Annotated in this window: 49 protein-coding genes (2 of these 49 only partly in view); 18 read left to right on the forward strand and 31 right to left on the reverse strand. The window is 46.5% G+C overall.

The annotated features are described in order from the left end of the window. Positions 1-991: the 5' portion of a family 20 glycosylhydrolase gene (locus UNH61_RS26005; RefSeq protein ID WP_326994938.1), read on the reverse strand. The gene continues 1,619 nt to the left of window position 1, outside the view; only the first 991 of its 2,610 coding nucleotides appear in the window; its start codon is at positions 989-991; the stop codon falls past the left edge of the window. 238 nt (positions 992-1,229) lie between these two features. Here UNH61_RS26005 and UNH61_RS26010 point away from each other — a divergent pair, with 238 nt between their 5' ends. After that, on the forward strand, positions 1,230-2,813 hold the full coding sequence (locus tag UNH61_RS26010; protein WP_326994939.1) for an FMN-binding glutamate synthase family protein: 1,584 nt from the start codon (positions 1,230-1,232) through the stop codon (positions 2,811-2,813). Positions 2,814-2,914: 101 nt separating this feature from the next. On the opposite strand, the gene UNH61_RS26015 is transcribed toward UNH61_RS26010, so the two are convergent. The 6 genes from UNH61_RS26015 to UNH61_RS26040 all read right to left on the reverse strand — a co-directional run bounded on the left by UNH61_RS26015 (position 2,915) and on the right by UNH61_RS26040 (position 11,670). Further along, positions 2,915-3,679: an amidohydrolase family protein gene (locus UNH61_RS26015; protein WP_326994940.1), complete on the reverse strand. Its 765-nt coding sequence runs from the start codon at positions 3,677-3,679 to the stop codon at positions 2,915-2,917. 167 nt (positions 3,680-3,846) lie between these two features. Then, entirely contained in the window at positions 3,847-4,572 is a 726-nt protein-coding gene (gene pgl, locus UNH61_RS26020; RefSeq protein ID WP_326994941.1) for a 6-phosphogluconolactonase, read from the reverse strand. Positions 4,573-4,698: 126 nt separating this feature from the next. Continuing rightward, positions 4,699-6,204, reverse strand: coding sequence for a glucose-6-phosphate dehydrogenase (gene zwf / locus UNH61_RS26025; protein WP_326994942.1), 1,506 nt, complete (start codon positions 6,202-6,204; stop codon positions 4,699-4,701). 24 nt (positions 6,205-6,228) lie between these two features. Then, on the reverse strand, positions 6,229-7,644 hold the full coding sequence (gene gndA, locus UNH61_RS26030; RefSeq protein WP_326994943.1) for an NADP-dependent phosphogluconate dehydrogenase: 1,416 nt from the start codon (positions 7,642-7,644) through the stop codon (positions 6,229-6,231). A 153-nt stretch (positions 7,645-7,797) separates the two neighbouring features. Continuing rightward, positions 7,798-10,377 (reverse strand): phosphoenolpyruvate carboxylase, encoded by a 2,580-nt coding sequence (locus UNH61_RS26035; RefSeq protein ID WP_326994944.1) that lies wholly within the window; start codon positions 10,375-10,377, stop codon positions 7,798-7,800. A gap of 459 nt (positions 10,378-10,836) precedes the next feature. Continuing rightward, positions 10,837-11,670 carry an energy transducer TonB gene (locus tag UNH61_RS26040; protein WP_326994945.1) on the reverse strand — a complete coding sequence of 278 codons (834 nt, stop codon included), beginning with the start codon at positions 11,668-11,670 and terminating at the stop codon, positions 10,837-10,839. 373 nt (positions 11,671-12,043) lie between these two features. On the opposite strand from UNH61_RS26040, the gene UNH61_RS26045 reads away from it, so the two are divergent. Both UNH61_RS26045 and UNH61_RS26050 read left to right on the forward strand, forming a co-directional pair. Continuing rightward, on the forward strand, positions 12,044-12,268 hold the full coding sequence (locus tag UNH61_RS26045; protein ID WP_326994946.1) for a hypothetical protein: 225 nt from the start codon (positions 12,044-12,046) through the stop codon (positions 12,266-12,268). Between the two features lie 272 nt (positions 12,269-12,540). Further along, on the forward strand, positions 12,541-13,371 hold the full coding sequence (locus UNH61_RS26050) for a YitT family protein (protein ID WP_326994947.1): 831 nt from the start codon (positions 12,541-12,543) through the stop codon (positions 13,369-13,371). A 44-nt stretch (positions 13,372-13,415) separates the two neighbouring features. On the opposite strand, the gene UNH61_RS26055 is transcribed toward UNH61_RS26050, so the two are convergent. Next, positions 13,416-14,474 (reverse strand): glycoside hydrolase family 2 TIM barrel-domain containing protein, encoded by a 1,059-nt coding sequence (locus UNH61_RS26055; protein WP_326994948.1) that lies wholly within the window; start codon positions 14,472-14,474, stop codon positions 13,416-13,418. Positions 14,475-14,643: 169 nt separating this feature from the next. Here UNH61_RS26055 and UNH61_RS26060 point away from each other — a divergent pair, with 169 nt between their 5' ends. Beyond that, positions 14,644-15,765 carry a DUF5009 domain-containing protein gene (locus UNH61_RS26060; RefSeq protein ID WP_326994949.1) on the forward strand — a complete coding sequence of 374 codons (1,122 nt, stop codon included), beginning with the start codon at positions 14,644-14,646 and terminating at the stop codon, positions 15,763-15,765. 124 nt (positions 15,766-15,889) lie between these two features. Here UNH61_RS26060 and UNH61_RS26065 read toward each other — a convergent pair whose 3' ends face one another. From UNH61_RS26065 to UNH61_RS26080, 4 genes are all read right to left on the reverse strand, one after another. Next, positions 15,890-17,320, reverse strand: a complete 1,431-nt coding sequence (locus UNH61_RS26065; protein ID WP_326994950.1) for a SusD/RagB family nutrient-binding outer membrane lipoprotein — start codon at positions 17,318-17,320, stop codon at positions 15,890-15,892. A 14-nt stretch (positions 17,321-17,334) separates the two neighbouring features. After that, complete coding sequence (locus UNH61_RS26070; protein WP_326994951.1) at positions 17,335-20,517, reverse strand: SusC/RagA family TonB-linked outer membrane protein; 3,183 nt, start codon at positions 20,515-20,517, stop codon at positions 17,335-17,337. A 289-nt stretch (positions 20,518-20,806) separates the two neighbouring features. Beyond that, positions 20,807-21,196 (reverse strand): hypothetical protein, encoded by a 390-nt coding sequence (locus tag UNH61_RS26075; RefSeq protein ID WP_326994952.1) that lies wholly within the window; start codon positions 21,194-21,196, stop codon positions 20,807-20,809. Between the two features lie 183 nt (positions 21,197-21,379). Then, positions 21,380-22,204 (reverse strand): N-acetylmuramoyl-L-alanine amidase, encoded by an 825-nt coding sequence (locus tag UNH61_RS26080; protein WP_326994953.1) that lies wholly within the window; start codon positions 22,202-22,204, stop codon positions 21,380-21,382. Between the two features lie 168 nt (positions 22,205-22,372). Here UNH61_RS26080 and UNH61_RS26085 point away from each other — a divergent pair, with 168 nt between their 5' ends. Beyond that, entirely contained in the window at positions 22,373-23,263 is an 891-nt protein-coding gene (locus UNH61_RS26085; RefSeq protein ID WP_326994954.1) for a lysophospholipid acyltransferase family protein, read from the forward strand. 37 nt (positions 23,264-23,300) lie between these two features. Then, complete coding sequence (locus UNH61_RS26090; protein WP_326994955.1) at positions 23,301-24,329, forward strand: fatty acid desaturase; 1,029 nt, start codon at positions 23,301-23,303, stop codon at positions 24,327-24,329. Position 24,330: 1 nt separating this feature from the next. On the opposite strand, the gene UNH61_RS26095 is transcribed toward UNH61_RS26090, so the two are convergent. Both UNH61_RS26095 and UNH61_RS26100 read right to left on the reverse strand, forming a co-directional pair. Continuing rightward, complete coding sequence (locus tag UNH61_RS26095) at positions 24,331-25,017, reverse strand: DJ-1/PfpI family protein (RefSeq protein ID WP_326994956.1); 687 nt, start codon at positions 25,015-25,017, stop codon at positions 24,331-24,333. Between the two features lie 68 nt (positions 25,018-25,085). Then, positions 25,086-25,985, reverse strand: coding sequence for an aldo/keto reductase (locus UNH61_RS26100; RefSeq protein ID WP_326994957.1), 900 nt, complete (start codon positions 25,983-25,985; stop codon positions 25,086-25,088). Between the two features lie 1,533 nt (positions 25,986-27,518). Between UNH61_RS26100 and UNH61_RS26105 the strand changes: the two genes are divergently transcribed. Then, on the forward strand, positions 27,519-28,379 hold the full coding sequence (locus UNH61_RS26105; RefSeq protein WP_326994958.1) for a DUF6515 family protein: 861 nt from the start codon (positions 27,519-27,521) through the stop codon (positions 28,377-28,379). A gap of 88 nt (positions 28,380-28,467) precedes the next feature. Here UNH61_RS26105 and UNH61_RS26110 read toward each other — a convergent pair whose 3' ends face one another. Beyond that, on the reverse strand, positions 28,468-30,126 hold the full coding sequence (locus UNH61_RS26110) for a TPM domain-containing protein (RefSeq protein WP_326994959.1): 1,659 nt from the start codon (positions 30,124-30,126) through the stop codon (positions 28,468-28,470). A 72-nt stretch (positions 30,127-30,198) separates the two neighbouring features. Here UNH61_RS26110 and UNH61_RS26115 point away from each other — a divergent pair, with 72 nt between their 5' ends. The 4 genes from UNH61_RS26115 (at position 30,199) to UNH61_RS26130 (ending at position 33,516) form a co-directional block, all read left to right on the forward strand. Further along, entirely contained in the window at positions 30,199-30,714 is a 516-nt protein-coding gene (locus UNH61_RS26115) for a hypothetical protein (RefSeq protein ID WP_326994960.1), read from the forward strand. A gap of 161 nt (positions 30,715-30,875) precedes the next feature. After that, a complete protein-coding gene (locus tag UNH61_RS26120) occupies positions 30,876-31,970 on the forward strand; it encodes a hypothetical protein (protein ID WP_326994961.1) in 1,095 nt (364 codons plus the stop codon). A gap of 45 nt (positions 31,971-32,015) precedes the next feature. Further along, the gene (locus tag UNH61_RS26125; RefSeq protein WP_326994962.1) at positions 32,016-32,480 is read left to right on the forward strand and encodes a VOC family protein; all 465 of its coding nucleotides are present in this window, start codon (positions 32,016-32,018) and stop codon (positions 32,478-32,480) included. A gap of 406 nt (positions 32,481-32,886) precedes the next feature. Beyond that, positions 32,887-33,516: a DUF5710 domain-containing protein gene (locus UNH61_RS26130; RefSeq protein ID WP_326994963.1), complete on the forward strand. Its 630-nt coding sequence runs from the start codon at positions 32,887-32,889 to the stop codon at positions 33,514-33,516. Positions 33,517-33,532: 16 nt separating this feature from the next. Here UNH61_RS26130 and yhdJ read toward each other — a convergent pair whose 3' ends face one another. From yhdJ to UNH61_RS26165, 7 genes are all read right to left on the reverse strand, one after another. Next, positions 33,533-34,360, reverse strand: a complete 828-nt coding sequence (yhdJ, locus tag UNH61_RS26135) for an adenine-specific DNA-methyltransferase (protein ID WP_326994964.1) — start codon at positions 34,358-34,360, stop codon at positions 33,533-33,535. A gap of 117 nt (positions 34,361-34,477) precedes the next feature. After that, complete coding sequence (locus tag UNH61_RS26140) at positions 34,478-34,786, reverse strand: DUF3817 domain-containing protein (protein ID WP_326994965.1); 309 nt, start codon at positions 34,784-34,786, stop codon at positions 34,478-34,480. A gap of 17 nt (positions 34,787-34,803) precedes the next feature. After that, positions 34,804-35,268 (reverse strand): hypothetical protein, encoded by a 465-nt coding sequence (locus UNH61_RS26145; protein WP_326994966.1) that lies wholly within the window; start codon positions 35,266-35,268, stop codon positions 34,804-34,806. 37 nt (positions 35,269-35,305) lie between these two features. Then, positions 35,306-35,896 (reverse strand): TetR/AcrR family transcriptional regulator, encoded by a 591-nt coding sequence (locus tag UNH61_RS26150; RefSeq protein WP_326994967.1) that lies wholly within the window; start codon positions 35,894-35,896, stop codon positions 35,306-35,308. An 86-nt stretch (positions 35,897-35,982) separates the two neighbouring features. Further along, positions 35,983-37,344 (reverse strand): site-specific DNA-methyltransferase, encoded by a 1,362-nt coding sequence (locus UNH61_RS26155; protein WP_326994968.1) that lies wholly within the window; start codon positions 37,342-37,344, stop codon positions 35,983-35,985. Between the two features lie 96 nt (positions 37,345-37,440). Then, positions 37,441-38,880, reverse strand: coding sequence for an alpha/beta hydrolase (locus tag UNH61_RS26160; RefSeq protein ID WP_326994969.1), 1,440 nt, complete (start codon positions 38,878-38,880; stop codon positions 37,441-37,443). Between the two features lie 59 nt (positions 38,881-38,939). Next, entirely contained in the window at positions 38,940-39,755 is an 816-nt protein-coding gene (locus tag UNH61_RS26165) for a helix-turn-helix domain-containing protein (protein WP_326994970.1), read from the reverse strand. Positions 39,756-39,877: 122 nt separating this feature from the next. Here UNH61_RS26165 and UNH61_RS26170 point away from each other — a divergent pair, with 122 nt between their 5' ends. From UNH61_RS26170 to UNH61_RS26180, 3 genes are all read left to right on the forward strand, one after another. Beyond that, positions 39,878-40,612, forward strand: coding sequence for a DUF4262 domain-containing protein (locus UNH61_RS26170; protein WP_326994971.1), 735 nt, complete (start codon positions 39,878-39,880; stop codon positions 40,610-40,612). Between the two features lie 187 nt (positions 40,613-40,799). Beyond that, on the forward strand, positions 40,800-41,759 hold the full coding sequence (locus UNH61_RS26175; protein WP_339071579.1) for a helix-turn-helix domain-containing protein: 960 nt from the start codon (positions 40,800-40,802) through the stop codon (positions 41,757-41,759). 121 nt (positions 41,760-41,880) lie between these two features. Beyond that, the gene (locus tag UNH61_RS26180; RefSeq protein ID WP_326994973.1) at positions 41,881-44,268 is read left to right on the forward strand and encodes a TonB-dependent receptor; all 2,388 of its coding nucleotides are present in this window, start codon (positions 41,881-41,883) and stop codon (positions 44,266-44,268) included. A gap of 38 nt (positions 44,269-44,306) precedes the next feature. Here UNH61_RS26180 and UNH61_RS26185 read toward each other — a convergent pair whose 3' ends face one another. Both UNH61_RS26185 and UNH61_RS26190 read right to left on the reverse strand, forming a co-directional pair. Continuing rightward, positions 44,307-45,062, reverse strand: coding sequence for an SDR family oxidoreductase (locus UNH61_RS26185; RefSeq protein WP_326994974.1), 756 nt, complete (start codon positions 45,060-45,062; stop codon positions 44,307-44,309). Positions 45,063-45,161: 99 nt separating this feature from the next. Then, positions 45,162-45,533: an AraC family transcriptional regulator gene (locus UNH61_RS26190; protein WP_326994975.1), complete on the reverse strand. Its 372-nt coding sequence runs from the start codon at positions 45,531-45,533 to the stop codon at positions 45,162-45,164. A 169-nt stretch (positions 45,534-45,702) separates the two neighbouring features. Between UNH61_RS26190 and UNH61_RS26195 the strand changes: the two genes are divergently transcribed. The 3 genes from UNH61_RS26195 to UNH61_RS26205 all read left to right on the forward strand — a co-directional run bounded on the left by UNH61_RS26195 (position 45,703) and on the right by UNH61_RS26205 (position 47,775). Then, the gene (locus UNH61_RS26195; protein WP_326994976.1) at positions 45,703-45,948 is read left to right on the forward strand and encodes a hypothetical protein; all 246 of its coding nucleotides are present in this window, start codon (positions 45,703-45,705) and stop codon (positions 45,946-45,948) included. A gap of 254 nt (positions 45,949-46,202) precedes the next feature. Next, a complete protein-coding gene (locus UNH61_RS26200; RefSeq protein WP_326994977.1) occupies positions 46,203-46,919 on the forward strand; it encodes a metallophosphoesterase in 717 nt (238 codons plus the stop codon). Between the two features lie 124 nt (positions 46,920-47,043). Then, positions 47,044-47,775: a DUF6683 family protein gene (locus UNH61_RS26205; RefSeq protein WP_326994978.1), complete on the forward strand. Its 732-nt coding sequence runs from the start codon at positions 47,044-47,046 to the stop codon at positions 47,773-47,775. A gap of 51 nt (positions 47,776-47,826) precedes the next feature. Here the strand turns inward: UNH61_RS26205 and UNH61_RS26210 are convergent, their stop codons facing one another. The 4 genes from UNH61_RS26210 to UNH61_RS26225 all read right to left on the reverse strand — a co-directional run bounded on the left by UNH61_RS26210 (position 47,827) and on the right by UNH61_RS26225 (position 51,252). After that, positions 47,827-48,234, reverse strand: a complete 408-nt coding sequence (locus UNH61_RS26210) for a DinB family protein (protein WP_326994979.1) — start codon at positions 48,232-48,234, stop codon at positions 47,827-47,829. Between the two features lie 67 nt (positions 48,235-48,301). Then, positions 48,302-49,141, reverse strand: a complete 840-nt coding sequence (locus UNH61_RS26215; protein WP_326994980.1) for an AraC family transcriptional regulator — start codon at positions 49,139-49,141, stop codon at positions 48,302-48,304. Between the two features lie 229 nt (positions 49,142-49,370). Next, a complete protein-coding gene (locus tag UNH61_RS26220) occupies positions 49,371-50,060 on the reverse strand; it encodes a hypothetical protein (RefSeq protein ID WP_326994981.1) in 690 nt (229 codons plus the stop codon). Positions 50,061-50,274: 214 nt separating this feature from the next. Next, positions 50,275-51,252 (reverse strand): virulence protein RhuM/Fic/DOC family protein, encoded by a 978-nt coding sequence (locus UNH61_RS26225; RefSeq protein WP_326994982.1) that lies wholly within the window; start codon positions 51,250-51,252, stop codon positions 50,275-50,277. A 306-nt stretch (positions 51,253-51,558) separates the two neighbouring features. On the opposite strand from UNH61_RS26225, the gene UNH61_RS26230 reads away from it, so the two are divergent. After that, positions 51,559-52,908, forward strand: coding sequence for a hypothetical protein (locus tag UNH61_RS26230; RefSeq protein ID WP_326994983.1), 1,350 nt, complete (start codon positions 51,559-51,561; stop codon positions 52,906-52,908). A gap of 4 nt (positions 52,909-52,912) precedes the next feature. On the opposite strand, the gene UNH61_RS26235 is transcribed toward UNH61_RS26230, so the two are convergent. The 3 genes in view from UNH61_RS26235 to UNH61_RS26245 are tightly spaced (at most 10 nt apart) and all read right to left on the reverse strand, a layout consistent with a single transcriptional unit that may run on beyond the window. Then, on the reverse strand, positions 52,913-54,730 hold the full coding sequence (locus UNH61_RS26235; protein WP_326994984.1) for a glycoside hydrolase family 88 protein: 1,818 nt from the start codon (positions 54,728-54,730) through the stop codon (positions 52,913-52,915). 10 nt (positions 54,731-54,740) lie between these two features. Further along, positions 54,741-56,696, reverse strand: coding sequence for an NPCBM/NEW2 domain-containing protein (locus UNH61_RS26240; protein ID WP_326994985.1), 1,956 nt, complete (start codon positions 56,694-56,696; stop codon positions 54,741-54,743). A gap of 1 nt (position 56,697) precedes the next feature. Next, positions 56,698-57,671: the 3' portion of a RagB/SusD family nutrient uptake outer membrane protein gene (locus UNH61_RS26245; RefSeq protein ID WP_326994986.1), read on the reverse strand. 910 nt of this gene lie beyond the right edge of the window; the window shows 974 of its 1,884 coding nt (coding positions 911-1,884); its start codon lies beyond the right edge, outside the window; the stop codon is at positions 56,698-56,700.

The following is a 57,671-nucleotide window of genomic DNA, read 5'->3' on the forward strand; positions in this document are numbered from 1 at the left end:
CATCGATCATAAAAGCGCGGTAGCCGAAGCGGGGCTCGTCCGATATATCCACGCCGGGGATAGTCAGTGTTTTTTGCACTGCCGCCCAGGCATTGGGAGCAATCATTGTTTTCAGCGACTGTATGGCGTAGAAGGCGCCGGCGTTGGTGGAAGCAGCAATCGTTACTCCTTCCGGACCGGTTTTCAGTTTATATCCTTCAGCTGCGATGCTGGCGTCGTAGGAAAGGTTGATTATTGCCGTACCTTGTTTTCGTTTGCCCAGCAACGTTACCAATTCTTCTTTCAATGCCTCAGCGCTGGCAGCGAGCTGCTGATCAGCCTTTACCTCCGGCATGGCGTCCAGCACCAGGTTCTGACCGGTAGCGGTATATGATTTAGGTGTGGGAAATACCAGCGGCAGCTGCGACGCCGGAATATCCTTCACCTCCGTATTCTGCTTAAATATATCCAAAGGCGTCACCACAGCGGTTTTATCACCGGGATACCTCATCAGCTGCCGGGCGGTAGTTGACGGACGGATGCTGTAATCTTTGACGGCATAGCCTTTTTCCGGCTGTTGTTCCCACACCAGGTAAAGCCCCGCCGGAGCATCCGTAAAATTAACGGCCCAGGCATCCCCTACTATGGAAAGCTTCAGGGAATCGCCGGGTGCAATCCCTTTAAATCCTTCAGCAGGAGAAAAACGGAACAGGTCTCCATTGATATGTTCTACATTCACATGCTCCGGTAATTCTCCGGCCTGCACTGTTCTGATAAAATTAAAATACAATTGCCAGCCCTTTGCCGGGAAAGCCTTATTGGTAGTGTTTACTAAAGTAAAGGTCGACAGGAAATTGTCTTTTCCCTGATAATGATTTTCAACTACTTCCCAGCTGGTTTTCAGCCGGGCAGCATCGTAAGGAGGTGATTGCTGGGCCTGTACACTGGCTACAGTACTGGCCAGGAGCATACCTGTTGCAGCCAGCCGGGTAAAAGATCTGTATCTTCTCATGTTGTGGATTAATTGTTAAACTAAAAGTTGGTAACCCCGCTTTTCAAATGGAAATAAGTAATAAACGTGATAGGGCTGGAAGATAATAAATAAATTTAAAAAGACATGGGCAATTTTTATGATTGTTTAGGATGATACCGATCAGTGGAAACCCTGTTCTTCGGGAAAAACACCGATATTTAATAAACATAACTCTACCGGGTTAAGTAGATTCATAGTAATATAAAATCAGCAGTCTATGGTTAAATCGTTTATTGGCTTTTCAGTTATCAGCATTGGTCTTATCGTTGTGCTGGGTTTATTTTTCCCCTGGGTATTCTGGTTATTGGTACTGGTCTTACCAATTGTGATAATGGGTGTGCTGGATATGTTCCAGACCAGGCATGCCATTATCCGGAACTACCCGATAGTAGGCCGGGCGCGTTATTGGATGGAAGCATTGCGTCCTAAGATCTACCAGTATTTTGTTGAAAGTGATATAGACGGCAGCCCGATCAACCGGGTGGACCGGTCCACCATATATCAGCGCGCCAAGCGGGAGCTGGATTCGCAGCCATTTGGTACGCAGTTTAACGTATATGCGGAGGGGTATGAATGGATGGCACATTCTATTCAGCCGCAGGATTTTGGGAAGATGGAGAAGGATCCGCGGGTAATATTCGGTGGTAAAGACTGCAGGCAGCCTTATTCCGCGAGCATTTTGAATGTGAGTGCGATGAGTTATGGTTCACTCAGTTCCAATGCGGTACAGGCATTGAATGGTGGTGCGAAGATCGGCAACTTCGCTCATAACACCGGAGAAGGGGGCATCAGCGAATCGCATTTGAAGCAGGGCGGGGATATCATCTGGCAGATAGGAACGGGATATTTTGGTTGCCGTGATGAAGCCGGTGATTTTTCCGACAGCCTTTTTGCGGAGAAGAGCGCCCATCCTAATGTTAAGATGATTGAGCTAAAGATATCCCAGGGAGCAAAGCCGGGGCATGGAGGTATATTACCTGCCGCAAAAAATACTCCTGAAATAGCGGCCATCCGTCACGTAAAACCATATACTACGGTTTACTCTCCTCCTTATCACAAGGCGTTTGGCAGTCCGCGGGAAATGATGTTATTCATCAAACGCCTGCGTGATCTCAGCAATGGCAAGCCGGTTGGCTTCAAATTATGTATCGGGCAGCCGAAGGAGTTTTACGCCATCTGTAAAGCGATGCTGGAAACAGATATCTACCCTGATTTCATTACCATTGATGGCGGGGAAGGTGGAACCGGTGCGGCACCTCCGGAATTCTCCAACTCTGTAGGTATGCCGCTGATGGATGGGCTTTCTTTTGTACATGATACGCTTACGGGATTTAATATCCGCCACCATATGAAGCTGATTGCCTCCGGTAAGATACTGACAGGCTACCATATGCTGCGTGCGATGGCGCTTGGTGCAGATACCTGTAATAGTGCCCGGGCGATGATGATGGCATTGGGATGTATTCAGGCATTGGTTTGCAATACCAACAAATGCCCGACAGGTGTGGCCACACAGGATAAATGGTTATCGGCAGGACTTGTAGTGGAAGACAAGAAACACCGCGTTGCCAACTACCACCGCGATACTATTGAAAGTGCTATAGAACTGGCCGGGGCAGCCGGCTTGCAGCGGCCACACGATGTTACCAGGCTGCATATTTTCCGCCGGGTATTTATGAACCAGGTAAAGTCGTTCGAGGATATTTACCCCAGCACCTCGCAGGGAGCATTTCTGAATGGACAGATGCCGGAACATATGAAGAAGGAACTGGAGAAGATAGGAGTAGATTCCTGGAATTAAGAATTTGGAATATAGAATTAAGAAACAGAGCGAAGACCTTAGTGCATGCTGTTCATGTGCTAAGGTCTTCGCTCTGTTTCTTAATTCTATATTCCAAATTCTTAATTCTTCACTCCCGGTCGATACAATGCCAGCGCATTTTCCCGGCAAATTCTCGCCACGATACTTTCAGGAAAGTTTTCCTGTATCAATTGAAGATCTGCAGCTACAAATGGCCGTGGAGCACGGGTAGAGGGAAGATCGGTACCAAACAGCAGCGCATGTGGATTAATGGCGGTGATCTGGCGCATGGCGGTGAGCACGTCAAAATCGCAGCGACTGAATCCTGTTGCTTTAACTCTTGCGCCTTTTTCTACCAGTGGCAGGAGGTATTTATATCCGGCTTTTGACAGGCCCAGGTGATCAATGACCACGGCCGGCAGTTTGTGCAGGGTGGTCGACAATCCAGGCAGCTGGCGGGAATCCACATATAATTCCACATGCCATTTTGCGAGCTCGTATACTCTCAGTGCGAGGCGTTCCAGGTGTTCAATACTTTCTGAGCCTCCGCGTTGTATGTTAAACCTTACGGCACGTACCCCGGCATTATGTAAAGCAATAATCTCTTCATCAGGGGTAGTGGCAGGAATTTGTGTAACCCCAACATAATCAGGCCCTAATTGTTTGAGCGCTGCCAACAGATACTCCTGATCAAATACCTGAAATGAACCTGACACCACAGCTCCGCCGTGAATATTCAATGGTTTTACCAGTTGCAGGTATTCATCTACAGAAAAGTCATCAGGCAGGAAGCCCTGGTTAGGCTGCAGGGGAAACCGATGGTCAATAATATGCAGGTGTGCGTCAAATACGGGCTTATCAAACATAATCTCATCGTTGTTGTTACAGTACACAAGCTACTGAAAAAAAGAGAAAGGAAGAAAGCTTTTAGCCTTTAGCTACCAGCTTTTAGCAAAATGCAGCAAAGATTAACAATATCTGCTTAACTGTTAATCTTTGCTGCATTTTGCTGAAAGCTAATGGCTATTTCTTTCTATATTTCCATTGCCCCGGCTGCTGCTTCATCTACAAACCAGTGCAGTTCACCATCTTCGGGCCGGATGAGCTGGGAGGGGAATTTCTCGGCATTGAAGGTACCTTCAATTACATTCTTCAATGTCAGCGCTTTATTAGCGCCGGTAGTAAGGAATAACACACAGGCCGCGCTGTTTACTACAGGGGCTGTTAATGTGATGCGGTACATATCCTGTGCCTGCAGGAAAAACGCCTTTACCCAGGCTTTCTTTTCATGCACAACTTCTGTTCCGGGGAACAGGGAGAGGGTATGTCCATCGTCGCCCATTCCGAGCAGTACCAGGTCAAAGGTAAGGTCATCTTCTCCGAAATAGGATTTCAGGATTTTTTCGTATTCAGCCGCAGATTCCGCCGGGCCGATATCCGTACGCATGACATGTATATTATCCGGGTTCACGGGTACTTTATCGAGCAGCGTTTCAAACGCCATACGTGCGTTATTACGGTCGTCCTCAAAGGGGACATCTCTTTCATCGCCCCAGAAGAAGTGTATCTTTTCCCAGGGAATTACCTTGCTATACGGGGCTTTTGCCAGCAACGTATAAAGCTGTTTAGGTGTATTTCCCCCGGAAAGCACGAAAGTAAACCGTTCCTGGTCCTGTAATACTTCCTGTATATAGTTACTTATCCAGGCAGCAACGTTTTCACTCAGTTGGGTAGGGTCTTTGGCGATGTGTAGTTCCATAAGTTGAGAATTAAAAAATTACGAATGATGAATTACGAAATAGCGCGAAGATTTTAGCGGGTAGTAAGTCTATTTTCCGCTGAGATCTTCGCGCTATTTCGTAATTCATCATTCGTAATCCGTAATTTATTTAGACGGTAAATTAATCCAGGTATGACCATCCCGGGCAACGAGTGCGTCCGCATCATCGGGGCCCCAGGAATCCGGCGCATAGCTCGGAAAATCCTGTGGCTGACGGCTTTCCCAGGTTTCCAGAACAGGCATGATTACTTTCCAGGCGGCATCTACCTGATCTCCGCGCATGAAGAGGGTAGCATCGCCTTCCATTACATCGAGCAGTAATGTTTCGTATGCTTCGGGAGCATGTTCGCCATTGGCTGCATCGTAGTTAAAAGTCATGTCTACCGGGTCAAGGGTCATTGTCTGGCCGGGGCGCTTTGCCTGGAAGCGGATACGGATATCCATTTCAGGCTGGATGCTGATGGTAAGCCTGTTAGGACGCCATGTTTGGGCAGCTTCCAGCGGGAACGCATAAGGTGGCGCCTCCTTGAAGGTAATGATGATATTGGTGGCTTTCTGATGCAGGTATTTCCCGGTACGTACATAGATCGGTACACCCTGCCAGCGCCAGTTATCAATAAAGAATTTTACGGCAGCATACGTTTCCACATTGGATTTGGGATCCACTCCTTTTTCCTCACGGTAACCTACCACCTTATTGCCCTTCATCCAACCGGAAGAATACTGTCCGCGTACGGCGTGTTCATGTACTTTATCCGGTGTGATACGGCGGATGGCGTTGAGTACATCCACCTTTTTATTGCGTATTTCATTTGCATCGAAAGAAACCGGGGCTTCCATTGCCAGTATACACATGATTTGCAGGATATGGTTCTGCACCATATCACGCAAGGCGCCCGCGCGCTCGTAGTAACCGCCACGGCCTTCCAGTCCTACGCTCTCAGCGGCAGTGATCTGGATATTGTCGATGTAATTGCGGTTCCATACCGGCTCAAACAGTGCGTTGGCAAAGCGGAATGCAAGGATATTCTGAATCGTTTCCTTACCGAGGTAATGGTCGATACGGAAAATCTGCTCTTCTGTAAAGCGTTTCCCCAGCAGTTCATTCAGTTCGTGTGCACTCTTCAAATCGTGGCCGAAAGGTTTCTCGATCACGATGCGTGTATTGTGTGTATCCGCACAAAGATTCAGTTCGCCGAGGCGGGTGGCTATATCCGGCACCAGTTGCGGCGCAACAGCCAGGTAAAAGATCACACTTGGGTGTACGTTCCACTCTGCTTCTTTCTGCGCCACAAAATCGGTTATTTTGCTGTAGGAAGCGGGGTCTTCCGCATCCATCTGCAGATAAGCAACATGATCACTGAAATCTTTCCAATGTCCGTTCTGTTCTCCTTTACGACGGGAAAATTTGCTGATTCCTTCCAACAGATGTTTGTGATAGTCTTCGTTGGAATAAGGACTACGGCCCAGACCAGCAATGGCAAATTGCTCAGGCATCCAGTCGTCCAGGAACAGGTTATATAGAGCGGGTGTTAATTTCCGGTAATTCAAATCGCCACTGCCTCCGAAAATAAAGAGGATGGAAGCAGGTGGGCGTTTATGGATCTGCATATATTTAATTAATGTTGAACATTTTTAATGTTGCCATTCGGTATGGAAAGTTCCCGGAATGTCCGTACGCTGATATGTATGAGCACCGAAATAATCGCGTTGTGCCTGGATCAGGTTGGTTGGCATGCGGCCGGTACGGAAAGCATCGAAATAAGACAGCGTCGACATAAATCCGCCAACAGCGATACCAGCGGCAGCAGCCTGTGCTACTACACTGCGGATATTGTTTTCAACGGATTGTACCAGGTAGGCAATATTTTCATCCAGGAGGATATTGCCGAGGTCAGCGTTTTTCTGATATGCCTGCATGAACACTTCCAGCAGGGTGGAACGGATGATGCAACCACCTCTCCATACCTTCACTACTTCCGGCAACGGAATTTCCATTTTCAGGTCGTTCGATGCTTCATGCAGCATGGCGAGGCCTTGTGCATAGCAAATGATAGTAGCGAAATACAGCGCGTCGTGAATCTGTTTAATCCACATATCGGCCGGTGTATGAATGTTATCTGCGGGGCCTTTGTACAATTTTTCAGCGAGCAGGCGCTGCTCTTTGTAGCCGGAAAGGGTACGCATCGCAACAGCCGTGTCGATCACCGGAACTGCTACAGGGAGTTCCATCGCATCCTGTGAAGTCCATTTACCAGTGCCTTTTGAACCGGCTTTGTCGGAGATCATATCCACGAGGCGATGGTCTGATTTATCGTCTTTCTGTAAAAAAATATCGGCGGTAATCTCCACAAGGAACGACTGTAAAGCGCCCTGGTTCCAGTTTTTGAAAACTTCGTGCAGCTGATCGTTGTTCAATCCGGCACCTTTCTGCAACAAAGCATAGCTTTCACTGATCAGTTGCATAATAGCATATTCAATACCGTTATGCACCATTTTCACGTAATGGCCGGCCCCTTCTTTACCCAGGTAAGCCACACATGGCGTGTCTTTTACTTTAGCAGCAATAGCTTCCAGCATAGGCCTTACTTTTGCATAAGCCTCCTGGTCGCCACCCGGCATGATACTCGGTCCTGTACGGGCTCCCTGTTCACCACCGGATACGCCGATACCCATAAAGTGTATCCCTTTTTCACGGAGGTATTGTACCCTGCGCAATGTATCGGTATAGTGAGAGTTACCACCATCTATCACCACATCGCCCTGTTCCAGCAGTGGCAGTAATGATGCAATCACATCATCTACCGGTTGACCGGCAGGCACCAACATCATCACTTTACGCGGGCGTTCCAGCAACTGTACCATAGCGGCCAGTTCTCCAACACCTTTAACAGTAGTACCCGGGGTAGCGGCGGCTTCCAATGCGCTGTTTTTTGTTGCATCTTTATCGAAGCCGATAACAGAAAAGCCATGATCTGCCATATTCAGTAACAGGTTTCTACCCATTACACCGAGGCCAATCATTCCAAAGTCATATAAGCTGTTTGCCATATAAAGAGAAGTTACTTCTTAAGGAGGTGTAAATGTAGTGAATTAAGAATTACGAATGAACTATTAAGAAGGAAAGCGAAGAACCCGCGAGCGTAGTGTGATTCGCCAGGTTCTTCGCTTTCATTATTAATTCTTCATTAAGAATACCCGATGCTATGCTGAGTTTCTACCGGCATTGATAATACCGAACGAGCAGCGCATAATGAGCTTCTCATAAGTTTCGCGGCTGCTGCCATTTCCAGAAGTAGTGTCCTGATTCCGGATCATGGTGAGTGCGTATTGTTGGGTAGTCAGCAGTGGCAGTACAATCCTTTCTCTCATCTGGATGGAAAGCTGATCGATAGGGCTGCCTGCCATCAGATCCCGTTCGTTGTTCAGACGCAGCAGGTATTTCTTTGTAAGTTCAAATTCGTTGTAGATCATACGCCATACTTCCCCGTACTGCGGATGTTCGGCGAGGTAGGCGGTTAGCGGGAAATAGCTTTTTTTCATCGCCATTTCACAGTTATCCAACAGGGTTCGGAAGAAGAGGGAATGCTGGTGTAATACCTGTACTTCAGCCCATTTACCCTGTTTATCCAACTGTTCCAGGGCGCTTCCTACGCCGTAATAGCCCGGCACATTCTGTTTCAGCTGGCTCCATGCGCCCACATAAGGTACGGCTCTGAGATCATTCAGATTCAGCTTGGCGGAAGCGTTACGCTTACTCGGTCGGCTGCCAATATTAGCTTCAGCGTAATATCGGAGCGGACTGGCATGATCCAGATAGGCCAGGAAATACGGGTGCATCTTCAATTTATTGTAGGCCGTATATCCTTCATCAGCGAGCGATTGCAGCAGGTTTTCCTCCGACTCGGTGAGTGTTACCTCGCGTGAGGAGAAGAGGTCGTTGCTGATACCGGCGTGTATCAGCTGCTCCATGTTAAACTGGGCAGCATCTACTGTACCGAAGTTGGAGCTGACTGTTTGCCCCTGTATCGTTTGCTGTATTTCCTTGTTGGCGATATTTCTGCCCATAGATGCGTAGAACTGGTGGGTTTTTCCGCCTCCACGTGCCGGAGGACCTCCCCTGCCGTCGAAGAACAGGACGCTGATACCATATTCCTTGGAAATTGCCGTCAGTTCTTCTTTCGCTTTATAGATACTCCAGTTAGCCATGAGGTAACCGCCGTCTTTTGTACCATCGGAGAAACCAAGCATAATGGTTTGTTTGCACTGACGGCGACGGAGGTGAGCGCGATATTCCTCGTTCTCATACAAGAGCTTCATTACCTGCCCTGCATGCCGCAGGTCTTCAATGGTTTCGAACAGTGGCACAATGTCTACTGTCATCGCGTCCTTCTTCCAGCCGCTGAGGAGGAACATGCCGTATACCTCCATTACGTTGAGTACGCTGGTGCTGTGGCTGATGATATAACGGTTGCAGCCTTCTTCCCCGTTGGCAGCCTGTATTTCCCTGATCGCTGCAATAGTTTGCAATGTATCCTGGTGTAAAGGGTTCTCCAGCCTCGCGGGATCGATCTCCGTTTTTATGTTCAGCAGTGCCTGTATTTTTTCCTCCTCACTCAGCGATGTATAATCCGGCGGAAGCGCGTTGGTACGCGCGGCCACAGCTTCCAGCACCGCCTCGTGAACGGAGCTGTCCTGCCGTATATCAAGTGAAGCGAAAAAGAGGCCGAAGATCTCCACCTTGCTGATCAGGTTATCAACCAGATGTACGAACAAGCCATTAATATCATTAACGATCGTTTTTCGTATATCCGATAACGTATCCAATATTTCCTGGCGGCTGATATCTGCTTTATGCCCGGGCAGGAAAAGGTTGCGGGAAAGCTTTGACTCCAGCGCAGCCACTACATTGTCGACCCCTTTGAATGTAAGGCGACGGCGCAGGTTACGCACTTCACGGAAATAGCATTTCATAATCGATTCGCGCAGAGCGGCAGCTACTTCTATGGTAGTGGGCGCATTCACGAAGGGGTTGCCATCGCGGTCGCCTCCAGGCCAGAAGCCCATACGGATCAGGGAATTATCGCTGCTGATGGCGCCCGGGAACTGCGCCCTGATAGACGACATAATACGTCCGGCCGATTGATAGAATATATTTTCCAGGAACCACACCAGGCTGATCGCCTCATCGTAGGGAGTGGGTTTCTCTTTTTTAAAGAAAGGTGTTTTCCCCAGCTGTTGAAGATACATGTTTACCTGGCTGGTATTTTCATCGATCAGGGCTTTAGACAGATCGTTGATGATACCAAGCACTTCGCTGGGATAGAACTGGGTGGGATGGGCTGTAAGCACCAGCCGAACGGAAAAATCTTTCAGCTTCTCTTTCAGTTGCTCCTGGGCCTGTTCCTGAATGATTTCCGACTGGAGATGGCGCAATGTGCCTGCTCCCTGAAGATCGCGGATATGACGGAAGGCGGCATCTTCCAACGCGTCGAACAGCACAACCTGGCGTTCAGCGTATTGGACGAACCGGAATAATAAATCTGTCTTCTGTTTCTCATCCGTGTAGGTAGTATACTGGGAGAAAAAGGATTCCATGATCTCATGGGGACTGCTGCCTTTCGCATACCCTTCCTCACAGTGGAGCAGGAACAGCGACAGGAAAACCCCTGTCTTCTCCACCCGGTGAAAAGGCAGTGACGTAAAAAGACTATTATACAGCTGAAACTTTGTTCCAACAAGGTTTTTAAACTGTTGCAGCGAGTTATTTACCGGCGCTTCCATACTAATTATCCGTTTATAGTGCTAAAGAAGAGAACTAAGCGGCCGTTAAATTAACAATTATTGTATTAATTTCTTAGTTTTTTGATTTTTATTCTATGGAAATAGACAATATTTGAATAATATCTAATAAAAAGTACTGATATAAAAGATAATCCCGGCCGCAGGGGCTGACCGGGATTGATATCAGGATTAGAATGCGCAATTAAATGAGGGTTTAAAATGGATGAAGGCCGGGCAAATAATAGTACAGGTATAGGGATAAATGGCCGGTTCAGCCGGAGGCATTCACAGCGCTATGATGCAGCGCCCGGAGAAATTCCATAAACCGGCCCCGGAAAAAACCGGGAACCGGTTCAGGTCCCCTATAGATCATTGCTGTTCACCAGGCACAATAAGCCCCCAGCCGGTATTTCCGAAAAAAAAGGGTAACCATTAAAACCTGATGATTAAAGGAAATATTTACTGCTGCAGACGGAAATTGACAGGGAGATTGAAATAGACGGGAACAAAACGGCCACCTTGTTTACCAGGCCTCCATTTAGGCATTTTCCTCACGACCCGCATGGCCTCTTCCTCAAGCCCACCGCCTTTATGGGCGCCTAAAATTTTTGCATCGGTGATAGAGCCATCGGTATTCACTACAAATTGAATAGTGACAATACCTTCAATACCATTATCCTGGGCCATAGCGGGGTACCGGATGTTATTTCCGAGATATTTTGCCAGGGCATCCATTCCGCCGGGAAATTCCGGCATGATTTCAACAATTGTGAACGGTTCCTCTCTCTTTGGAGGCTTTTCCACGGTAATCACACCGGTACCTCCTCCATCACCGGCAAGTAATTCCACATCAGCACCACCTTCTACCCCATCAGATTTAGCTACTCCTATGTTTACTGATTTCAGCTCCTTTTGGCTCTTCATTTCTTCCTCGACCTTTACTTCCTTGTCGGTAATAGTGGGAGTTACGAATATTTCTGTACGTGCCGCGGGTGGAGGAGTTGCATGTACCGGAGGCGGTGGGATTACCGGGTCGGGGTCAGGTAATTTTACCTCGTCCAGCTGGATAATTTTCCTGGCGATTTCCGGAGGCCGTACATGGTCGGCCGCTCTCAATGTGTTGTTCAGGGCATAGCCGCCGATGAGTACCAGCATAATGGAACCTGTTCCCATGATGGCATTGCGAACCCGTTTGTTATAACGGCTGCGTAATTCGTAGGCCCCATAATCTTTATTCCGTCCTTCGAAGAGGATGTCGAGGAAAGCACTCCCCGGGATATTAGTTGAGTCCATAGCGATTTGTTTTGCTAATTAGATGAGTGGAAAAAATTTTTCCATAAGGTTTCCGAAAATTTTTCCGGCCGGAAAAAAGAAGTCCCGACTGGACGTCGGGACTTGCTGGCACTGGGGACCTTACCTGGAAGCAGGTGGTTCCTTCATATTAAATTAGGCTTTCCGAAAAAAGTATAGGCGTATACGTTATACAGTATGCCTTATTGACCGCATCCGGAAAATGATTTAAAATGGTTGGTTGGGAGGCAGTCGGTGTTGAATTATTTACTTCAGTTTTCAGGAGCAATTGCCGACAAAACCCACCAGAATTGTTTTAAGCAACGGCCCCCTGAACTGAAGTTTAGCGATGTAGTACCAGCGTTGATTGCTGGCTATGATGAATCAGTTTTTGTTGTTATGCCGGGAGGATGCGGGGAGATGCCATACTGAAAAATTTACCACCAATAAATTCGCAGCGCACCTCTCCCGCAAGCCTGACCAGGCATTCTATTTACAGCTTACAGAACGCAAGATCTTCTATTCAGCAACAGCCGGGCATTGCCGGAATATAACGGGAACAGGTGAAGTTAAACACTGCAGGCAGTGTGTAGGAATGTAGACCACTAATCAGTGTGTGCCTTTTCATAGTGCAATTGTTTTTACACATTTTATAATGATGGCCGCAACACCTTGCTGGTGGATCAAAGGATGCCGGAAGCGTATGCCTGATGCTTCCCCGGGTAGCAGACTTTATTAGTCCACTGAATTGGTAGACAAATATACATGGAGTTTTATTATTTCCAAATTATTTTTGAGTTTTTTCTACCTGTTTTTCTGCTTTTCGTTTACGGCATTGCGAGCCTCAATGCTTTATTGGCTTATTTTTGCAGCATGAAAGAACATGTGAAAAACATTCTGCTGATTATTGCGGGGGCACTGGTTTTTGCAGCTGGTATCAACTTCCTCGCTATTCCTAATAAATTGTCTGAGGGCGGTGTTATTGGTATTACCATCGTCACTTATTATTACCTGGGCTGGTCGCCCGGTATTACCAATTTCATTATCAACGCTTTTCTGATTGTCATTGGCTACAGGCTGTTAGACAAACGGAGTATGATATACACGATCTTCGGCATTCTTTTTTGCTCACTGTTCCTTTATCTTACAGAGGGAAAGCTGGCGCCGGTTACCACCAATCCTTTGCTGGCAGCTATTTTCGCCGGATTGCTGGTAGGTATAGGCATTGGGCTTGTTTTTCTTTCCGGTGGTACTACCGGAGGTTCTGCTATTGTAGCCCGTTTGTTCAACAAGTACTTCGGCTGGTCGTTAGGTAATGCGATGCTTATTTTTGATATTGTTGTGATCCTGGCTTCTGCCTACATCATAGGCGTAGAGAAAACCCTGTATACTTTTATAGCCGTATACATTGGCGCCAGAACGGTAGATTATATTGTAGATGGTATTAACACCAAACGTGCCATTACCATTATTTCGGGGCAAACGGATGCCATCGCGGCGAGGATTACCGGCGAGCTGAAACGCGGCGCCACTGTGTTACATGGGCATGGCGCCTATACACAATCGCCCAAAGAGGTTTTATATGTGGTGATCGGAAAACAGGAACTGATGCGGCTGAAAGCCCTGGTACAGGAAACAGATCCGGAGGCATTTGTGGTAATACATGAAGTGCATGAAGTACTTGGCCGTGGATTTTCGAAATAGTCTGCATACGGCTTCCGTATACCCGCGTATACGGAAGCCTGTATCTATCTCCCTGTCAGCCCCTGTATCACTTTTATTTCTTCCGCACTGTATGGTCTTCCATCGGTATAAAATATATCATGATACCAGGGATTGGGCATTACGCCTGCCGGCAGCGGTGTTCCCTGCGCGTAGATCGTGTTTGTTTTGCCGGCTACCAGTCCCCAGCTATAAGCGCCTGTCATTTCTTTTTTCAGCATAGGCATAATATTATCGAAACGGCTGCCAAGGGTACGGGCCATATATTCTGTACAGATCAAAGGCCTCCCCCAGGCCTGCAGGCGCCGGAGCTCCCGCCGGTGAAGATCCGTTGACTGGTAGTTGTGATAGGTAATCACATCGGAATGAGAGAGCATAAAGCTATTCAGTTCTTCCTGATTTTCATCCCAGACACCGGCTGTTAGCGGCTGCATAGGTTTTTCTTCCCGGGCCCAGCGGAATACCTTCTTCAGCAGCGGCAGACTTTTATTGCCATCGCCGAAGCTACCGGGCTCATTATAAAGATCCCACATGATGACGCGGGGATCATGTCTGAAGCTTCTGACAATATCTTTTACATACTGCCGGAGTGTATCTTCCAGATGACGCTGCAATAGCAAAGCAGTTCCCGGATCCTGCACCCAGCGTGAGTTGTGTACACCCGGAATTGGCGCCGGCTGGGGCCCTGAACTGTATTCGTTATTCCAGCAGTCGTCGAAGAATACGAAAACCGTCGACATCCGGTGCCGGGCTGCGATGTCGAGATAAGTGCTGATACGTTGCTTAAAACCCTGCGGATCTGTTACCCAGGGCACATGATGGAGATAGACCCTCATAGAATTCATTCCGATATTTTCCGCATATCCCAGTTCCCGGTCAATCGTAGCGGTATCGAAAGTAGCAGGCTGCCACATTTCCAGCTGATTAACCGCCGTGCTTGGAATGAAATTGCAGCCCCGCAGCCATCCGAGAGAGGCGTACCAGCTGCGGGCCTTTTGTACCGGCCAGTTTCCGGGCTCATCGATCCGGCGGCAACACAACAGAAAAAAAATAATAAGGCATAGTGGAAAGAGCAAGTTGCGCATAGTGGTATATTTTAAGGGAGATAACTATGTTTTAATATAAGCAATTTTGCGCTCCTTTTAGTATTTGCCACCAGCTGATATTTGGTTTTTGAAAATTAGATGTATATATTGTAAAAACTCTAACGATTTTTCATTCCTTACCATCTTATCAACCAATAATTAAAGAGAAATGACTCAAAGCTCTCAACGCTTCTTACCGCTGGACGTGTTCCGCGGGATGACCGTTTGTTTCATGATCATTGTGAATACAGGCGGAACGGGAGGTACCTACTGGCCATTGGATCATGCTGCCTGGCATGGCTGGACCCCAACAGACCTGGTATTTCCCTCCTTTCTCTTTGCTGTGGGCAACGCTATGAGCTTCAGCATGAGAAAATATGAGCAGCTCGGTAACTCCGCTGTACTTGGAAAGATCTTTAAGCGGACACTGATCATTTTTCTGCTGGGTTACCTGATGTACTGGTTCCCGTTTGTTCATCATACGGATGCCGGGCTTGAGTTTAACCCATTTAGTCATACCCGTATACTGGGCGTATTGCAACGTATTGCACTCTGCTATTGTATTGCATCCCTGCTGATCCACTACTGCTCTAAAAAAGCTGTATGGGCCATCAGTATCCTCTTCTTACTGGGATATTGGGCGATCATGTGGTTCTGTGGTGTACCGGGTGATCAATATGGCATTAACGGAAATGCAGGTATACTCCTGGATAAAGTGGTGTTGGGCGACAACCATATGTACCATGGCGAAGGTATTGCCTTTGATCCGGAAGGCTTACTCAGCACTATTCCTGCAGTTGTAAATGTAGTGGCAGGTTACTATACCGGTTTGTTTGTACAGCGGCATGGCCGCACTGCACCGGGTATCCTGCGCATGATACTGGCTGGCATTGTATTATTGGGTCTGGCATATGCGTGGAATACAGTATTCCCTATCAATAAAAAATTATGGACCAGCTCTTATGTGCTGCTCACAGTAGGTATAGATCTCCTGTTGCTGTCGCTGCTGATATTTGTCATTGACATTGCCAACATCAACAAAGGCACTGGCTTCTTTACTGTATTCGGTAAGAATCCCCTGTTCCTTTATCTTCTTTCAGAAATACTGGCCATCCTGCTTTATTTCTTCCAGGTAGGCAATGTTTCCCTCTATCAATGGATCAATGATAAAATTTTTCAGCCGATCTCTCCCGGCCCCTTCGGTTCATTGCTTTTCTCACTGACCTTTATGCTTCTCTGCTGGCTGGTAGGACTGGCGCTGGATCGGAGGAAGATTTATGTACGGGTGTAGGAAAAGAATTACGAATTAGGAATTACGAATTACGAAAAAGCGGGGAGATAGTAGCGAAGTTGACCTTCGCGTTTACTATCTCCCCGCTTTTTCGTAATTCGTAATTCCTAATTCGTAATTCTTTTTAATAAACGTCAAACCACACCTTCGTAGTCAGCAAATCAGCGCCCTGGCGTGCCACGGCGGCTTTGTAGTTTGCTCCATTGAGCGCTTGCTCGCTGGATGGATAGGTAAGGCGCTGTGGCATTTTTCCCTGCAGCACACCTGTATAGGCAGGAGTAAGCCGGGGATAGTCGAGTCGCCTCCATTCAGCGAATGCTTCGAGCCCTTCACTGAAGAGTGCCAACCATTTCTGTTCTCCGATGGATTTCTTATAGTTGGTAGCATCGTAAGCAACTGCTGGCTGCGCCAGGTAATCGTCTACTGGCTTACCTGTGATACCGTATTGTTTAAAAGAGGCACGGATTGCCTGCTGGTACAGGTCTGCCGCGCTGTTGCTGATGAGGTTCCGTTGTGCCGCTTCTGCCAGAATAAACAGTTGTTCTGTATACGTGAACACCCATGCCGGAGCCTGGCTTACCGTGAAAGCCGCCCCTACATCCGAAGTTCTGTTGAAGCCCAGGCGGGAAGCAGAATCAGCAGAGAGACCATTCGTTACACCGATATAAGCATTGGTATCTGCCGGCAGCGCTGCGTATATGCTTAACCGTGGGTCGTTGAGTGCCTTCAGCTTATCGACGATTGTTTTGCTGATACGATAATCGTTACGGGTTTCCCTGTTTTTACCGACAGGATTCTGATTGGGAGAGGTGAGATAATTCAGTTTCACTTCCCTGTCGCTCGCAGTCAGGAATATATTTCCTTCCGCAGCGAGATCTGCGAACACCGCCTTTGCCGCAGCCGGATCGCGGTCGGATATGCGTAATGCGATACGTGAGCGCAAGCCATTAGCGAACTTCTTCCAGCTATTCATATTACCAGCCAGCAGAGAATCGCCCTGGATAGGGTTGGTACCGGGAGTAATGATGGAGGAGGCTGTTTTCAACTCAGCCAACAAGCCTTTGTATACATCTTCCTGTTTATCGTAAACGGGGGTCAGGTACTTTTCGATATTCCCTGCCTGGCTGTAGGGGATATCTCCGTACAGGTCTGTCAGCACCTGGAATATCCAGGAGCGCATAATGATACCCACTGCTTTATAATTCGGATTCTTCAACGTATCACCCAACTGTATAAGTGTGGTGAAGTCCTCTATACCCTGTGCGTAAAAGTTACTCCATACATTCTGGATATTGGTAGATGCCGGGATGTAACGGTCGGGATCCGGGTATTGGATCTTAGCCCAGTACTGCACGTAGAGTAATGATGTCTCCATAGTGGCATCACCACCCCAGTAAGTATCTATATTGGTTTTAATACCGTTGGTCAACAGGTAGTCCGGCTGTACCGAGGTAGGTTCATTTGGATTTTTATTGGTCCGCTCCAGGTCTTTCTGGCAACCAGTCAGCCAGGCGGCAGCAAAGAGGGCGCAAATAGCTATCAGCAACTTTCTCATATTCGGTCCGTTAATTAAAATGAAACATTCAGGTTAAAGCCAAAACTGCGGGTAGTTGGTATTTGCAGTGTTTCCAGGCCCTGGCCGTTACCGGTATTGAACGCAGTTTCCGGATCAACATTGGGCACATGCTTACTCAGGTAAGCCAGGTTTCTGCCCACCAGTGCGATGTTCACACCTGTCAGGTGCCATTTCTTTATCAAAGACGCCGGCAGGTTGTAACCCAGTCTTATTTCACGCAGTTTGATAAAAGAGGCATCATATACGGCGCTCTCATTCAGGTTGCTGCTATATACAGTTTTGTAGTAGTTCTGAGCAGAGAGAATAGCGGTGTTTTTCTTTCCATCTGCCGTATAACCATCAAATATGATCCCATCGTGCTTTACTACTGCATTACCGGGAGCAGTGGCATTATGGTCTGGGAGCTGCACATTTTTAGCCCCATCGTAGTAGTAAGGCAGGCCGCCGTGTTCTGCATCACGCCCCGGCATCGTTGCCGCCAGTACGCCTGTTCCCATACCTGTAGAGTTGGTTCCTGACCAGATAGATCCGCCCTGTTTGGTATCTATCAGCACACTCAGGTTGAAGCCTTTGAATGAAAAGCTGTTATTAATACTTCCTGTCCAGTTGGGAGTAAAGTAACCCAGTATTTTTTTATTAGGATCCACCATAGGTGTTCCGTCGGGGTTTACCAGGATGCGGTTCTCACTGTCGCGCAGATAAGCAGTGCCGAAAAGCGCGCCGTAGCGTTCTCCTTTACGGGCTACCACCTGGATATTGCCGGAGCTTCCCAGTACATAGCTGTTGAGGAAACCATCAGCATCCAGCTCCATGACTTTACTGATATTGCGTGCATAATTCACGTTAACGTCCCAACGAAAACCAGAACGGGTACTGATGGGTGTTAATCCGAGTGTTACTTCCACTCCACGGTTGCTAAGCTCGCCTGTGTTCAGCAGTTTCTTCAGATAACCAGTAGTAGGACTTACATCAGCCAGCAGGATCTGGTTGCGGCTATGCGAATTATAATAAGTCAGATCCAGCCGGATGCGATTATCGATAAACCCGGCTTCCAGTCCAACTTCTGTGGATGTGGTGATTTCCGGCTTGAGGTTTTTGTCGAGATATTTATCAGACACTGTCAACATAGGTAATGCACCGAATGGCTGATTGAACGGGTAAGTGTTTACCAACTGGTAAGGATCTGTGTCTTTACCTACCTGTGCCCATCCACCGCGTATTTTCAGCATAGAGAGCGCTTCGCTGCGCAGGTGCAGGGCTTCCGACAATACGATACTTGCATTGACAGAAGGATAGAAATAGGAATTACTACCCCTGGGAAGGGTGGAAGACCAGTCGTTACGCGCTGTCAGGTTTACGAAAGCATAATTGCGGAATCCTACCTGTGCAGCTGCAAATCCGCTATATACTTTCTGGCGGGAAAGCAAACTGGTAGAGATCAGCGGATCTCTGGAGTTAGTAAGTGTATACACATCTTTTACAGCCAGGCGTGGCGCCTGCTGATAGTTCTGCTCAAACTGGTTGCTACGCAGGTTAGCGCCGGCCAGCACATCTATATCAAAATCAGCATTCAGCTTTTTCTTTGCATTTAATGTGAACTCTCCGTTGGTTTCGCTTACTGCGTAAGCATCTTCAGTATAAGAACCAAAAGGAGTTCCATTGGTATAGTAGGCAACATGGTATTTGCGCCTGTCCTGATAGTAGTCAGTAGCAATACGGAAGCTGGCAGTCAGCCAGTCGAGCACCTGGTAAGACAATCTTGCATTTCCGAGGAAACGGTTACGCAGCATACCCACGGTGTTCTCGTTCTGGATCCAGTAAGGATTGCTGTAGTAGCTGTGATTCCAGTTGAAATCGGTGCCATCAGGATTTTTATAATTCTTCAGCCTGTTCACATCTACCTGGCGGCCGAACCAGATGAATTGCAGGGTAACACTGTTACCACGACGGCCGTCTACACCCGGCAGGTTATCTGCAGCGCTGCGGATATAATCTGCGTAGGTAGTCAGCGTTAACTTAGGCGTGAGCCGGAAGGTATTGCTGGCAGTGAAAGTATTCCGTGTGATGCCGGTATTGGGTAGTATGCCCGCCTGTTTGGTATTATTATAAGAGAAGCGATAATCAATTTTATCGGTAGTTCCGCCGGCGGAAAGTCCGTTATTCAGCGTATAGCCGGTCACGTAGAAGTCCTTTACGTTATTGGGATGAGCAACAAATGGCACTGCTTCGCCATTTGAGAAGAACTGAGGAATGAGCCGGCCATCCAGTTTCGGGCCCCAGCTTTCATCCACGCCATCATTCAGGCCGCCGCCTTTCCCATCTTTATAAGAAAACTGGCCACCGGTACCCTGGCCATAACTATTCTGAAAGTCGGGCAGGATCAATACCTTATCGAATGTAGCGCCGGAGTTGACGGTTATTCCCAGGCCGCCTTTGGTATCTTTACCGGTTTTTGTTTTGATTACAATAACGCCGGCAGATGCGCGGGAGCCGTATAATGCAGCCGCATTGGGGCCTTTCAGTACACTGATGGAAGCGATATCATCCGGGTTCAGATCGGAAATGGCGTTGGCAAAGTCGCGCCCGGTACCGATCCCCAGCTGGCTGTTATCCACCGGCACACCATCCAGTACAAACAAGGGCTGGTTATTTCCTGCGATGGAGGTTTCGCCCCTGATGATGATACGGGAAGAACCAAGGCCGCCCTGGCTGTTGGTCACCTGTACGCCTGCGATCTTACCGGAAAGGGCGTTCACGAGGTTGGTTTCCTTGGCCTCGGATATATCTTTGGATTTCAGTTCCTGTACGGCATATCCCAGCGATTTCTTTTCCCGGGAGATACCCAGTGCAGTTACTACTACTTCATCGAGTTTCTTATTGCTGTTTTCGAGGGAGATGTTGATAATATGATTATTTCCCACTACTGCAAAGGCAGTTTCGAAGCCCACAGAAGAAATCTGCAGGGTATCGTTCAGCTGCGCATTAAGACTGTACTTCCCATCGGCATCTGATTGAGTGCCCTGGTTTTTCCCTTTGACACGTATAACGGCGCCGGGTATACGTTGCGCATCAGCGCGGGAGGTGATCACCCCATTTACCCTGATTTCCTGGGCGTTTGCCTGTAGCAGGCATAGCAATCCCGTCAGCAGGCACAGGAGCCTTGTTACGTAATTCATGCTTCGTACTTGATTTGTTATTGGCTAAGATCCTTGCAGAGAATAGTTATCCGTTCAGATTTTGGCATTTACTAATGCGGTGTAAAGACTTAAAATATCGGGGGCGAAGATAATACAGAAAATTTATTCTACAAAACTTATAGACTAAATGGAATTAAAGAAGACAAAAAGCGTAAAGGATGGGTTAAAAAAGAATTAGGAATTGGTAATGAAGTATGAAGAAAACACCCCGAAGACCATAATCCGCTATGGTTTTCGAGGTGTTTTCTTCATACTTCATTACCAATTCTTAATTCTTATTGAGTAGTTTCTTCAGTTCTGATTTAATGTCTTCTATGTTTTGCCAGATAACGCGGTCCTGGCAAACGACTCCTTTATACTTAATACTCAATTTGGTTTTACGCATCACGACCTGATAATATTCAGGAGCATCTGGAGAATTTTCCCAGGTGATTTTGCCTCCGTCTTCGATACCTCCGGCCAGTTTATCTTCAATAAGGTCGTTGATTTTTTTCCGCTGATTATCTGCGAAATCGTAGCTGGCCTCTGTTTTAACAAGGCAGGAAGAGTCTTGTACAGGGATGGCGGCAGGATACCCGGCGCCAGCCTGCATGCGGAGGCCGCAAAGCAGCAATATGCCACCTGCAAGCAGTAGCGGGAATAGGAATGTACGTTTCATAACAGGATTTGATTGTCAAGGTTGGAGAATAGGTATATAATAACAAGTCCAGATAAATGCTTTTGATTCCGATTTTGGCGGGTCGTTAACTCATTATTAAAATAACATATTTATCCCACTTCACAAAATAATCTCTGTTACCGGGTAGGGGTAAGAAAGGGGCAGGGTGTCTTCACTAGAGATTTACTGATATTGTTGCTGGAGGTTAAACAGGATCTTCCGGCCAGCATCGCTAAGTCCGGGCAGGCTGTCGGCCGGCATAAAGTGCCGTTTAAAGGCCTGCATCGCCGCGGTGGAATCTTTGATATCGTAACCAATAATGCGAAGCGCCAGCAGCGGGCTGAATGAGGTGGGTACTACGGTAGCAGTCGTATCCCTGAACCAGAGCCCAAAGCCTTTTTCGGCCAGTTGTTGCCAGGGGAAATAGGCGCTGGGGTCTACTTTCCGGCCGGGAGCAATATCCCCGTGTCCTACAAAGTTGGCAGTGGGGATATTATACCGGTGCCGAAGGGTATCCAGCAGTACGAGGAGGCTGTTGATCTGGGCTGGCTGAAAGGGTTCTTTTCCGTTATTGTCCAGTTCAATGCCGATGGAAGAAGAGTTGATATCTGTGAGATTGCCCCATTTGGCTACACCACCATGCCATGCCCGAAGATAGTCGTTCAGCATATGGTGGATCTGGCCGTTGCGGCATATTACGTAATGTGCGCTTACCTGTGTTCTTGTCAGTGTAAACGTATTCAATGTTTGTTCACATGAATTCTGAGCAGTATGATGAATGATCACCAGATTAGGTTTACGCATGTTGAAATTGACGGTACCTACCCAGGAAGGGGCTGGCAGGCCATCCGCGCCATTGATCTGGCCGGGCTGGCTACGCAGTTCTTTCGCCCATTTCTTCGCGTCTTGCCGGTACACCTTATTGGTGGCGGCGTAGGGGTTACGGGCACAATAAGTAAACACGCTGAGGGCTGCAAGTACGCAGCTGAATCTGATAAATCGGGTCATAGTCATAGTATTCATGCAGAATTGTTAATGTTTACACAATACTTCCGGATAAAGATACTAAATGAACGAATCTATCGATATCTTCACCAATACTATGAAAAGTGCATTGCGCTGTATATATTTACATGTTCAATAATATCTTTTCCGGTATTTAAAAACAATGCCAATTTGTCTGTAATTGCCTACAATCTGTTGTTACCGCTGATTTATGCGATATCACTACTGCCATTCCGTGTACTGTATCTGGTTTCCGATGCAGTATATTTTCTATTGTATTATGTGACCGGCTACCGGAAAAAGGTGGTGTTACAGAATCTCCGGAATTCCTTTCCTGAAAAAACGGATGCTGAGATCCACCGTATCTGCAAGGATTTCTACCGTTATCTGTGCGATCTCTTCCTGGAGACCTTCAAAACGCTGACAATCAGCAAATCTGCCATGATAAAACATTGCAGCTTCACGCCGGCAACGGTGGAGCTGTTCAGGCAGCTGGCGGCTGATAAACAAAGCGTGGTGCTGGTGATGGGTCACAAAGGAAACTGGGAATGGGCCGGCAATACGTTCAGCCTTCTTTGTCCACAGCAGCTGTATGTGATCTACCATCCCCTGGCCAACAAGCATTTTAACGGGCTGATGTACCGGATGCGTACCCGTTTCGGCACCAAACTCATCGCCATGCAGGATACCTTCCGGGATATGATGCAGCACCGCGACCAGGTAACGGCTACCGCATTCATTGCCGATCAGGCGCCACAGCCGAAAACAGCCCAATGGCTGACTTTTTTACACCAGGACACTCCGGTTTTCAAGGGCACGGAAAAGATTGCGCAAAAATTAAATTACCCGGTAGTATATGTTACTGTACACCGTGAAAAAAGAGGTTATTATACGGTATCTGCCGAATTGCTTACGGCCACTCCGGGCAGTGAAAAAGACGGCGATATAACAATATCGCATACACGTAAACTGGAAGCCGACATTATAGCCCAGCCTGCCACCTGGCTGTGGTCGCACAAAAGATGGAAACATTCCCGTGCTGTAGTTCAGACAGGGAATTAACATTTCAGATACCTAATCGAACCGAATAATTATTACTATGATGGAAGGAAAAGAACTGATCCTTGCCACCAAGCCCTTTGCACGCGAACACAGGGCTAAAAGCTGGCTTTACACCTTAACAACACTTGCGCTGTTGCTACTCTCACTGGCATGCACCCTCATTTTGCCTTATTTTTGGCTTCAACTGGCGGCCAGCATACTTTCGGGGCTATTGATTGTGCGGATGTTTGTCATCTATCACGATCACCAGCATCATGCGATCCTTCATCAATCGTGGTTAGCAGAAGCCATCATGATAACATTCGGTATCTATATACTGGCTCCGTCGAGTATATGGAAGCGTTCACATGATTATCATCATAAACATAATTCCAAATTATTCAGTGCCAGCATTGGCTCCTACCCTATCATTACGCGCAGGAAATTTGAGTCTATTACTGCCGGAGAAAGACGGGTATATTTATTCAGCCGGCACCCGGCCACCATTGCAGCCGGTTACCTGTCGATGTTCATGATAGGTATGTGCGTGCAATCGTTCCTGAGCAGTCCGCGCAGGCACCTGGATTCGCTACTGGCCCTGCTGATCCATATCGGTGGCAGTGTTGCCGTGGTTTATTATCTCGGCTGGCAGAGCTGGATGCTGTTCATACTCATTCCTTTCACGATCGCATGTGGACTGGGAGCTTATCTTTTCTACGCGCAGCATAATTTTCCGGGGGTTACATTCAATGTCAACAAAGACTGGTGTTATGATAAAGCAGCATTACTATCATCCAGCTACATGATGATGAACCCTGTAATGAAATGGTTCACCGGTAATATTGGTTATCACCACATTCACCATCTTAATGCGCGAATCCCTTTTTACCGGCTGCCGGAGGTGATGCAGGGTATACCGGTATTACAACATGCCAAGATTACAACGCTGGGGTTTCGCGACATCTGTGCCTGTTTCCGGTTGAAGGTATGGGATCCTGAACTGAACAGGATGATCAGCTTAAAAGAAATAAAAAATATTCGTCGCAGTCAATTGGAACATCATCCTGATTCTGTGGCGGTTGTGTAAATCAGTGTCCGGCCTGCTGTGTTAACCCGCTGATAATGCTGCGTCGGGTTTCGAGCAGGGGTTTAGTCAGTTCCCTGGCCTTTTGCAGCACAGGTAAACTGGCGGTACGGGGAGAGCCTTCCCTGAATGGAGGAGCCGGATTATACTCCAGCTGCAGCTGTACGACTTTCGCCATTTCCTCTCCGCCAACGATCGCCGTCAATGTGAGGCCGAAGTCGATGCCCGCAGTCACGCCTCCGCCGGTGATCCGGTTTCTGTCTTTCACCACTCTGTCATCAATAGTATCTACCCCAAACATCCGGAGTAATTCCAGGGAGCGCCAGTGAGTCGTTGCTTTATAGCCATCGAGTAATCCTGCTGCAGCGAGCACCAGTGCGCCGGCGCAAACAGACGTAATGTACTGTGCTCTGGCAGCCTGATTACGGAGAAATTGCAGTATAGCCTGATCTGTGAGCAGATGGTTGATTCCTTTGCCGCCTGGAACGAAGATTACATCCAGCTGTGGGCAGTCATCGATACTGAGTTGAGGTTGCAGCTGCAGGCCCCCTTCTGCAGAGATCGGGCTGATAGTGGCCCCAACAGTAAGTACATCAAAACAGGGCGCTTTCACAAACACCTCATAGGGACCGGTAAAATCGAGGATAGTCAGCTCAGGAAAGAGTAACATACCTACTTTTAATTTCCGCATAGACGATATTTTAATGCCGCACAATGGTAAGATGCCGACCTGAAAACAGGGCGCAGGAATAATTGGTTTTACACCCGATGCTGTTCGTAATGATGCGGCGGCGCAGCAGCCTGCAGCTGTTGTATTTCTGCAGTTGTTAGTACCGGTGCTGTTACCGCTTTCAATGCCTCCGCCAGTTGCGCTGGCGTACGTATGCCTACGATAGCGCTGCTGACAGCAGGTTGTTGTAAAACAAAGCGCAGAGCGGAACCGGAGGCATCCCTGGCAGCAGTGCTGACTGATTGCACCGCTGCAGCTGCGGCTGCCACCTGTTTTTCCGAATGATCCAGGTAAGGCGCCGCGGGTTTGCTGATCAGCAATCCTTTTGCTACGCTTCCTCTTGCCAGCACGCCGATATTATTCTCCTGAAGTAAGGGGAAACAATATTCCTCGGGGCGGCGGTCGAGCAGGCTGTATTGCATCATTACGCTGACGATATGCGAGCGTTGCACATATTCCCGGATTACATTAGGCCGGATAGAAGATATACCATAGTAGCGGATCTTCCCTTGTTGTTTCAATAATTCAAAAGCAGCGATGGTATCATCGATCGGATCTTCGAGGGTACCACCATGCAACTGATACAGATCGATATAATCCGTTTTCAGTCGTTTCAGGCTTGCCTCTACCGCCGACAGGATGTATTCCTTCCGTGGGTTCCAATCCCAGCCACTGCCATCTTCTCTCCATTGGTTACCGGCTTTGGTGGCAATGATCACCCCGGTTCTTCTTTGCTGCAGGGCTTTCCCCACCAATATTTCATTCTGGCCATGATCGTACAGGTCGGCAGTATCGAAGAAGTTAATACCCTGATCGGCCGCCTGCTGAAGCAGGTGGATATTCGTTGTTTCGCTGCCGCTGAGCGACATACAGCCGAAGCCAATTTCGCTGACAGAGAGGGAGGATCTTCCGAGAAGGCGGTATTGCATGATAATCGGGTTTACTTACGTTTCAAAGATATTGATGTATGGCAATGATCACGAAGTTATATCCAAATTTTCATTTTCTGTTGCCTTGTGAAAGAGCGGGCCGCCTGGATAAACAGCCCTTTTCATCAATTTACGTCCACCCTAAAAGTATTTTAGCTTTTTGATCGCGATTGAGACTGTGGGTATTTTTGTCAATAATTGGGGCCGTCTGGATAAACAGCCCCCTTTTTTAGTATGTCCGATCCATCGTGAAATTTCATTTGCACAGCTGAGCGGGAGCGGATGAAAATCAGGACCATCTGGAAAGATGGTCCCTTCCTTTCCCAAAATCAAATTGTACCTATGAAAAACTATCATATAGAGAAGACTGTAGTTAGCAGTCTGAATTTTCTGTTATGGACTGTTTAAAAAAACAGCCCCTTGTTTCCGAATCAATCGCAGCATAAATCAGTTTGTACTTATTTACACTACAGGTTCAACATATGGCGTTTCAACATTTATCTGGACAATATACCTTTCCGGGGTATATTGGAATTTTCTGTATAAGGACCGTCTGGAAAGACAGTCCGGGGAGTTAAAGCTTCCATTGTGTATGTTACATTCCAATAATTCTTTCATAAAAAAGTTTTGATGGATTAAAAGGGGGGACTACCAGGAAAAGCGGTCCCGTTTTGCTAAGCGTTGCAAAGACTTCAACTAATTATTCCTCTCAATTTCCAGGAAAAACCGGACCGCCTGAACAGACAGTCCTTTCTTGTATGTACTATCACCCCATTTGTGAATAGCATTTTGTATTGGGCAATTTTTTCGGGAACAAACAACGGCATGTGATTATATTCCTGCGTGCAGCAGCAAGCACCTTTCCTGCTTCCGACGAATACCTGGCCAGCTGATCACTCAAACGGCTACACGTAATTACTATCTGCCGAAAATTGACTGTTAGTTCAGTGTAAATAAGAAAAGATTGTGATGGTAATGCCCCAGATAGGTGCATGTCTGAAAATGTCGGTTAAACAAAAAAGATTGCATACGGTTACTTTTTCAAAATAAAACATTGGGTTTACGGATATCTCTATAAAACATTGGATTTACGGATATCCCGCTGTATAAATTGGTTGGCTAACCTTACCAGGTATAAATCGACGGTTAATAAAAAAATAGGCTACTATAATGCTCAGACAGACTAAAAAAGATTTTGGTAGTATTGTCTAACGATTAATGATCGTTATAATGCAAAGGTAATACGCAGGATATCAAAAAAACACGGGATTTCCGGCAATTGTATCAATGAACAGGGATGAACAATCCAAATTTTCATGAATGAAGTAAACCGGAGTATTAGTCACCGGGTAACCTGCCGGCAGATTTGCGGCTGTCATCCACACTGCCAGCTCACCCGATACAGCGACTGAAACCGGCTGCATTTTTGCGTATAATCTGTTTTCAGTTAAACTCCGCTCTTCATTTACTGTCTAATAATTGACTGAAAAATAGCGGTATTGAAGAGAAGATTACCACTTAATGTTAAGAAAAATGAAAAACAGATTTTATATACTGTTTGTGCTGATAGGCCTCCTGGGCACAGTTACAGTTGACAGTGCATACGCTCAGCGGGTGCACGCCGGAGGTGGAGGAGGCCATTACAGTGGTGGTGGTGGCGGCCGCGTCAGCAGTGGTAGTTCTCACTTTGGAGGCAGTGGCCGCGTATATGCAGCCCCCCGCATGTCTTCTCCCAGAGTAGTGGCCCCGGTAAACAGAGGTTATTACTATCATGGTTACCCTAGCGGACGCGTTTACTACGGACGTCCCTGGTACAGATACAGACATTACTACCACCCATACTACTACCCTCCACTGGGATTTTATGTTTCTACCCTTCCTTTCGGTTATTTCTCATTGGGTGCAGCCTTTGGTCCAATGTACTATTATGGCGGTACCTACTATGAATCTACCGGCGACGACAGGGGTTACAAAGTAGTAGAAGCACCCATTGGAGCTGCCATACCGGATCTGCCGGAGGGAGCACAGGAAGTACAGGTGAACGGTAATACTTATTACGAGCTCAATGGTACTTATTACCAGGAAAGCATGACCGATAACGGCAGACGTTATGTTGTGGTTGGGAAAAATGGCAAAATAGGTGACCAAACCGTGACAATTCCGGATAATCAGGGAAATCCTTCCAATAATCCCAACGCTGGTAATAATCCTGGAACAAATGTTCCGGAATCTGACAACCTCCTTTCCAAACTGCCGGATAATTGCCGCACCGTGAACATCAACGGACAGCAATATTACTTATCTCCGGATGGAATGTATTATCAGTCTGTGCTGAACAGCGATAATACGGTTGCCGGGTACAAGGTAGTTGGTAAAATGAACGCTGATAATTAAGTCTCCTTAGTAGTATTCAGTTAGCGCATACGCAAAAAAACGGTCTGCTTCCTTAAAAGCAGACCGTTTTTGATTTCAGGCATCTCTGTTACCAGCTGCTGCTGGCGCCGCCGCCACCCGAAGAACCACCTCCCCAGTCAGAAGAGGAGGAAGAGGAGTCAGATGAAAACGACGAGCTCGAAGAAGAACTTCCGGAAGAAGAGCTGGAGATCTTCGGAATGGTAAACATATAATCGTGCTTGTATTTACAGGCGGCACATTCATATTCCTTCACGCCCCATCCTTCAGACGATGTGGTGGCTCTTTGTTTTGTAATGGCTTTATAGCATTTATAAGTAATGTGATTACAGGATGGGCACTCGGCCATAGAAGTGCGAACATTGGCGTAATCGAGCACAGTGTGTGTATGACAGGAGTTACACTGCCATACATCATAATCCACTGAATGCAGCTGTTCTTCTATTACCTGTGCCTTATCGAGATAACGGTTATCTGTTGCTTCATCGAGTTTTTCCATGGTTGCCGAACAGTTCGGGCACTGATAGGGATCGTTCCGGAGATGTTCCAGCCGGTTTTTCAATGCGGCCAGCCATAACCAGAGATAAGGTAAAGGGAAGATATAGCGGGCAGGCGCGATATCCCGCTGCACGATCGCCAGTTTCCCCCATTTCCCGTGGCGATCGCTGTTCTTCAGCATTATGGCTGCGCGGGCCGCAATAATGAGGATGGCAATGTGAATGAACAATACCCAAACCAGGTAGTATATCAATGATACCATCAGAATACCAACATCCATATGCCGTTGTATTGCCAGGAAACCGATAACAGCCCAGGCGCCCAGGTTGAGCAGGATCATGCCTGTAATACCGGGGTGCAGGAATTCGTTCGGCAGATCGTTTATGGTAGCAGGCGATTCATCTTTGCTCTTCTTTTTGAGTTTTTTACCGAAGAAAATATTCATCATGACTGCTGTAATAAACAGCCATACCAGGATTGTCCAGAAAGAAATATTGCCGCTGAAGCTATTGGAAGCATTATTGCTGAATTGCTGAGGTGCCGAAGCAGTAGTGGCACTTTCGGGGATGGCGGCTTCCTCTTCCCGGGCGGAATCTGCCATTTCCGTGATGGCTGCGGCAGGCGGGGCCACTGTTACCGGATTGAGTGCTACCAGGGAAGTATCCAATGCAGGCTGGTCGGGCAATTGATCGTAGGCATAGTTGCCATTATTAAACAGGGAAGCCACAGATTTTATTCCTTCGATAAAACCCGCATCATAGTCGTGTTGTTTGATATGCGGGATCATGTAATCCTGTTGTATGCGAAAGCAGATGACATCCGGCAGATCTGCCTCCAGGCCATAGCCTGTTTCAAATTCCAGCTTACGGGCATCTTCCACCATCAATATCACGAGGCCGTTATTCTTTGCCTTATCGCCCGGCTTCCAGTAATTGAACAGCCGGTGCACAAAATCGCGGGTATCATTTTGTCCGATGCTGTGCAGGACTACTACTGCTACCTGGGCCTTGCCGGAACGATCCAGTTCCGCCAGCTGCTGATTCAGCTGGCTCACGGTTTCGTCGGAGATCAGGTGATCAGGATTGCTGACGTAGCCACCACCGTTTTTCTTGGGGTCGGGCACATTCTCCACACCAAACGATTGCTGCCGGGTATCATGACAGGATAACCAAAAAGCAGACAGCAATAAGAGGAACAAACTTCTGTTTAAAACGTGTATAAGATGCTTCATTGGCGGAATTCTGTCTCCCGAAGATATACTTATTTAACTTTTTCTTTAACAGGAAAGCGGTATTTTACCCTTATGAAGCCCATACTGGTCATAGTATTATGCTGTTCTACCACCTGCATTTTTGCGCAGGCCCCGAAAACTGATACCTCCATTAAGCCGCCTATACAACTGAAACCCGTACATATCATAGAATATCACTTCTTCAGGGATTCAGTGGCATTCAGAGAGGAGTATGCCAGGGAGATCACTTTCCGCCGTCACAAATGGTATGAAGTGTACCAGGGGCTCAGCCTGAATATCCATAACCTTTACCAGGTAATGCAGTTTAAAAATAACCGGAAGAAAGTGGCTTTCAGAAAGATGTTGCTGGCAAAGGAAGAAGAGATGTATGTCACCCGGAATTATACTCCATCACTGGTTAACAAAGTGACTAAGCTGGATGGCGACAGCCTGCAGCTCTTCATGCGATATTATCAGCCGGAATATTCTTTCTTTAAAACGGCATCTGATTACGACATCTATCTTGATATCAGACAACATTACCAGGAGTTTCTCAAAAAGCGGGATAGTTTGCCGGGGCATCCGTAAATGTGATTTCTTTGCACTGCGTGCATTTAAAATACTATATTTCCATATCTGTACGTTTTACTGGTTCAGACTCTTATTGGTGGCTCTGATAAAGATTGCCTAAATTAGTGATCCTAAACCAGCTAAAGCTGTTAGTTTTTCAGATTTTCAATATAGCACACATGAAAAGGTTTTTCATACTGGTGGCCTTCTTCGTTCCGGTTTTACTATCTGCCCAAACGAAGCTCAGTCAAAATATCATCGACGATTTTTCGAACCGGGTGGCCGCCCATTATCAATTGCCCCACGATTCCATTACCGGCTATATCGCCGAGCAGCTGACCCGCAGTGGTAATGCCGGGCTGGATATAGATTCCACCATTTTTGACCTGAAGAAGGATCCTGTTGCATTTGATGCAGCGCTGAAATACCTGTACCAATACAGCGATTGTAACCGTCAGCGTTTTATTACAAATCTGCGCAGCATGAACCTGCAAACCAACAGTGTATTCCCGATCGCAACTTACACGGCCAATAAGTATAAGAACGATACCAAAGCATTACTGGACGATAAAAAGGACTTCCTGGCTACCTACGCAGGACCGGTGACCGGAAAAAAGCCACCGGCTACTATTGCAGAAGTAGCTGCAGCCAACAATGCTGCCGCCAATGCACCGGCTACCACAGGCAGCGCTACCGGCAACACTCCGGCGGAAAGTGGCAGCACTACCGCTGCGAACCCCGAAGCACCTGCTGCGGATACCCGCAACTGGGAGGTACGCCCGCTGTTCCAGGTTCGTACGCCTGAACAGCTGGTTGAAATGTATGGCGCAACCAACGTTACCCAGCACGATGCCATCAACCTCTCCGGCCAGAAAGACGGGGAAGCCTACCTCATCTATCCGGATACCGACAACGAGTTAGAAGTGCAATTTGACGGCGAAAACGGAAATATCGTAACATTTTCCCACTACCCTTCCAAATGGAAATCGCCTTATGGCATCAAAGCCGGCGATCCATTAGACAAGCTCAATAAGGTAAATGGCCGTCCTTTTAAGCTGAATGCTTTTGAATGGACCAATGGCGGACAGGTTACCAGCTGGAATGGTGGCGCCCTTGACGGCAAAAACGTCATCATTGTGCTGAAAGCCAATAATACCGGCGATCCCAAACAATACGACCAGGTAACCGGCGATAAAAGCCTCCGCTCTGACCTGCCTGTCCTGAAAAAACTGGACATAATTATTGAATCCATCGCATTTAAGGGGGCAAATTAACAGCCGGGTATTGTAGTTTTCAATCCTGCTGATTATCTTGTTCTAATGAAAAAGCTGTTATTAACCGGCGGCCTGTTTTTGCTGGCCTTTATTGGTATTTCCACTAACATGAACGGTCAAACGAAGAAATATCCATCGCTGAACCATATGGCCCTATATGTCGTGAATCTGGAGCGAAGCACTGTTTTCTACCGCGATATAGTTGGTCTGGAACCGATGGATGAGCCATTTAAAGATGGCAGGCACAGTTGGTTTAAGGTAGGTTCGCATAGCCAGGTACATATTATTTCCGGAGCTGCTGCTGCCGTGGCACACGACAAAAACACGCACCTCTGCTTCAGCGTTCCATCCATGAGCGAATTCGTACCGGTATTGAAGAAAAATAACATCCCTTTTGAAGACTGGCCAGGCAAAGCCGGCTCCATTAATAAACGGGTAGATGGCGTACAGCAGATCTATTTCAAGGATCCGGATGGGTATTGGATAGAGATTAATGACGATAAATATTAGCGTTAGTCTTTTTGTAGTCGACCGTCTTGCCCCCCTACTTTCGCTGGCTTCATTGGTTTTTCCAGACCAAAGTTTGATGCTTATTTCACTCCCTGTATAGAAATAGGATGGCGGCTCCGTCAGGAAGCATGGAATTATAGGTTTGCCACTGAAGGTGCGAAGCGTTGCCTTCAATTTGGCTTCGACGTATTACATTTACCGGAAGTCTATTCTTTTACATCAGCACTCAACAAACGCTCTGAAAATGTCATGCAAAAGATCGGCATGCAAAAGGAAGGAGAATTTGAACACCCCGGAATTGAGGTGGGGCACAGGTTGAGGAGACATGTACTCTACAAATTATGAAACAGTGATTTTACTGATCACAGCAGCTGGGAGCTATTGATTTTTTCCTTAAATTCATAGTATGTCATTACTGCTGAATGTTCCTGTTTCGGAAAGAGAATCTGCTGCGTCTAAAGGCGCGTTATGGGATAACATTGCCCAGGCATGGTATTTACCGGAAAACCAGTACGACAGGCTGATGGAAGTAGACAAATGGATTCCGGGAAAAAACCCTGCGATTATTTTACCCAGTGAAATTACGGTTGTACATGCGCACCGCGTTTGCTGGAAATGCGGGCATCCCAATCGTGTTATTGCGCTGGCGGGGAATTATTTTTTTGAGAAAGATATGAATGAACGCGACGAATCCGTGTGGCTGGCACAGGACTTCTTCACCTTATTTCAGCAGGTGACCCTTATTTCCGAGAACCTGCAGGATTTTCTGAAAGATAATTATCCTCATTTCAGGCAGGGCAGGTTGCCGGATAAGTCGGGGCAATACTGGCTCAACCATTGCGAATCCTGTAACGGCATACAGGGCGACTGGTTTTTATTCGAAGAAAACGGGAGTGTGTTCAATCCTGTTAACAAAGATGCAGCCACGCTGCTACTGATCAAAAACTATCATCTGAAATACGCGCCGATGATAGATGCGGTATATACCCTGGGCGATCACCTGAGGATTATCAATGAATTTGCAGAGAGAACATAGCGGTATGCCAGGGGGTTCATACTGCCCTGCGCCGGAATGAACGGCTGGCGCGCTGTAACTTCTCTCCATTGTATTCTTCTGCCAGCTGCAATCTTCTTAATCCTATCTTCACATATTCTTCCTGGCGTTCGATACCGATACAATTGCGCCCCAGTTCTTTAGCGACTGCGCAGGTGGTGAATGTACCGGAAAAAGGATCCAGGACCCAATCGCCGGGGCGGGAACTAGCCCTGATAATGCGTTCCAGCAATGCCTCCGGTTTCTGGCTGGGATGATTTTCATATTCGTTCATACGATAACGTACCCGCGCAAAGTCCCATACATTACCGGGAACTTTCTCGGCATTGTATACGGCGGGCGCTGTTTTCCGGTAATCGATCAGCTTGCGCCGGGCTCCTGTTTTGGCTTCCACTAAAATATCAGCTGCATTGAAGGTGTAGTTGGTCTTATCTTTTACACCATACAGAATGGGTTCATACATAGAACCGAAGTATTTCCTGGCCTGTACACCGGAGCTGTCGTAGCTCCATACAATGCGCGAAAGAATATGTATTTTATTTCTCAGGTAGATATCAAAATAGGGCATGAACTGTGTGGCGGTCATCACATAGAAACTACCACCCGGCGAGAGTTTCTGCAGGCAAAGATCTAACCACTGGTAGCACCATTGCAGGTATTCATCTTCCGATTCCCATTTCTCAATATCTCCGCTAAAATTTTTACCAATATTGTAAGGAGGATCAGCAAAGATCAAATCAACACTACCATCCGGAATCAGGGTTTGCAATGCCTGCAGGGCATCACCGTGGATAATCTTATGGTTGTTTGTGCCGAGTAAGTTCATCAGATGCTAATTTAAAGAATTAGGGATTAGGAATGAAGAATGAAGAAACAGCGCGAAGACCTTTCGGAAAATAATTTATTTGCTGAGGTCTTCGCGCGGTTTCTTCATTCTTCATTCCTAATTCCTAATTCTCCTCAAAATATGCTTATCAATGTAAAAACTCCCAAATGGTATTACGCAGGCCAGCAGTACCTTCCAGGTGGTGGTACTGAATTTCCACCTGTAGGCGACGCCAGCACTTAGCGTGTTGAAGATGAAGAGCAGGAAAAGTGCGCCGTGAATGGGCCCCATCAGGCGCACCATGTGAGGGTTTCCGGAAAAGTATTTGAGGGGCACCGCTATGAAAAGCAGTACCAGCAATGAGATTCCTTCGAGGATACCGATCAGGCGGAGGCGACCGATCTGCGTTTTAAATAATTGCAGCATGGTGATGTATTTTAAGTTTAGTAAATGCGGATATAAGGCCGATGTGCAAAGGGAGAAAACGGCCAGGGAATGGCCAGCAGGATCATCAGTAGTGCAGCCGCAAACCAGTAAAGCATTATGCGGTATTTCTGCCGGTCGATGGCGGCGCGTTTACCGGCAGCAGACCCAATAGTGATCATGATCACCGCCAGCAACATCAGGGCAATATGCAGGTATTTGAAGAAAGATATTTCCCTCACCACCGCCGGATTATCAATAGCAGCCGGCGATAGTTTTACTATCGGGCTTTGGAAGTAAAGAATCATTCCGATGGTAAGTTGCAGATGCGCTAAGGTGGCCGTCCAATGACGGATACGATTAGCCGCCCCCGTGAACGGGCGCATACGGAAATATCCTCTCGCAGCGGTATAAATGGCATAGAACAGGCTTAGCAACACCAGCCAGCGGGTGGCCGAGTGCAGCCATAAAAGTACGGCATACATAAAAAATACTAATTAGTATGTTTTTGAATAAAAAAATTTACTTCAGCTTTTGCAGGTAAGTTTCGAATTCCTGCAGATAGGTTTTATAACAGCTTTTACCAAATACTTTCCCCATGTTGCGGATCCCTCCGTAGCCGGAGGTGATGAACAATGCCGCCTGTTGCGGGGAGATATGTTTCCCCACACGCCCCTTCCGCTGTCCTTTTTCCAGCACGGCCTGAATATGCTCCTGCCATTGCAGCACCAGCTGCAGGAGCGCCTTTCTGAAATCTTCATTCACGGGCGACATCTCATCAATCAGGTTAATAGCCGGACATCCGTGTTCCACCTGGAAAAACGGATCTTTCAACAGCAGGTGTTTCATCATCTGATAAATGGCATCCAGGGGATCACCCGCTTCCAGCAATGGCCTGATCAAAGCGGCATACATGCCGGGATACACGACTTCTTTGATCATTGCCAACCCCATTTCATCTTTGGATTTGAAATGATAATAAAAAGCACCTTTCGTCACTTGTGTAGTGGCAATTATATCATCGATGCTGGTGGCCTGATAACCTTTTTTATAAATCAGCTCGAACGATCGCTGTAATATCATCAGCCGGGTAGAGGCTGCCTTGTTCGACATAAAATACTAAGTAGTATGTTTTGCAAACATAGGTAAAATAGTCATTATCAAAAATTGTTTTTGTGGATAACGGGAGAAGAGAAATGCTATCGTAGTGCTCCCAATGTGAAGAAATCGAAACTTCCGCCTGTGCCGGCGGTTTTCCCATATCCGCGGATCACGTTCCTGATCCGTGCGGCGGTAGTGGTATCTGCATAGTCCATCATTTCCACCAGTATGAACCGGCGTTTGCCCTGATCCTGCTTATTCAGGTTAAGCACCGCATGGGCAGTGGATCCGGAGCCGGCAAAGCAGTCGAGGATGATGGCATCTTCATCAGGTGGTACAACATAACTGATCAGTTTTTGTAATAATACGGTGGGTTTCTTTCCGCTTCTGAAATCCACTCCGCCTTCATGCCTGATGTTGCCAAAATCTTCTGCATAGTTTTCAAAGTTGGGAACTGGTACCGTTTTTTCCTTTGCTGTAGTACCGGTTATATCGTTCGGCACTCCCTGGTAATACATCCCTTTTGTAGCGCCGGCGCGCTTAGGCCCTGTAAAATACCGGAAAGGATATTGATCGTTGCCCAGGCCCCAAACCTTATACAAAGTGCCCAGGCCATCGTGGTGCTGTCTGCCACTCAGGTAGTCCCGGAAAAAACGGCCGGAAGAATTACCGTCCAGTATCTTTCCCGTAGCCCATATGGGTTTCAGATGATCTGCAGAAGGAGTTTCCTGAATAATTTCGTAATCATTTTTCCGGAAGATATCTACTTCCTTATCGCCCAGCCTGATCCGGTCGGGCCTGCCTTTTTCGATTATCCGTGTGTTGAATTTCGACAGGTCGTAATACTGTCTTTCTCTGAGCAGCCTCGTAGAAGGTTGTTTCTTGTATACATACACTACTTCCATCAGCTTTTGTACGTCCCTGTCTTCCACCAGGGTTTTGCCGGCAAAGCGCACCTGCAGGTACAATGGCGCAATGAGGTTAGAAGCACCAAATATCTCATCACAAACCAGTTTCAGGTTAGCCTGTTCATGATCATCTATCGATATAAAAATAACGCCATCATCGGCCAGCAGCTGATGCAACAGTTTAAGCCGGGGATACATCATGCAGAGCCATTTATCGTGCCGGCTCAGATCCGTTCCTTCCTTCCCCACTATCTGATGCAGCCATTGGCTGATCAGGGGATGATTGACATTATCGTTATACACCCAACTTTCGTTGCCGCTATTGTAAGGAGGATCTATATAAATGCACCTGATCCGGCCTTCGTATTCCGGCAGCAGGCTTTTCAGCGCTTCGAGGTTATCGCCGTATATAATTTTGTTACCACTGTGTACAGGCGTATCCGTCTGCCCTTCTTCCGCAGAGAAACCGTACCTGTGCTCGAGTGTACGGCAGGGCACTTCCAGGTGATGGTCGACAACCTTGTCTTTTCCTGTCCAGTTTAGTGTAGGCATATTTGCTCTTTTTTGCCTGACTCTTGTCCATGGAATTAAGATGAGTACAAAGACTCACGACAAGTATACACAAAAAAAGACAAGTTGCGCCACCTATTATTCCACCATCACATCCTTCGTAGCAGATACGAGTTTTTTGCAGGGATTATTGATAAACATATCCAGGAAATTAGCACCATGGCCGCCCAGCGAGGGCACATGGCCCTGGTTGTGAATCAGCAGTAGCTGGCTGTTGGGCAGGTACCGTTTAATCAGCCGGTTGTAAAAAGGGCGACACCAGGGATCTGCATCACCGGTGAAAATCAATGCCGGCACATTCGAATACACCGGTTCTTTTTCCCCGGCAGGCTCCCTTTTTACATTCCAGCAATCGCATTTCGTGGTATCGGGGTCGTTGAATGTAAAATCCGCGAGCCAGGGTACCAGTTCGTTCTGTTTCCGGATCAGCTGTTTGCTGGCAAAGGCAATCTGCTCAGAGCAATAGACCGAATACCTCATGCCCAGCGCGATGCGTTGATTACCGGCAAAGGCTGCATCCACCACTTCTTTCACATAAGGGGCATGCTGGCCGTTGATGATCTGGTACATCACAAACGGCACCGTTTTCAGGGATCTGCCGTTCATCCTGTCCAGCAGCGCATCCATTAATTCGTTTTTACCATACCGGATGGTGAAGGTATCCTGACTGTTATTCTCCGAATAGCGGAAGGAGAACATTTTGCCGGTAATGGATGTAAAGTACTGGTGGAACTTTTCACGAAGCCCTGTGTATATAGGGTTACTCGTGGAATCAGTCTCGCAGTTATCGAACACCTGGTTGAATGCCTCATTCATATTGAGCAGGGCATGCTCTTCATAGTTGACGTATCCCGGAAGTGGTGAGTTCAACAGCAGCAGCGACACGGCTTCCGGGTGGTGGCGGGCTACGGAAAGCATCAACCCGCCACTGTACGACATGCCTATCAGCATCAGCGAATCGAGGTGTAGTGCTTTGCGCAGATCGTTGATATCTGCTGCGCTTTCGAGTGTGGTATAGGACGACAAATCAATTCCCTGTGCGGCCAGCCGTTTCCGGCAACGCTTTATTGCTTCCAGTTCCAGACTATCTTTCGGGAGGTTTTCCCGGTAAGCTTTTCGTACAGCCGTGGTTGTTTCCGGGCAATCCAGGCAGGGAATGGCTCCTTTTACGCCACGCTGGCTGAATATAATGAAGCCTCCGTATCGCAGCAGCTCCGAGCCGGCGCCGATGCTGTCGAAGTTGGCGATAGTGCTGTAGCCCGGGCCGCCGGTAGTCATGAGCGCGATATGTTTCACGGAATCTGCTTCTGCCTTCCTGACGAAAACAAATGGTATCCTGACAACGGGACCGGCCGGCCGCCGGCGGTTTTCAGGCACTACCAGGTAACCGCTTTTTGTAATCAGCTCCGGAGCCGTTCTTACCGGAGATGGCATTGGTTCGATCCTGGGCTGATAGCCCTGTGCCCTTGCAACAAGCACAGCGAATAATGCACCCAGGTATATCAAAACAATTCTCATACTGATTTTATTGCAAAGTAAACTCCGGCCGGGGTTTTCCGAAAGTAAAAATCGGACAATCAGCGGTGGAGATAACTGGAGAAATGCTGCCCCGTGAAGTTCAGCACATCTTTATAAAAATGACTTCTGTCGTAATAACCATAGTCATGCGGAGAAAAACTGGCGGCATTTTTCGTATAGCCAGTTAATGCAGTACGGGCGCGGGTAATACCCAGATACTTCTTAGGGCTGGTTCCTATAATTTTCGTGAAATACCTGTACAGGCTTTTATCTGTCAGATACAGTTGCCTGGCCAGTTCTCCGTTACCAGCCTCCATACCGGAACCGGCAAAAGCATCGATGGTACGATGGATACATTGCAGATAGTAGTTATCTTTTTTCTGCTGCACTTCCAGCTTTTCGTGAAACAGGCTCTCGAATAGATTTATCCGGTCGGCCATGCTGGCGGCATTCCTTAATTTCCTGACCATACCGGCGGGAATGATATCCTGTAGCGGAACTACATTGCTGCCAATACGGGTTTGGCTGATACCGAAAATAGTTTCAAAACCACCCGGATGGAATTTTACCGTGAAAATATTGTCGCTGGGCAGATTTTTTCGCTCCACGATTTCATTTCTCAGCAGCAGGATATCAGTTTGCTCGTCTATATGTAATTGTTTCCGCCCGTTCGCCAGCAGGTAGGGCGTTCCGAGGTTGATCCAGATGGTAGGAGTATAGCTCGGAAAAAGCTTCACCGTAAAGGTTTCGCTTTGAATAAGCCGGTGGGTTTCATCGAGAGAGGTTTCTGAGAAAAATTCAACATACGGGTGCAGGGCGCCTGCCGGCGTCTGAAATTTGTATAGCTGCCTGATATTGTCAAAAATTTCGATCATGGTCGTTCAGATTCCCGGACAGGAAGATATAAAATTATTGGCAGTGAGCCCTGGGTTGGTGTATAGGTGGGATTTGGTGAAGAGGAACGGAAAAAATACCTTGCTGTAAATTTGTTTCTTATATGGCCCAGGACGATTGCCGGCACGAATCTGCCTCTCACGCGGAGATTCAGCAGAAAATTGATCAGTATGGCTGTTTTATTACCGTTGTGCCTCCCGATGGCCACCTGCCAGGTTTCGCATATACAACGGGATTATACCAGCAATTCAGACATCCTGAAATTATCTGCTATGGCTTCTCCCCTGGTACAGCCGGCTCTGTGCTAAACGATGCCTGCGGTCTCATAAAAAATGGGCAGGTATTGACGCCAGGCCGCCATTACGATGAGTTCCTGAAAAACTACCCGGTACAGTTTATACCTGTAGAACACGTTTTTTACCGGGATCATTTCGGAGTAACGATGGATTTCTATGGCAATGATGCGTTTCCGGTTCTTCAGATGGTGTGGCCCGACAGACAATCGTTCTTTCCCTGGGACACTGAGTTTGATGCGAGCGTGAAATTTGAACAACCACTACTGGACAGGAATACTGATTTCAGGTTTTTTGAAGAAAGAAATGTGGCCGTATTCACAACATCGGAAGTATTAGAAGGAGCACCCATCTTATATGTTTATCATGATGAAGAAGGAGACTGGCAATTTCACAGTGAAGCAGAGCCCAATATGGATCACGCCAAAGTAGTGAGCCTGGATTCTATGGTTAAAAAAGATCCCACCCTCAACGAGCTTTATGATCTGACGTACGGGCATAGCGCCTGGCGAGCAACGCCCGATTCTCCATGGGAACGGGATTGATGATCAGCAACAGAGAAATTCCGTATATTTCCTATGTCATCTACCCTACAAGATAAATTCATAGCAAGTTGCGGAAAGCATGAACATCGGCCAGCAAATATTATTTCTCATCAGTGCCCTGGGCGGCCTTAACGGCATTTTACTCAGCCTGTATCTTTTTTTCAGGAAAAAGAGTCGGTCGGTCCCAATGTTCTTCCTGGCAGTGTCGCTATTAGCGATCAGTATCCGGGTCACCAAATCTGTCATTTATTACTTCAATCCTCATCTGCCTAAGATTTACCTGCAGATAGGATTATCGGCCTGCTTTTTTATTGGCCCCGGTCTGTATTATTTTTTCAGATCCGTGCAACAGCAACGTACCAACATCCCCTCCTCCTGGAAATGGACGTTGGGTGCGCTACTGGTAATCGTGCTCCTGCCGGGGCTGATCATTCCCTATCAGCAATATCCTGAAACCTGGCGACGTATAGGAGTATACCTTATTTATTTTGAATGGATGGCCTGCCTTATTGCGGCGGGTGTTGTTTTAAGAAACATTTTAAGCGCTGCGCAGCCCGGGATGTCGAAGGTTACCGGAAGATTCCTGCTATTGATATATGCCGGTAATTGCCTCGTATTTGCAGCCTATATGCTGGCATTATTCAGCCATGTCAGGTGGAATTATATTGCCGGAGGGGTGTGCTTTTCACTGGTATTGTATCTGACCATCTTCTTTGTACTATACGGCGCCAGGGTAGAACATATACTGCAGGGTGAAGAACCCGCGAGGCCGGAGAAGCGGAAACTGGCTGATAACGATGCGCAGGCCTGGTTATCGAAACTGGAAAAGGTGATAGCCGCCGAACAATTATACAAAGATCCCAATCTGAAACTGAACGACCTCGCAGCAAAAATAAACATCACCGGACATCAGTTGTCGCAGTTACTGAACGAATACCTGGGCAAAAGCTTCTCTACATTCGTCAATGAATACCGGATAAACGAAGCATGCAAACTAATCACTACCCATCATCATCTTACCTTCGAAGCTATCGGATACGAGGTAGGCTATAACTCCAAGTCAACCTTTTATGCTGCTTTCCGGAAGATAAAAGACATGACACCTGCGCTTTTCAAAGAAAACATCCCAAAAACCAGCACTATATAACAACCTGTTTACCAAGTCTTCATAGTCCTGATTTATAATTCCGTACTACTGATTTCATAAAACCAGACCTGCCGGGTTCGCCTGGTGGTTAGGTTTGCCCGGAAAACATGCAGTAATACGGATGATGATAAGATTAATATTATTGACTGGCCTGCTGGTATCGACGGGCCCCCAAATCAGCAGTGCCCAGATATCTGTACGGGGAAAGGTGGTGGATAGTGTTTATGGCCAGGGGATCGGCTATGCTACAGTAAGTCTGCTAACGCGTAACGACTCCGCCATGGTTCGCGGGCAGCTTACTGATACAGTCGGTACTTTCCTGCTGACGGGTATTTCTCCGGGCAGATATATCCTCCAGATCAGCTCCGTTGGATATAGGAAGCGGTACCTGCCTGTCTTCCTACAAACAACAACAGATGCAGGCATTATCAGACTTACGGCCAATACCAGCCAGCTTACCGGTATTCAGGTCAGTGGCAGCCGGCCGGCTTTCCGGAGGGAAGATGATAAACTTGTGCTGAACATTTCGGGCAACAAACTATTTGCAACAGCCGCAAATGGCTACGATATCCTGAAAAAAATACCCGGCCTGCAGGTAAACGGCGATGGCACCCTCCTGCTCAACGGCCGCACTACACCTGTGATTTTCGTAAATGGGAAGCAATTACAGATGAGCCCTGAAGAACAGCAACAATTCCTTTCCAGCCTTTCTCCCGATATGTTAAGCTCCATTGAAGTGATTAATACACCTTCTTCCCGCTATGATGGTGAGTTCAAAGCCATCCTGGATATCAGGCTGAAACAGGATCCCCGCATGGGCTGGAAAGGAGCTATCAGCACTAACCTGCAGCAAAACGCCTATACGTTGTCCGACAACAATCTGATGATCACCTACCGGGCGGGAAAAATGGTATATACGGCACGGATGGGCTACACCGGGGGCGACAGGATACGCCGGTATCATGCGTTACAGCATCTTGCCAATACAGACATACTCACTACCAATACCCGGACGCTGACAGGCAACAATAACCTCATTTTCCAGGCCGGGGCCGATTACAACATTGCTCCGGATCAGCGCATTTCCCTGCTACTGCGGGGCGCCCGCCTCGACCGGAACATACGCTCATTCAATACCCTCGATGCAACGGATGCCACCGTACAAAAAGCAATGATGAATACGTATACGGATAATCGATCCAATCCACTGCAACATAGCTATGCCGCCAACCTGGATTATTCCGGCAAATGGAAAAAAACACAACTGGATCTGCTAACTTCTTATGTGAATATCAGCAACCGCCAGGATGAAGACATTCAGACACATAATGCCCCGGATCAGCAGCTATTGACCTACTGGCTGACCAATCTGAACAACGATATCACGATTCGCACCGCGCAGGCGGATGTTAGTATCAACGCGGGAAAAGCAACGCTTTTGATGGGAGGCAGATTTGCTTTTACCACCACTTCCAACAAACTGCGTTATGATACGCTCGATACCCCGCAACACTTTGTAACCGACAGCAGCCGCACCAATAACTTTCTTTATAATGAATATACCGGAGCAGCCTACATCTCTTACAGTAGCAGTTTTAAAAAGCTGAATTATAACCTGAGTCTGCGAACGGAATATACTCATACCAATGCCAATTCATTTACCAAAAATGCCGTAACAGAAAGAAACTATCTGAAGTGGTTGCCAGGCATTAGTGTTACCTATGCTTTCAATAAAAATCAGCAGCTGAATGTAGCCTACAGCCGGCGGCTGACCAGGCCTACCTTTACCCAGCTCAACCCGTTCCGGTTTTATAACAGTCCGCTTAACTACTACGTAGGTAATCCTGATCTGAAAGCTGCAACTACCGACATGCTGGCCGTTTCCTATACCTATAAAAATCTGATGGTAACTGTAAATGCAGGAAGGGAATGGGACGCCATGGTAAGGTACCCGGAATACGATAGCATCACCAATGTGCTGGAATACCTGGGAAAGAACATTCCATTTAACGATTTCGCTGGCGTACAAGTCAGTTTTCCTTTGACTGTTACCAAATGGTGGCGTATGAATCACCAGGTGAATGGTTACTATAAAAAAGAGCAGATGCCTTATCACCAGGCTACTTACAGGATACCGGTAACGGAGTACGACTTCAGCGGCAGCCAGGTGTTTACGTTACCGGCAAAGTATACTTTCGAAATATATTATGCCTATCATTCCAGGGGCGGGAATAGTCTTTATAAATCCATGTCGCTGGGCAATGTAGACCTGAGCCTGCAGAAACAATGGATGAACGGGAAATTGAATACACGTATCAATTACTACGATATTTTCGATACCTACCGTGTTCTGTATATTTTCCGGGAGAAGCAAATCATCAATAACCAGCTCTCTCATTGGTTTGGCAACAGGAAGTTTGCGCTGACTGTAGCGTATAATTTCGGAAGATCTACTCACAAGGCCATGCAGGAAAAGAAGAATGAAGAAGAAAACAGGGTTGGTTTATAAACCGGCCCTTAGCGGGCCGGCTATGTATTCCACTTGTATTATCTTGTAGTATAACCACCGTTGGCGAAGATGGTTTGCCCGGTGATCCACCATCCGTCGGTTACGAGAAATAGTACTAATGGTACGATGTCTTCTATTTTGGTTAGGCCACCTAATGCAGAAGCAGATTTGTGATAGGCCACTGAGTCGGGTGTTTCAGCCGGGTAGAAGAACGGCGTATCCATTGGGCCGGGAGCCACTGCGGTAACCGAAATACCTCTTCCGCCGTATTCTTTTGCCGCAGAACGGGTGAAGTGTTCTACCGGAGCTTTAGCACCGGCATAAGTGGAATAGAGGCCCGTAAACGCAGCCAGCAGGGAAGTTACGATCGTACAGATTTTGCCGTCATCGTTCATTTGCCGGCCCGCTTCCTGCAGGAAGAAATAAGCGGCTTTTGAATTGATGTCGAACATGCTGTCGTATTCCGCTTCTGTAGTATCGCCAAATGGCTTCTTCAGCACTTTACCTACTGTGTTGATGGCAATATCGACACCACCATATTTACTTTTTGCGTCAGCAAAAAGCTTTACCACATTCTGTACTTTGGTAAGATCTCCCTGGGTGATGTAGGCTTCTCCGCCGGCAGCTTTGATATCTGCTAATGTTTGCTCAGCATCTGCTTTGGTAGCGTCTGAATTGTAGTGAATAACTACTTTGGCGCCGCCCGCTGCTAATGCGCGACTGATAAGGCCTCCCAAATTTTTACCGCCTCCTGCCACCACGGCAACTTTTCCTTTTAAATCATTCCTGGACATAACAAAAATGGTTTTCAAATTGGTGAATAATGATGTCACAAATTTGCAGTGTTACGTCAAAGAAAGTGTGGTGAACTTTTCGGAACTTTTCCGGGTTGGCTATTTTTTTATTCTTTCCCTGTACTGGCCGGGGGTTTCTTTTAATTTTCTTTTAAAGAATTTGGAAAAGTTGGAGGGGTCATACGTTAATATCCTTGCAATTTCTGCGATCGGCAACTCTGTTTCTGCCAACATTTTCTTTGCTTCTATCAAAATTTTTTCATCATAAAAATAACAGGGAGCGTACCCTTTAGTGAGTTTGATGGTATCGCTTAAATGTTGGGGAGAGATATACATAGCGCGGGCAATCTCTGACAGTTCAAGCATTTTCACGACTCTTCCTTCTACTATATCATGCAGATGTTTATTCAAGATTTCAAAGTAAGCGTCTGTTATTTCATCGTTCCTTGAGTATTTAACCGATTTGCTCATATGTATGTTAATAGATAGATTAACAAAATAGTTGGTTTTTTGCTGCGGGAAAATACGGATAACGGAAGTTAAATAAAAGTATCAAGATAAAAAAATTGAGATAAGGATTCCTTATTTATATAAGTACTTTCAATTCTTTATAATCATTGATGCAGGTTATATTTGGGAGATGAGCCAGATTTCTATTTGCAATACAGACAAATCGGATATCAAGCTCCCGGGTGGCTATATAATCCCATCTCCCATCACCAACATAGACAATGGAGTCTGGGAAGAGATGCTGTTGATAGTATTCATCCATCCTGTCAATGGTATTACGAATAATGTTTGCACGAGAAATGGCATCCTGGGCAAAAGATGCAGCAATACTTCCGCTGATATCAATACCAGCGCAATTGAGTTTAAAAAGCGCTGATTCGCGCCATCGACCAGTCGCCAGCCCTACGCCCCACTCATTGATTGTTCGCAGTTCCTTAAATATCCGGCCAGCTTTTGGCATTTCATAAAACCCGGCAGGATGCCGGCGACAGGCGTTGTTCAGCAAATCACAGAAGTGGGCAATAAACTCATCCCGTTCCTGCGTTGTAACAGGCGTCAGTGCCTGAAAAGTTTGGGGAAGCTTCTCAATACAACTTAATGATTATCTTAATAGAAAATAATTATTAATACATGATTTTAATAGGAGATCTTCATGGCGGATATCCGGAGATACTGTCACGGATCCGGAAATTTAAGATGGCATCTACAGCGCTCATTCAGGTTGGAGATTGGGGATTAGGATTTCAGCCTGTAGACGACGATCTGAGAGTACTCCGGCAAACAGATGATTTTTTAGGCAGTCAACACAACATGCTGTATATCATACGCGGTAACCACGATAATAAGTGGTTCTGGGATAACCGCGATGATTTCCATCTTCAAAACATACGACTGGTAAAGGATTACGAGTACCTGACAATAGAAGACAGTAAAATACTGTTTGCGGGTGGCGGCATTTCCATCGACAGGATCAACCGTACACAGGGAAAAGATTATTGGCCTGATGAGGAAATCGTCTGGGATGCCGCCGCGTTGAAAGGCGCCTGTGAGGCAGGCATAGATATTATGGTATCGCACATTGCTCCGCGGGAGGCATGGCCTTATACCTACGATCCGTTGGTGCAACATTTCGCCAGCAGAGAATTGGCGGCAGGAAGGAATCTGACAGCAGCACTGGAAGATGAACGGAAAGTGATGAGTGAAATATTCCGCGATATAAAGGAAGCTGGCTGCCATACCTGGTATTATGGCCACTATCATGCTTCCCAGGTGGAAGAAAAAGAAGGGATCACCTTCCGTTGCCTGGGTATTGGCGAGATGTATGACGCTGGTAACGTGAAAATATAAAAGGGGGGATTTTATCACTATGCCAGATTTCGATAAAATAACTGTAATTTTCATATGAATTAGACCCGAAACCATATCATTATTACACCCAAGCTCCTTTTCATTTGAATAAAGAAATAAACATATGAAAAAGCTTCGTTCAGTTATTTTATTACTGTCTGGATTTTTCTTTTTTTTATCAGCAAAGGGGCAGGATGCGGCCTCCATTATGCTGAATCAGCAAATGAACAACCAGGCAGGACTAATAAATATCCAGCAAATGCAACGTTCCTTCGATGCACAAAACGAAGCCGGCAAACGGGCTGCTACATCCGGAAACAGCCGCCTGCCGGAAACCAATGCATGGAAGGTAGATCATGCCCCTCTCATCTCCCGTAAACTCCGTACACAGTACATCGCTAACATTGCTACATCCAATGGGCAGGAAGTAGCAGGAAAAACAGATAAATTTTTCGGAGATATTCAGACCACATTCGGAAAAATGACCGCTCCTTTCGGCCTGCATCAAAATAATTATGTAGATGTGGTAACGGCTTACCTGGTAGTCATGTGGATGTCGGTAAACAGGCAAACACAGGTACCATCTATAGCAAATGTACAGGCAGTGCGCAGGCAGTGCCAGCATAGCCTGAGTTCCGGTAAAGTTAGCAGACCAACTGCACAACAACTACAGCTGGCGGCTGAAACCTTCATGTACCAGGCTTGTTCGGCAGTGGCCATGAGAGAGCAGGCTGTTCGCGATGCTAACCCAAAACTGCTTGACAAACTAGCTACTCAGGCATCCGCCATACTTTCGAAAGAGCATATTTATCTGAATAATGTAGCGCTCACCAACAATGGATTTACCAAAAAATAAAATCACAAGGCCACTGAAAGCATGCTTTCAGTGGCCTTGTGATCAGGGCTTTCAATAGCCATACTCCGGAGGAGTGATGCCACAGCAACGCAGATACACCGTTGCCTGTCCTCTGTGATGCGTGATATGATCGATAGTAGCGTGAAATCCGTTCACTGCTTTTTCATCCAGCGTAATTTCTCCGATACTTTCCTGAAGCATATCAAAATTATCCGACAGATATTTCCGGGTGGCCGATGCGCTTTTCGTTACTGCCGGCGGATCCCAAGGGGTAGCTGTTTGCTGGACGTAATTCTCTTTCCACCATATTATACCATAGCCAATATGATGCATCAGCTCATTGAAGCTCCAACTTTCGGGCGCCGGTTTGAAATGATATTTATCGGCAGGCATAGCCCCGGCCACATTCAGTGTATAATTCCGGGCATTCTCGAGGGTAGCTAATAATTGCTTTTTCATAATGTTCAATTTGATAAAGCAAAACTAGGATGCCACGCAACGGAAGATTTAAGGAAAATTGCTTTTTTTAACGTCTTACCTGCGACGGAGATTTTCCATATTGTTTCTTGTAGGCAGCAGAGAAATGTTCCAGGCTGTTGAAGCCTGTATCAAAAGCAATACCGGTAACCGGCTGACTGGTATGCCGCAGCTGCAGATCGGCCTGTTTCAGTCGTACCTGAACAAGGTAGCCATAAGGCCCAAAGCCGGTAATTTGTTTAAATAGACGATTGAAATGGAAGGGGCTCATATACCCATGATCAGCCAGTTGTTGCAGGGAGATGTCATCAGACAGGTGATCACTGATGAAATCTTTTACAGCACTGATCACAGGAAGATAATTTTTCTTTTGCTTCATGCTGAGCAATGGCAGCGGTTTGCGTTCTGCACCTCCCGATACCACCAGCACAAACAATTCCATCATCAGCTGTTCCGCCCATAGACGTGGAAAGCGGGATTGCTGCAACAGTGCGAAGATCCTGTGATGCAGGAACTCCATATCAGGCGTTGCTTTTATGAGGATAGACTGTAAGTCGGGGTTCTTCAGAAACCAGTTGATACCAGCTGCCTGTTCTTCCAGCTGAGCAATGCTTTCAGCGGGGAAAGAAAAAATAGTGCACTGATCAGGCATGTCATGTACATGCGCCACCTGGTGTTCATATCCTGGTTTGCAGACAAGGAAAAGACCGTTGTAAGCATCCAGGTCGTTACGAAAAACTTTAAACACAAAATTTCCGCTGCGGATATAAGCAATAGAAAAGGTTTCCTGATACTCTTTACCAGACAATTTGCATTGCTGACACTGGCAGAGGAAATTATGTACCGTGCAAATGGAGGAGTTATATAGTTGTTGAATGATCGCTTCCATTTTACCGGTTTTTATGTTGACATTCAGGGAGGTGTTGTTTAATAAAACGGGCTTCAGACTGGCTTTCAGGCGAAGCAGGCTGCGCCTGTTGCGGGAGCCGGACTGGCGTTACAAATATAGAGAAAATAGATACACTATGGAGGCGACAGAAGGTATTGACACTGGATTAGGTATTCTATACCGTTAACCGTGATCCGGGAAAACTTAACGATTTGTCAGTCGTTTTTTACTACCAGTTTTCAAACTGAGTTCCCTTTAACCAATAATCATGAAAGAACAGCATATTATTGATCTCTTTTTTCCTGAGCAGGAACTCTTTGGAACCTACCTGGCCATTGGTTCTATCTTCCGTTAGTTGCTTTAACTCCAGTTTCTTTATTTGCCGTTTTTTTACATGCTCATAGTGCTCTTTTGTTTTTTCTTTCTCCTCCAAATATGCTTTATCTGACAGATAAGGATTATCCTGAAGTTGTACTTTATTGAGGGAACATCCGTTTCTTTCTTTATAAGGAATAGTCTGGCCAAACTGGAACGATGGCGTTTGGCGTATGTACTGTTCAAAGCCTTCACAGGTAAAGGCCATCTCTCCACGCTGAGTAACAATGATCCAGATTATTTTATCTTCCATTATTTGTTTTTCGATGTAGTCAATTTCAAAAACATCTTCCATTAGCACATCAAAATCAAATGAAGCAATCACTGCTTTTTTAAACACCAAAGTAGCCGGCGCCACCCAAAATGTAAAAGGTAATCCTTCCACGTCTGGCTGATTCCATTTGAATATATAATCGATATCAAATTCCAGATCTTCTCCCAAGGCCATTTTATAGATCTGGGAATCGTGCCAGCCCATTAGTTCAAAGTCCATATCTGTCCAGAGGCTTTTTTCTAATTCATAGGGCATATCTTCTCCATTCATAATAATTGCTCTTTAAGCAAAAGGCATGATAATTTTAATCAGCTGTTATTCACTACCAATTATTTACACTTTTCTTTATGAATTTAGCTGTTTATAGTTCGATACCAAAATAAAAAAATCCTATCCTGGAAACGAATTAACATCCAAAGGCATATCTATAAGTGCCCTCATGCCCACTTTAATGAGGTAGATGCAGCAGCTCAATAAGATAGGTTCAGTTCTTCAGATTAATCAAATTCACCACCACCTTCACCATCACTTCCTTCTCATCCGGCTTAGACTCTGCAATCATCAGCGTCAAAGCCACTAACGCATTATCAGCAATCTTTTTTGAGCCATTCGAATGATATAGAATATTATTCCTATCCAGAAACCAAACAAACAAAAACGCCGCAATACGTTTATTCCCATCAGAAAAGGAATGGTTCTTCGTAACAAAATATAGTAAGTTAGCTGCTTTCTCCTCTACACTGGGATATAGGAATTGTCCACCGAACGTTTGATATATAGCCGCCAGTGACCCTTGAAAAGATTCATCTTTTTCATTTCCAAACAAACTGCTTCCACCGAATTTGTCGCGGAGCCCTTTGATTGCGTCCATTGCGGAATGATAGGTAACCTCAAACAGATTCTCAGGAGTGGTCGATTCTATTTGAAGCACCTGGTGATCATATTGATCCAGCACATCTAAGGCGTAGGTATAATCAGTGATCACTTTCAGCAAACCTGTTGCTTCGTCTGTATTCAAAGCCTGGCTCTCCATCACGTTTCCCAGGAGCTTTACGGTTTGTTTCAACTCATCTAATTTTCGTGCCTGTTCCCGCAAACGTCTCTGATCGATAGTATATCCTTTGATCAGATAATCTTTCAATACTTTATTTGCCCAGATGCGAAATTGAGTTCCCCGTGGAGATTTAACCCGATAGCCCACAGAAATCACCACATCCAGGTTATAGAAATTAACCGGCTTCTTAGCAAATTCGGAAATTCCGAATTTCTTCATAGTTAGCTCCTGATCAATTTCTTTTTCTTTATATATATTATTAATATGTTCATTAATAGTGGACTTTGCCTTTTGGAACAGAAGGCCCATCTGATCTTGAGTAAGCCAAACAGTGTCATTTTCCAACTTAACATCAATTCGTAAATCACCTTCTGAATGCTCGTATATGAGTATTTGATCGTCTTGCATATGGTTAAAAATTTGATGCAAAATTCATGGAATACAAATCCCGACCTGTTAATCCTTTGCTTATAAAAAACGATTAACACTATTACCCAATGAAGCGTCTCAATACAGCCAACATTTTTTCCCGAAAATGTAATTTTAGGCAGTACCTTCCTTCTCCTAAAATCTTAAAGCGTCAAACAAAGAGATATACACTTTTTGGGGAATATGATTATAAAATTTCCCGGGAGGTGATGGAAATTGTTGTAATATTCCCGCCGGAATTTTACCAGCATAACTTATTAGCCAAAATTATCTTTACAAACATCTATGGATGAAATAAGGGACAGACGACATATAAAGGAAATTATCAGCGAATATGCTACCCGCTTTGTTGCCTGGGGCCCGCCGGAAACCTGGGATTTGGATCAATTCAAGACATTGGAAAACATGATCCTCGAATCTACAGATATAACGGTTAATGCAAATACGCTTAAGCGATTCTTTCAACAGCGCACGGGCAATCCTCAGCTGGCTACCAGGGATGCGCTGTGCCGTTTTTTAGGATATGCAGGGTATACTGATTTCGTCATCAAAAAAACCCGGGTAGAGGACGCTGTTAATAGTTCAGTTGAGTCAGAGGAAGAAGAAGAAGAAGCAGAAGACAAACAAAATGTTCCTATCATCTCATCAGCGCCTGCCAGGGCTCAAAAATCAAACCGCATATATATCTATCTGCTGGCAGCTCTTTTACTGATTGTAAGCTCCTACCTTTTGTATATATTGAAGTTGAAAGATTTATACACAAATTATCTGTTGTCCAAAATAGAATTTGTTGTTTCAAAATCCAAAGGCGCCAATCCCCTGACAGTAACGTTTTCGTATAACATCCCATCTCCCCTGCTAAAGGATATCAAATTGGTATATGAAGAAGCCAATGGCGATACTGCAGAGAAACGACTCACCAGAGATGTTGGAAAGGTAAACGCTACCTATATCTATGAAGGAGACGGATATTGTCACCTGCAATATAATGGCCATACTATCAAAACCATCACCCTGGAAAACCGTAAGCCGGGCTGGTCTGTTTATACACGCAACGAGCGGAAGGGCATTTTCAGGACGTTACCTATCAGTCAGGCCTACAATAAGGAAGGATACGCAAGTCTGCCGCTGGATAGTGTGGTAGCAGAAGCACGTCCAGGGCATTTATTTGTAAGTTATGTTTACTATAAAGAAAAACTCACGGATGGCGATAACTTCCTGTTGGAAGCCAGAGTTCGTAACTCCGCCAAAGACTTTGCCATTCCACGTTCCGACGTGATGATGTACATTCTGTCCGATACCGGAATGCATGGTTTTTCTTTAAATGAGGCAGGTTATGCATATATAAAATTCATCAGTGGTGAAAAGAGTATCAAGGGAGACGAATATAATCTGAGCAAATTCAACTTCGACGCTTCTGCATGGCATGTTATGGCTATCAGGGTGGAGAATAAAAAATCAACCTTTTATCTGGATGGTCAGAAGATCTATCATATAGATTATTCTCAGGCCATAGGCACAGCCAATGAATTGATTTTAAGATTCAAAGGCTGTGGTGCGGTGGATTATGTAAAGCTTAAGAAGCTCGACGGGCAGACAGTTTATGAACAGGATTTCGATAAAAAAATCGAATAACATATCATTTTTTCCTGTACTGATCCAACATTTTCTGTACTTCAATACCTGCGAAGATGACGGCAAAAGATCCATGTGTGTCGTTGTCATAAAATGGTCTTGTCATGTAATAGTTCACATCTTCGGAGCACATCGTACCAACACATATCTTATGCACAGTGCCATCGTCTTCTATTTCAGCGGCGATCGCTCTCCATCCTTTTTCTACAATGGGAGTAAATTTTTTCCTATCTAACCACCCTAGTCTCACACCTCTTGCCATCGCCATGGTGAATATGGCGGTACCGGAAACTTCTACGGGAGAATCATCGCGGTTGATGACGTTATGCCAATAACCATCCCAGCTTTGATAACGGATTAATGAGTTAGCAAAATCCTGGTAGAGGTGCAGAATTGCTTTATATTTTGGATGATCGGGCGGCAATGCCATCAATACTTCTGTCATTGCCCAGATGCCCCAACCGTTAGCGCGCGACCAATAAGGTAATTTCACCTGTGGCCGGCGGGAATAGTTGGCATGCATGAAAAGCCGTGCATCCTTATCCCATACATGTTTGGTAAAATCCAGTATCTGACTGGCAGCATCATCAAAAAACAGTTTCCGTTGTTCCGGGTCGCTGGTATAAAGCCCTGCCTGCATTAGAAAAGGAATACCCATAAACATATCATCTACCCATACGGTATATTCTTCCGGCGTAGTACGGGTATAGTTGGTGTAGCCCGGGCTTCTTATCTGTCCTGACCGGGCATAGTCCATCATTTTATCAATATATGTTTTATAGATGGATTTATTCCTGAAATCCTTCTCTTTACGCAGCCGATAGATCAGGGGCATAGAAGGGGCTAATGTAAAATCCAGCAACCTGGAATTGATGACCATTGCATTAGCTGAATTATAGGCTCTAAGGTTATTTACCTGGTAGTCTACGAAAGGCATCCCGTTCATCTGGAAATCACAGAAATTCACCGCCCATTGATTGTATTGCTTTTCGCCAGTCAGTTCACTCAGCTGCTCCATCGCCCATGCCACTCCCCCATTATGATAATTCCATTGATAGGTAGTTCCCCACGCCCGGGCGCCTATCACATCTCCCAATACCTCCGGCTTAGGAACCGTCCAGGTTACCGGCGCCAAAAGCCCCGCATACATAGCACCAAACCGGAACTCTTTCTCCGGCATTTGTATGGTACCTATCCCCGGCGTAAAAGGCCCGCAGATAAGCCAGTTACTCAAAGCAGCCACACTACTGTCTACATACTTTACTCCTTTTAACCCAATTTCAGGATACTCCCGCGTTACATTCGATACAGCATCATGCTCACTGGGCGGCTGCAGGAATACACACCATTCTTTTCCGCTGGTGGCCGACTTTATCAGCAAATCATTGTTCCCTTTTCTCAATTGCACGCGAAAGGAATCTGTCATCGCCATACTCCTTTCATCTCTTGCTATAGCAATATCCCTGTTACTATTTTTTTCATAAACCAGCTTTCCATTGCACCAAATCCTGCAGGCATCATTATGTGCTATTTCAATAGTAAAACCTGTATCTCTCAATACGGTTAATTGTGTATAGGCATAGGCCACGGCTTCTTTTCCTTTACCCAATGTTTTCCCAAAATCAACAAAGCTCAAACCACTGAAACGTTGATGACGCGCCGGAAACACCAGCTGATAGGCAAATGGCGTTTCACGTATCAGTTTATCTCCTATCTTTTTTATCTTATCAACGGGATGCAGGACTTCTACAGCCGACTGCGCCATGCCACTGCTCACCACCAAAAGAACAAACAATAGCGTACTTGTATATTTCTTCATCATGATTTTCATTTTAGCCGGCTGGTTTCATTTTTAAAAACAACACGCCGTGAGAGGGCACCTGGGATGAATAGCTATTGTTAGCTACCCCTTCCTCCCTTTGCAGCCATAGATTCCGTATTTTCTGCGGGCCCTTTATAGCCAGCTGATTCCATTGAACAGTCAACTCCTGCCTGTTATCCGACAGATTAAACAACCCTACAGCGATAGCACCATCGCTTAATTGCTTAGCCCAGATTTCAATTTTCTTATCCCTGTCAGCAACAATCCTTTTCCCCTGTATACCAGCAGGATCCTGATCTACAGCAATCACTTCATTATTCGTTAGCAGGCGTAATGTGAAGGAGTCTACCTGCTTTAAATCGCATCCGATCAATAACGGCGCTGCCAATATGCTCCAGAGTGTAACATGGGTATACTGTTCGTCAGGCGACAGGTTGGTAGCATGAATATCCTTTCCCCAGCCTACTTTTCCCACCACCAGCATATCAGGATCGTTCCAGCTTCCGGGCCTGGCATATGGTTGCCATTTATCCTGCAGGAATCCGATCGTGGTCATACTGCACCACGAGTCATGAATATCGCCGGTGGTACGCCTGGCATTGGTCAAACGGCTCCAGTCTTCCGCCAGCTCAAATGGAGCCGCATTGGAGATGCTGTACACAATATCCCTTCCTGACTGACGCAGCAGGTACGTGAGCTCTGCCGTGTGTGCAATATCATTGGTCACCCAATCATATTTCACGTAATCAAAACCCCATTCCGCCCATTGCTCCACATCATTTTTCACAAAAGAGAAGACACCATACCTGCGGGATGGATTCATCACTTTTCCATCGCGGGTATCAGCTCCTCCGCCAATAAAACCGGCATAGGTTTGTACCCAGGGCGACGAGTAAATACCAATCCTGATTCCCTTGCTGTGCACATAATCTACCAATGCCTTCATATCAGGGAAGTTGGCATTTGGCATAATGGCATTGAACTTTCCCCCTCGCTGCCCCTGCCACCCATCGTCAATATTAATATAGGCATATCCGTAATTGATCAATCCAAGATCCACCATGGCATCCGCCATCTCTCTTATCTTCCTGTCATTAATGTCGGCACCAAACACATTCCAGCTGTTCCATCCCATCGGTGGCGTAAGTGCGACTTTCTCACCAATGGTTATCACCAGTTCTTTCGTATCAGTTCCATAGCTGTTTTGCGCGGTAACCACCACCTTATATGTTCCGTTCTTCCCGGGTTGTCCTGTGATAATGCCGGTTTTGCTGTCTATGGCTAGTCCTTCAGGCAAGCCGATGGCCTTTATGGTAACAGGCCGTTCGCCGGATACCGGAACGGTGAACAGGAAAGGATTTCCAGCACGGGCGCCATAAACGTACGGTGCATTGATGACAGGATTTTTTGACGGAGCGGGTGTTGTTATATAGGCTTTCTCTCTTACCCGCTTTATTGAAACCGGATCAGTGCCTGCTACATCAAAACAGGCTTCTACCCAATCGGCGCGGTCTCCCACGGTGCCGTCGCCGGTGTGATCTACAGATAAAATCAGTGACCGGATGCCCTTTGTGGATACAGCCACCTGTTTGGCCTTTTCTTTTGCATGCATGATACCGCTCCTCCAGAGGATACGGCCATCTCCTATAACAATAAATTCGGCGCTGGCCTGTTTGGCTTCATATTCCGGCGGGGAGTCGTCGAGGCCTGCACGGGCTTTGAATGAAATGGTTTTTCCGTCGAGTGCAATCCTGAATACACTTTCAGCATGTGTGCCCACCCCTCTGTCGAATCGCTCCCCTGCAATCAACAGGGGAGTTCTCCACATCGACTGGTTAGCCATAGCTTTCCCTGCCGACTGATCTACATTAGATAAATCCAGCTGATCCAGCCATACCACATGAGTGGCAGGTTTATAACCCGAAAAGAGGGTAGCCAGCAGGATGGCCACTATCATCGTACGCATACTAATAGCCTTTATTCTGAACGCAATTGATATTCCTGTCTAATTCTGTCTGATAAATCGGAAGCGCATACTGGTTGTCTGTATTCCAGGTGATAGCACCGGCCCTGCTTTTCTCATATACTTTGGCTTCGTTAGCTCCCAGGGCCCATCTTCTTACATTGAACCACCATTTTGCTTCCCCGAATGTTTCGGCCCACATTTCATAATACAGGGCATTTAAAGCCAGCTGGTCCTGGAAAGCAGCGTCGGTACCATTGGGATGGAGTGCCGCTTTGGTGATCTTTGAACTGGAAGCAATAATTGTATAATCTACATTGGATTGACCCGGAAAATCCCAGGCCCTGCGGTGTACCCTGTTAAGGTAATCTAACGCCTGAGGATCATTATTATTGCCGCTCAATTTCCAATAACATTCTGCCAGGTTCAGGTAAACTTCAGGCAAACGGGTAAAATAAAAATCTGCGCCATGCATTCGAGGATTCTGACTTGCCTGCACATCATACAAATTGAATTTCCGGAGGCTCCATCCATGTTTGATAACACCTGCACTCTGCGGTGTGTTCAGTTGATATTCTGTTTCGGTGCCTGCACCATAGGGCAAGACAGCCACTTTCGCGGTATTGTTCATAACAGAATCTACCCAGGGCTGATAAGCACACACCCATAAACGTGGATCAGGATCTACGGCATAGCGCTTCAGCGTTTTCATATGCATACATGAATCAACATAGGAAGCTTCCACAGTACGGCCAGGAGTACCCAGGTTTTTCATCACAGGATAATAATTCTGCGGAAATCCAAAACGACCAAGATTCCGGTCGTGCATAAACATATTGCCGTAACCCGGAGTTGCTCCGCCAGGCGCACCATTGTCGTAAAACGGCGTAAAAATCAGGCTCACTGCGGAAGCTGTCGATGGTCCTGCCATTGCATTATCGCCGGATCTGACGATCGTAATCTGATGCAACGCTTCTG

The sequence above is a fragment of the Chitinophaga sp. 180180018-3 genome, assembly GCF_037893185.1.
In the GTDB taxonomy this organism is placed as follows: domain Bacteria; phylum Bacteroidota; class Bacteroidia; order Chitinophagales; family Chitinophagaceae; genus Chitinophaga.

Bases quoted from the DNA above. Each gene is read 5' to 3' on its own strand.
- UNH61_RS26010 (WP_326994939.1), top strand. From the start codon at position 1,230: ATGGTTAAATCGTTTATTGGCTTTTCAGTTATCAGCATTGGTCTTATC.
- UNH61_RS26015 (WP_326994940.1), bottom strand. From the start codon at position 3,679: ATGTTTGATAAGCCCGTATTTGACGCACACCTGCATATTATTGACCAT.
- pgl (WP_326994941.1), bottom strand. From the start codon at position 4,572: ATGGAACTACACATCGCCAAAGACCCTACCCAACTGAGTGAAAACGTT.
- zwf (WP_326994942.1), bottom strand. From the start codon at position 6,204: ATGCAGATCCATAAACGCCCACCTGCTTCCATCCTCTTTATTTTCGGA.
- gndA (WP_326994943.1), bottom strand. From the start codon at position 7,644: ATGGCAAACAGCTTATATGACTTTGGAATGATTGGCCTCGGTGTAATG.
- UNH61_RS26035 (WP_326994944.1), bottom strand. From the start codon at position 10,377: ATGGAAGCGCCGGTAAATAACTCGCTGCAACAGTTTAAAAACCTTGTT.
- UNH61_RS26040 (WP_326994945.1), bottom strand. From the start codon at position 11,670: ATGGACTCAACTAATATCCCGGGGAGTGCTTTCCTCGACATCCTCTTC.
- UNH61_RS26045 (WP_326994946.1), top strand. From the start codon at position 12,044: ATGATGAATCAGTTTTTGTTGTTATGCCGGGAGGATGCGGGGAGATGC.
- UNH61_RS26050 (WP_326994947.1), top strand. From the start codon at position 12,541: ATGAAAGAACATGTGAAAAACATTCTGCTGATTATTGCGGGGGCACTG.
- UNH61_RS26055 (WP_326994948.1), bottom strand. From the start codon at position 14,474: ATGCGCAACTTGCTCTTTCCACTATGCCTTATTATTTTTTTTCTGTTG.
- UNH61_RS26060 (WP_326994949.1), top strand. From the start codon at position 14,644: ATGACTCAAAGCTCTCAACGCTTCTTACCGCTGGACGTGTTCCGCGGG.
- UNH61_RS26065 (WP_326994950.1), bottom strand. From the start codon at position 17,320: ATGAGAAAGTTGCTGATAGCTATTTGCGCCCTCTTTGCTGCCGCCTGG.
- UNH61_RS26070 (WP_326994951.1), bottom strand. From the start codon at position 20,517: ATGAATTACGTAACAAGGCTCCTGTGCCTGCTGACGGGATTGCTATGC.
- UNH61_RS26075 (WP_326994952.1), bottom strand. From the start codon at position 21,196: ATGAAACGTACATTCCTATTCCCGCTACTGCTTGCAGGTGGCATATTG.
- UNH61_RS26080 (WP_326994953.1), bottom strand. From the start codon at position 22,204: ATGACCCGATTTATCAGATTCAGCTGCGTACTTGCAGCCCTCAGCGTG.
- UNH61_RS26090 (WP_326994955.1), top strand. From the start codon at position 23,301: ATGATGGAAGGAAAAGAACTGATCCTTGCCACCAAGCCCTTTGCACGC.
- UNH61_RS26095 (WP_326994956.1), bottom strand. From the start codon at position 25,017: ATGCGGAAATTAAAAGTAGGTATGTTACTCTTTCCTGAGCTGACTATC.
- UNH61_RS26100 (WP_326994957.1), bottom strand. From the start codon at position 25,985: ATGCAATACCGCCTTCTCGGAAGATCCTCCCTCTCTGTCAGCGAAATT.
- UNH61_RS26105 (WP_326994958.1), top strand. From the start codon at position 27,519: ATGAAAAACAGATTTTATATACTGTTTGTGCTGATAGGCCTCCTGGGC.
- UNH61_RS26110 (WP_326994959.1), bottom strand. From the start codon at position 30,126: ATGAAGCATCTTATACACGTTTTAAACAGAAGTTTGTTCCTCTTATTG.
- UNH61_RS26115 (WP_326994960.1), top strand. From the start codon at position 30,199: ATGAAGCCCATACTGGTCATAGTATTATGCTGTTCTACCACCTGCATT.
- UNH61_RS26120 (WP_326994961.1), top strand. From the start codon at position 30,876: ATGAAAAGGTTTTTCATACTGGTGGCCTTCTTCGTTCCGGTTTTACTA.
- UNH61_RS26125 (WP_326994962.1), top strand. From the start codon at position 32,016: ATGAAAAAGCTGTTATTAACCGGCGGCCTGTTTTTGCTGGCCTTTATT.
- UNH61_RS26130 (WP_326994963.1), top strand. From the start codon at position 32,887: ATGTCATTACTGCTGAATGTTCCTGTTTCGGAAAGAGAATCTGCTGCG.
- yhdJ (WP_326994964.1), bottom strand. From the start codon at position 34,360: ATGAACTTACTCGGCACAAACAACCATAAGATTATCCACGGTGATGCC.
- UNH61_RS26140 (WP_326994965.1), bottom strand. From the start codon at position 34,786: ATGCTGCAATTATTTAAAACGCAGATCGGTCGCCTCCGCCTGATCGGT.
- UNH61_RS26145 (WP_326994966.1), bottom strand. From the start codon at position 35,268: ATGTATGCCGTACTTTTATGGCTGCACTCGGCCACCCGCTGGCTGGTG.
- UNH61_RS26150 (WP_326994967.1), bottom strand. From the start codon at position 35,896: ATGTCGAACAAGGCAGCCTCTACCCGGCTGATGATATTACAGCGATCG.
- UNH61_RS26155 (WP_326994968.1), bottom strand. From the start codon at position 37,344: ATGCCTACACTAAACTGGACAGGAAAAGACAAGGTTGTCGACCATCAC.
- UNH61_RS26160 (WP_326994969.1), bottom strand. From the start codon at position 38,880: ATGAGAATTGTTTTGATATACCTGGGTGCATTATTCGCTGTGCTTGTT.
- UNH61_RS26165 (WP_326994970.1), bottom strand. From the start codon at position 39,755: ATGATCGAAATTTTTGACAATATCAGGCAGCTATACAAATTTCAGACG.
- UNH61_RS26170 (WP_326994971.1), top strand. From the start codon at position 39,878: ATGGCCCAGGACGATTGCCGGCACGAATCTGCCTCTCACGCGGAGATT.
- UNH61_RS26175 (WP_339071579.1), top strand. From the start codon at position 40,800: ATGTTCTTCCTGGCAGTGTCGCTATTAGCGATCAGTATCCGGGTCACC.
- UNH61_RS26180 (WP_326994973.1), top strand. From the start codon at position 41,881: ATGATGATAAGATTAATATTATTGACTGGCCTGCTGGTATCGACGGGC.
- UNH61_RS26185 (WP_326994974.1), bottom strand. From the start codon at position 45,062: ATGTCCAGGAATGATTTAAAAGGAAAAGTTGCCGTGGTGGCAGGAGGC.
- UNH61_RS26190 (WP_326994975.1), bottom strand. From the start codon at position 45,533: ATGAGCAAATCGGTTAAATACTCAAGGAACGATGAAATAACAGACGCT.
- UNH61_RS26195 (WP_326994976.1), top strand. From the start codon at position 45,703: ATGAGCCAGATTTCTATTTGCAATACAGACAAATCGGATATCAAGCTC.
- UNH61_RS26200 (WP_326994977.1), top strand. From the start codon at position 46,203: ATGATTTTAATAGGAGATCTTCATGGCGGATATCCGGAGATACTGTCA.
- UNH61_RS26205 (WP_326994978.1), top strand. From the start codon at position 47,044: ATGAAAAAGCTTCGTTCAGTTATTTTATTACTGTCTGGATTTTTCTTT.
- UNH61_RS26210 (WP_326994979.1), bottom strand. From the start codon at position 48,234: ATGAAAAAGCAATTATTAGCTACCCTCGAGAATGCCCGGAATTATACA.
- UNH61_RS26215 (WP_326994980.1), bottom strand. From the start codon at position 49,141: ATGGAAGCGATCATTCAACAACTATATAACTCCTCCATTTGCACGGTA.
- UNH61_RS26220 (WP_326994981.1), bottom strand. From the start codon at position 50,060: ATGAATGGAGAAGATATGCCCTATGAATTAGAAAAAAGCCTCTGGACA.
- UNH61_RS26225 (WP_326994982.1), bottom strand. From the start codon at position 51,252: ATGCAAGACGATCAAATACTCATATACGAGCATTCAGAAGGTGATTTA.
- UNH61_RS26230 (WP_326994983.1), top strand. From the start codon at position 51,559: ATGGATGAAATAAGGGACAGACGACATATAAAGGAAATTATCAGCGAA.
- UNH61_RS26235 (WP_326994984.1), bottom strand. From the start codon at position 54,730: ATGATGAAGAAATATACAAGTACGCTATTGTTTGTTCTTTTGGTGGTG.
- UNH61_RS26240 (WP_326994985.1), bottom strand. From the start codon at position 56,696: ATGCGTACGATGATAGTGGCCATCCTGCTGGCTACCCTCTTTTCGGGT.